57 protein-coding genes, 1 tRNA gene and 1 pseudogene (1 of these 59 running past the window's edge) are annotated in these 57,671 nt (G+C 41.7%); 25 read left to right on the forward strand and 34 right to left on the reverse strand.

What is annotated here, in order from left to right:
* Positions 1-729 precede the first annotated feature (729 nt).
* The 4 genes from M472_RS28845 to M472_RS28860 all read left to right on the forward strand — a co-directional run bounded on the left by M472_RS28845 (position 730) and on the right by M472_RS28860 (position 7,620).
* Positions 730-1,320, forward strand: a complete 591-nt coding sequence (locus M472_RS28845; protein ID WP_021069332.1) for an RNA polymerase sigma factor — start codon at positions 730-732, stop codon at positions 1,318-1,320.
* 5 nt (positions 1,321-1,325) lie between these two features.
* The gene (locus M472_RS28850; protein WP_021069333.1) at positions 1,326-2,414 is read left to right on the forward strand and encodes a S1C family serine protease; all 1,089 of its coding nucleotides are present in this window, start codon (positions 1,326-1,328) and stop codon (positions 2,412-2,414) included.
* A gap of 368 nt (positions 2,415-2,782) precedes the next feature.
* On the forward strand, positions 2,783-6,241 hold the full coding sequence (locus tag M472_RS28855; protein ID WP_021069334.1) for a SusC/RagA family TonB-linked outer membrane protein: 3,459 nt from the start codon (positions 2,783-2,785) through the stop codon (positions 6,239-6,241).
* Positions 6,242-6,249: 8 nt separating this feature from the next.
* Entirely contained in the window at positions 6,250-7,620 is a 1,371-nt protein-coding gene (locus M472_RS28860) for a RagB/SusD family nutrient uptake outer membrane protein (RefSeq protein WP_021069335.1), read from the forward strand.
* 86 nt (positions 7,621-7,706) lie between these two features.
* Here the strand turns inward: M472_RS28860 and M472_RS28865 are convergent, their stop codons facing one another.
* On the reverse strand, positions 7,707-8,342 hold the full coding sequence (locus M472_RS28865; protein ID WP_021069336.1) for a peroxiredoxin: 636 nt from the start codon (positions 8,340-8,342) through the stop codon (positions 7,707-7,709).
* 146 nt (positions 8,343-8,488) lie between these two features.
* Between M472_RS28865 and M472_RS28870 the strand changes: the two genes are divergently transcribed.
* Positions 8,489-9,625 carry an acyl-CoA dehydrogenase gene (locus tag M472_RS28870; protein WP_021069337.1) on the forward strand — a complete coding sequence of 379 codons (1,137 nt, stop codon included), beginning with the start codon at positions 8,489-8,491 and terminating at the stop codon, positions 9,623-9,625.
* Positions 9,626-9,635: 10 nt separating this feature from the next.
* On the opposite strand, the gene M472_RS28875 is transcribed toward M472_RS28870, so the two are convergent.
* Genes M472_RS28875 through proB form a run of 3 tightly spaced genes read right to left on the reverse strand, consistent with a single transcriptional unit; the run spans position 9,636 to position 12,353 of the window.
* Positions 9,636-10,022, reverse strand: coding sequence for a hypothetical protein (locus tag M472_RS28875; RefSeq protein ID WP_021069338.1), 387 nt, complete (start codon positions 10,020-10,022; stop codon positions 9,636-9,638).
* A 6-nt stretch (positions 10,023-10,028) separates the two neighbouring features.
* Positions 10,029-11,276, reverse strand: coding sequence for a glutamate-5-semialdehyde dehydrogenase (locus M472_RS28880; protein ID WP_021069339.1), 1,248 nt, complete (start codon positions 11,274-11,276; stop codon positions 10,029-10,031).
* A 45-nt stretch (positions 11,277-11,321) separates the two neighbouring features.
* The gene (gene proB / locus M472_RS28885) at positions 11,322-12,353 is read right to left on the reverse strand and encodes a glutamate 5-kinase (protein ID WP_021069340.1); all 1,032 of its coding nucleotides are present in this window, start codon (positions 12,351-12,353) and stop codon (positions 11,322-11,324) included.
* 399 nt (positions 12,354-12,752) lie between these two features.
* Here proB and M472_RS44390 point away from each other — a divergent pair, with 399 nt between their 5' ends.
* On the forward strand, positions 12,753-13,184 hold the full coding sequence (locus M472_RS44390) for a hypothetical protein (protein WP_021069341.1): 432 nt from the start codon (positions 12,753-12,755) through the stop codon (positions 13,182-13,184).
* A 25-nt stretch (positions 13,185-13,209) separates the two neighbouring features.
* Here the strand turns inward: M472_RS44390 and uvrB are convergent, their stop codons facing one another.
* Positions 13,210-15,240: an excinuclease ABC subunit UvrB gene (gene uvrB, locus M472_RS28890; protein ID WP_021069342.1), complete on the reverse strand. Its 2,031-nt coding sequence runs from the start codon at positions 15,238-15,240 to the stop codon at positions 13,210-13,212.
* Positions 15,241-15,439: 199 nt separating this feature from the next.
* Between uvrB and upp the strand changes: the two genes are divergently transcribed.
* The 3 genes from upp to M472_RS28905 all read left to right on the forward strand — a co-directional run bounded on the left by upp (position 15,440) and on the right by M472_RS28905 (position 17,323).
* The gene (gene upp / locus M472_RS28895) at positions 15,440-16,087 is read left to right on the forward strand and encodes a uracil phosphoribosyltransferase (protein WP_021069343.1); all 648 of its coding nucleotides are present in this window, start codon (positions 15,440-15,442) and stop codon (positions 16,085-16,087) included.
* A gap of 142 nt (positions 16,088-16,229) precedes the next feature.
* Entirely contained in the window at positions 16,230-16,703 is a 474-nt protein-coding gene (locus M472_RS28900; RefSeq protein WP_021069344.1) for a ribonuclease H-like YkuK family protein, read from the forward strand.
* A gap of 71 nt (positions 16,704-16,774) precedes the next feature.
* Positions 16,775-17,323, forward strand: a complete 549-nt coding sequence (locus M472_RS28905) for an AAA family ATPase (protein WP_021069345.1) — start codon at positions 16,775-16,777, stop codon at positions 17,321-17,323.
* Positions 17,324-17,348: 25 nt separating this feature from the next.
* Here the strand turns inward: M472_RS28905 and M472_RS28910 are convergent, their stop codons facing one another.
* Complete coding sequence (locus tag M472_RS28910) at positions 17,349-17,963, reverse strand: S24 family peptidase (protein ID WP_021069346.1); 615 nt, start codon at positions 17,961-17,963, stop codon at positions 17,349-17,351.
* A 385-nt stretch (positions 17,964-18,348) separates the two neighbouring features.
* On the opposite strand from M472_RS28910, the gene M472_RS28915 reads away from it, so the two are divergent.
* Entirely contained in the window at positions 18,349-18,759 is a 411-nt protein-coding gene (locus M472_RS28915) for a BrxA/BrxB family bacilliredoxin (protein ID WP_021069347.1), read from the forward strand.
* A 76-nt stretch (positions 18,760-18,835) separates the two neighbouring features.
* Here M472_RS28915 and M472_RS44885 read toward each other — a convergent pair whose 3' ends face one another.
* The 13 genes from M472_RS44885 to M472_RS45735 form a co-directional block, all read right to left on the reverse strand.
* Positions 18,836-19,027, reverse strand: a complete 192-nt coding sequence (locus M472_RS44885; RefSeq protein WP_022829281.1) for a hypothetical protein — start codon at positions 19,025-19,027, stop codon at positions 18,836-18,838.
* A 60-nt stretch (positions 19,028-19,087) separates the two neighbouring features.
* Positions 19,088-19,705 carry a peptide chain release factor H gene (prfH, locus tag M472_RS28920; RefSeq protein ID WP_021069349.1) on the reverse strand — a complete coding sequence of 206 codons (618 nt, stop codon included), beginning with the start codon at positions 19,703-19,705 and terminating at the stop codon, positions 19,088-19,090.
* Positions 19,706-19,707: 2 nt separating this feature from the next.
* On the reverse strand, positions 19,708-21,108 hold the full coding sequence (locus tag M472_RS28925; RefSeq protein ID WP_031301454.1) for an RtcB family protein: 1,401 nt from the start codon (positions 21,106-21,108) through the stop codon (positions 19,708-19,710).
* A 7-nt stretch (positions 21,109-21,115) separates the two neighbouring features.
* A complete protein-coding gene (locus M472_RS28930) occupies positions 21,116-21,847 on the reverse strand; it encodes a hypothetical protein (RefSeq protein WP_021069351.1) in 732 nt (243 codons plus the stop codon).
* Positions 21,848-22,796: 949 nt separating this feature from the next.
* A complete protein-coding gene (locus M472_RS28935) occupies positions 22,797-24,476 on the reverse strand; it encodes an AlwI family type II restriction endonuclease (protein WP_022829282.1) in 1,680 nt (559 codons plus the stop codon).
* Positions 24,477-24,484: 8 nt separating this feature from the next.
* Entirely contained in the window at positions 24,485-25,393 is a 909-nt protein-coding gene (locus M472_RS28940) for a DNA adenine methylase (protein ID WP_021069353.1), read from the reverse strand.
* On the reverse strand, positions 25,390-25,701 hold the full coding sequence (locus M472_RS28945) for a helix-turn-helix domain-containing protein (RefSeq protein WP_021069354.1): 312 nt from the start codon (positions 25,699-25,701) through the stop codon (positions 25,390-25,392). The genes M472_RS28940 and M472_RS28945 overlap by 4 nt, the downstream gene beginning before the upstream one ends.
* 76 nt (positions 25,702-25,777) lie before the next feature.
* Positions 25,778-28,384: an AAA family ATPase gene (locus tag M472_RS28950; protein WP_021069355.1), complete on the reverse strand. Its 2,607-nt coding sequence runs from the start codon at positions 28,382-28,384 to the stop codon at positions 25,778-25,780.
* Between the two features lie 347 nt (positions 28,385-28,731).
* Positions 28,732-28,836 (reverse strand): SymE family type I addiction module toxin, encoded by a 105-nt coding sequence (locus M472_RS45955; RefSeq protein WP_144062662.1) that lies wholly within the window; start codon positions 28,834-28,836, stop codon positions 28,732-28,734.
* A 230-nt stretch (positions 28,837-29,066) separates the two neighbouring features.
* On the reverse strand, positions 29,067-30,623 hold the full coding sequence (locus tag M472_RS28955; protein ID WP_021069356.1) for a HEPN domain-containing protein: 1,557 nt from the start codon (positions 30,621-30,623) through the stop codon (positions 29,067-29,069).
* 121 nt (positions 30,624-30,744) lie between these two features.
* Complete coding sequence (locus tag M472_RS28960; RefSeq protein ID WP_021069357.1) at positions 30,745-31,377, reverse strand: hypothetical protein; 633 nt, start codon at positions 31,375-31,377, stop codon at positions 30,745-30,747.
* 12 nt (positions 31,378-31,389) lie between these two features.
* On the reverse strand, positions 31,390-32,352 hold the full coding sequence (locus M472_RS28965; RefSeq protein WP_021069358.1) for a relaxase/mobilization nuclease domain-containing protein: 963 nt from the start codon (positions 32,350-32,352) through the stop codon (positions 31,390-31,392).
* Positions 32,342-32,635: a plasmid mobilization protein gene (locus tag M472_RS45735; protein WP_394330226.1), complete on the reverse strand. Its 294-nt coding sequence runs from the start codon at positions 32,633-32,635 to the stop codon at positions 32,342-32,344. Before M472_RS45735 ends, M472_RS28965 begins: the two co-directional genes overlap by 11 nt.
* Here M472_RS45735 and M472_RS45415 point away from each other — a divergent pair.
* The gene (locus tag M472_RS45415; RefSeq protein ID WP_235049487.1) at positions 32,598-32,825 is read left to right on the forward strand and encodes a hypothetical protein; all 228 of its coding nucleotides are present in this window, start codon (positions 32,598-32,600) and stop codon (positions 32,823-32,825) included. The genes M472_RS45735 and M472_RS45415 overlap by 38 nt on opposite strands.
* Before the next feature lie 185 nt (positions 32,826-33,010).
* Here M472_RS45415 and M472_RS28980 read toward each other — a convergent pair whose 3' ends face one another.
* Entirely contained in the window at positions 33,011-33,289 is a 279-nt protein-coding gene (locus M472_RS28980) for a helix-turn-helix domain-containing protein (protein ID WP_021069361.1), read from the reverse strand.
* 277 nt (positions 33,290-33,566) lie between these two features.
* Between M472_RS28980 and M472_RS28985 the strand changes: the two genes are divergently transcribed.
* Positions 33,567-34,442: a hypothetical protein gene (locus M472_RS28985; RefSeq protein WP_021069362.1), complete on the forward strand. Its 876-nt coding sequence runs from the start codon at positions 33,567-33,569 to the stop codon at positions 34,440-34,442.
* A 94-nt stretch (positions 34,443-34,536) separates the two neighbouring features.
* Here M472_RS28985 and M472_RS28990 read toward each other — a convergent pair whose 3' ends face one another.
* From M472_RS28990 to M472_RS29000, 4 genes and pseudogenes are all read right to left on the reverse strand, one after another.
* Positions 34,537-35,295 (reverse strand): hypothetical protein, encoded by a 759-nt coding sequence (locus M472_RS28990; protein WP_021069363.1) that lies wholly within the window; start codon positions 35,293-35,295, stop codon positions 34,537-34,539.
* Positions 35,296-35,392: 97 nt separating this feature from the next.
* Positions 35,393-36,283: a site-specific integrase gene (locus tag M472_RS28995; protein ID WP_316928802.1), complete on the reverse strand. Its 891-nt coding sequence runs from the start codon at positions 36,281-36,283 to the stop codon at positions 35,393-35,395.
* A 66-nt stretch (positions 36,284-36,349) separates the two neighbouring features.
* Positions 36,350-36,694, reverse strand: a pseudogene (locus tag M472_RS45895) (Arm DNA-binding domain-containing protein); the annotation flags it as partial.
* A gap of 230 nt (positions 36,695-36,924) precedes the next feature.
* A tRNA-Pro gene (locus M472_RS29000) sits at positions 36,925-36,998 on the reverse strand.
* Positions 36,999-37,198: 200 nt separating this feature from the next.
* Between M472_RS29000 and M472_RS29005 the strand changes: the two genes are divergently transcribed.
* Together M472_RS29005 and M472_RS29010 are read left to right on the forward strand one after the other, a co-directional pair.
* Entirely contained in the window at positions 37,199-37,594 is a 396-nt protein-coding gene (locus M472_RS29005) for a group III truncated hemoglobin (RefSeq protein ID WP_021069365.1), read from the forward strand.
* A 13-nt stretch (positions 37,595-37,607) separates the two neighbouring features.
* On the forward strand, positions 37,608-37,910 hold the full coding sequence (locus M472_RS29010; RefSeq protein WP_021069366.1) for a Smr/MutS family protein: 303 nt from the start codon (positions 37,608-37,610) through the stop codon (positions 37,908-37,910).
* An 80-nt stretch (positions 37,911-37,990) separates the two neighbouring features.
* Here the strand turns inward: M472_RS29010 and M472_RS29015 are convergent, their stop codons facing one another.
* From M472_RS29015 to M472_RS0122495, 4 genes are all read right to left on the reverse strand, one after another.
* Positions 37,991-38,989 (reverse strand): 3-keto-disaccharide hydrolase, encoded by a 999-nt coding sequence (locus M472_RS29015; protein WP_021069367.1) that lies wholly within the window; start codon positions 38,987-38,989, stop codon positions 37,991-37,993.
* Positions 38,990-39,184: 195 nt separating this feature from the next.
* Complete coding sequence (locus M472_RS29020) at positions 39,185-40,903, reverse strand: protein-disulfide reductase DsbD family protein (protein WP_021069368.1); 1,719 nt, start codon at positions 40,901-40,903, stop codon at positions 39,185-39,187.
* An 82-nt stretch (positions 40,904-40,985) separates the two neighbouring features.
* Positions 40,986-41,435: a protein-disulfide reductase DsbD domain-containing protein gene (locus M472_RS29025; protein WP_021069369.1), complete on the reverse strand. Its 450-nt coding sequence runs from the start codon at positions 41,433-41,435 to the stop codon at positions 40,986-40,988.
* Positions 41,436-41,544: 109 nt separating this feature from the next.
* Positions 41,545-42,318, reverse strand: coding sequence for a biotin--[acetyl-CoA-carboxylase] ligase (locus M472_RS0122495; protein ID WP_021069370.1), 774 nt, complete (start codon positions 42,316-42,318; stop codon positions 41,545-41,547).
* Positions 42,319-42,365: 47 nt separating this feature from the next.
* Here M472_RS0122495 and rsfS point away from each other — a divergent pair, with 47 nt between their 5' ends.
* The 4 genes from rsfS to M472_RS29045 all read left to right on the forward strand — a co-directional run bounded on the left by rsfS (position 42,366) and on the right by M472_RS29045 (position 46,236).
* Complete coding sequence (gene rsfS / locus M472_RS29030; RefSeq protein WP_021069371.1) at positions 42,366-42,740, forward strand: ribosome silencing factor; 375 nt, start codon at positions 42,366-42,368, stop codon at positions 42,738-42,740.
* Between the two features lie 31 nt (positions 42,741-42,771).
* A complete protein-coding gene (gene ftsH / locus M472_RS29035; protein ID WP_021069372.1) occupies positions 42,772-44,850 on the forward strand; it encodes an ATP-dependent zinc metalloprotease FtsH in 2,079 nt (692 codons plus the stop codon).
* A 102-nt stretch (positions 44,851-44,952) separates the two neighbouring features.
* Positions 44,953-45,600: a LutC/YkgG family protein gene (locus M472_RS29040; protein ID WP_021069373.1), complete on the forward strand. Its 648-nt coding sequence runs from the start codon at positions 44,953-44,955 to the stop codon at positions 45,598-45,600.
* 6 nt (positions 45,601-45,606) lie between these two features.
* Complete coding sequence (locus M472_RS29045) at positions 45,607-46,236, forward strand: rhomboid family intramembrane serine protease (RefSeq protein WP_021069374.1); 630 nt, start codon at positions 45,607-45,609, stop codon at positions 46,234-46,236.
* Position 46,237: 1 nt separating this feature from the next.
* Here M472_RS29045 and M472_RS29050 read toward each other — a convergent pair whose 3' ends face one another.
* Positions 46,238-47,776 carry a YifB family Mg chelatase-like AAA ATPase gene (locus tag M472_RS29050; protein WP_021069375.1) on the reverse strand — a complete coding sequence of 513 codons (1,539 nt, stop codon included), beginning with the start codon at positions 47,774-47,776 and terminating at the stop codon, positions 46,238-46,240.
* Between the two features lie 308 nt (positions 47,777-48,084).
* Here M472_RS29050 and M472_RS29055 point away from each other — a divergent pair, with 308 nt between their 5' ends.
* The 3 genes from M472_RS29055 (at position 48,085) to M472_RS29065 (ending at position 49,429) form a co-directional block, all read left to right on the forward strand.
* Entirely contained in the window at positions 48,085-48,354 is a 270-nt protein-coding gene (locus M472_RS29055) for a YtxH domain-containing protein (RefSeq protein WP_021069376.1), read from the forward strand.
* Positions 48,355-48,453: 99 nt separating this feature from the next.
* Complete coding sequence (locus M472_RS29060) at positions 48,454-48,921, forward strand: phage holin family protein (protein WP_021069377.1); 468 nt, start codon at positions 48,454-48,456, stop codon at positions 48,919-48,921.
* Positions 48,905-49,429 (forward strand): hypothetical protein, encoded by a 525-nt coding sequence (locus tag M472_RS29065; RefSeq protein WP_021069378.1) that lies wholly within the window; start codon positions 48,905-48,907, stop codon positions 49,427-49,429. The genes M472_RS29060 and M472_RS29065 overlap by 17 nt, the downstream gene beginning before the upstream one ends.
* On the opposite strand, the gene fcl is transcribed toward M472_RS29065, so the two are convergent.
* On the reverse strand, positions 49,426-50,355 hold the full coding sequence (gene fcl / locus M472_RS29070) for a GDP-L-fucose synthase (protein ID WP_021069379.1): 930 nt from the start codon (positions 50,353-50,355) through the stop codon (positions 49,426-49,428). The two genes, M472_RS29065 and fcl, sit on opposite strands and share 4 nt — an antisense overlap.
* 250 nt (positions 50,356-50,605) lie before the next feature.
* On the opposite strand from fcl, the gene trmB reads away from it, so the two are divergent.
* Positions 50,606-51,253, forward strand: coding sequence for a tRNA (guanosine(46)-N7)-methyltransferase TrmB (trmB, locus tag M472_RS29075; protein WP_021069380.1), 648 nt, complete (start codon positions 50,606-50,608; stop codon positions 51,251-51,253).
* 50 nt (positions 51,254-51,303) lie between these two features.
* On the opposite strand, the gene trhO is transcribed toward trmB, so the two are convergent.
* The 4 genes from trhO to M472_RS29095 form a co-directional block, all read right to left on the reverse strand.
* Complete coding sequence (gene trhO / locus M472_RS29080) at positions 51,304-52,287, reverse strand: oxygen-dependent tRNA uridine(34) hydroxylase TrhO (RefSeq protein ID WP_021069381.1); 984 nt, start codon at positions 52,285-52,287, stop codon at positions 51,304-51,306.
* A 90-nt stretch (positions 52,288-52,377) separates the two neighbouring features.
* Positions 52,378-52,614, reverse strand: coding sequence for a DUF3820 family protein (locus M472_RS29085; RefSeq protein ID WP_021069382.1), 237 nt, complete (start codon positions 52,612-52,614; stop codon positions 52,378-52,380).
* Positions 52,595-53,347 (reverse strand): glycosyltransferase family 2 protein, encoded by a 753-nt coding sequence (locus M472_RS29090; protein WP_021069383.1) that lies wholly within the window; start codon positions 53,345-53,347, stop codon positions 52,595-52,597. Before M472_RS29090 ends, M472_RS29085 begins: the two co-directional genes overlap by 20 nt.
* A gap of 7 nt (positions 53,348-53,354) precedes the next feature.
* Entirely contained in the window at positions 53,355-54,269 is a 915-nt protein-coding gene (locus M472_RS29095; RefSeq protein ID WP_021069384.1) for a glycosyltransferase family protein, read from the reverse strand.
* 282 nt (positions 54,270-54,551) lie between these two features.
* On the opposite strand from M472_RS29095, the gene M472_RS29100 reads away from it, so the two are divergent.
* The 3 genes in view from M472_RS29100 to M472_RS29110 are tightly spaced (at most 5 nt apart) and all read left to right on the forward strand, a layout consistent with a single transcriptional unit that may run on beyond the window.
* Positions 54,552-56,003, forward strand: coding sequence for a lipopolysaccharide biosynthesis protein (locus M472_RS29100; protein WP_021069385.1), 1,452 nt, complete (start codon positions 54,552-54,554; stop codon positions 56,001-56,003).
* A 5-nt stretch (positions 56,004-56,008) separates the two neighbouring features.
* Entirely contained in the window at positions 56,009-57,373 is a 1,365-nt protein-coding gene (locus tag M472_RS29105; protein ID WP_021069386.1) for an asparagine synthetase B family protein, read from the forward strand.
* Positions 57,363-57,671 carry the 5' portion of a CapA family protein gene (locus M472_RS29110; protein ID WP_021069387.1) on the forward strand. It continues 786 nt past the right edge of the window, so only the first 309 of its 1,095 coding nucleotides appear in the window; its start codon is at positions 57,363-57,365; its stop codon lies beyond the right edge, outside the window. The genes M472_RS29105 and M472_RS29110 overlap by 11 nt, the downstream gene beginning before the upstream one ends.

The raw sequence follows: 57,671 nt of genomic DNA on the forward strand, positions 1-57,671 counted from the left end.
AGTTCAGCTGGTTAGCATATTCCGATTCATCGGAAGAGTCGCCCGCTCGAGTCACGTCCAGACCGCTAAGAAAACAATAAAGGTGTCCATTGTGGATGCCTTTTGTTGTTTATAGCCAAATCCTTAAAAATCCTTCAACAACAATTAAAATACTTAGGCCTGGTAGTTCAGCTGGTTAGCATATTCCGATTCATCGGAAGAGTCGCCCGCTCGAGTCACGTCCAGACCGCTAAGAAAACAATAAAGGTGTCCATTGAGGATGCCTTTTGTTGTTTATAGCCAAATCCTTAAAAATCCTTCAACAACAATTAAAATACTTAGGCCTGGTAGTTCAGCTGGTTAGCATATTCCGATTCATCGGAAGAGTCGCCCGTTCGAGTCCCGTCCAGATCGCTAAGAAAACAATAAAGGTATCCATTGAGGATGCCTTTTTTTGTTTCCCCCCCTCCACCCTATTTCTCTTCAATAAATCTCTTTTTTTACAATAGACAACATACTTAAACAACAAGTTATTCGTTAACAAGTCTATAGCATTTTTTTAAGAGCCTCATTCGTATTTCATCAAAAATACTATTAGGTTTGATTAAGTATTTTTACAAAAGTGCGTATATTCAAGGTCAGAAAGTATCTCAGTCGGAGATTAAACGCTGTAAGAAAGGCAGGAAACTATTTTTCTTTATTAATTTCACAAAGACAAGGGTTACTATTTGAGTTTTAAAGTATTAATAAGTGAGTAAGATAAGACAAATACTTCCCGCAGAAATTTCAGACCAGGAGATTGTCGATGGGGTATCAAAAGGAGATAGCAAAGCTATCAATAAGATCTATAAGATCTATTTTCCTTTGATATCACGAATGATCGTTAACAACAGTGGATCTGAGGATGAAGCGAAAGATATCTTTCAGGAAGCGGTGATGGTATTGTACGATAAGATTACTCAACAAAAATTTGAGTTAAGTAGTAAACTTGGGACTTTTTTATACGCGGTATCCAGGAGACTTTGGCTGAAACAGCTGACACGAAAAGGAAATTCGGCCAACACATCTGATATTTCTGATTTTGAAGATCTCTTAGGTATAGAGGATGATCTGGAGCGACACGAGGAAACGGAGCTGAAGTTTGATCAGATGAACAAGGCGCTATCCCAATTGGGCGAACCTTGCCAGACGCTCCTGAAAGACTTCTATATTACTAACATGTCCATGCAAGACATACGGGACAAATTTGGTTATACCAACACCGACAATGCAAAGACACAAAAGTACAAATGCCTACAACGACTCAAAAAGATATTTTTTAATTCATCTCTTGAAAAGTGAGTAGTATGCAAAGACATGATTTTATCGAGTGGGCCGATCAGTATTTACGAGGCGAACTTGCTGCTGAAGATGCTATAGCATTCGAGAACTTCTGTCAGACAGAGCCCAGCTATGCGGAAGTATTTGAACAGCATCGTTTGTTTGTACAGGACTTGGAAAAGAACGAGACGCGCCATGCATTCCAACAGGCGCTCATCGCAGAAGGAAATGCCTTTGAAGCAACGAAATACCATAAAACAGGTCAAAAGACAACTTCACTATGGAGCAAGCTACAGGTAAATGCTGGAGTCGCGGCAGCAGTGGCCTTGATTTCTGTTTTTTCTACCCTATGGATCACGGGATATTTCGCAAACATCAAAAAAGCAAATACGGACTATAGTGCATTGCGTCGAGAGATGAACTCTGTCAAAAAGAACGTGACCGAACAGAATAAAGCCATACAAAACATTAACAACGACAAAAACAAGAACTCGTCCCCCATACACTTCGGCGCGACTGGCTTCATGCTGACCCGTGACGGATATGTTGTCACTAATTATCACGTGATCAATGGGGCAGACTCTGTACATCTTCAGAGTGTAAAAGGACAAGCCTATAAGGCCCAGATTGTCTACACCGATCCTCAAAAAGATCTTGCAATCTTACACATCGCAGATCCAAGCTTTAAAATTTTGAAGAATATACCCTACACATTCAAAAAACAAAGTTCAGAACTGGGTGAGGATATCTTCACACTGGGATTCCCTAGAGACGAGGCGGTTTATGGACAAGGGTATTTAAGTTCGAATACAGGGTATGCTGGTGACACGATCGCCTACCAAATCTCCATTCCTGTCAATCCTGGAAATAGTGGAGGCCCTGTACTGGACAACCAGGGAAATATCATTGGAATCATATCCGGTAAGCAAAAAGGAATAGATGGTGCAGCATTTGCGATCAAGACGAAAGAACTTGTAGAAACACTCAACAAGATCCCTGCAGACTCCTTAAAAGGCAACATCTTCTTAAATAATAAAAATATGCTATCAACGCTCCCACGAACGGAGCAGATCAAGAAACTGCAAGACTACATCTATATCGTAAAGGTCTTTTAGTCAAATTTGTTTCAATAAATCAAAATCAGGATTATCTCACACAAGGTTATACCTAGGATAGTCCAAATAGTAAAGCAGATGTTCTGAAAAAGGATATCTGCTTTATTTTTTTCCCTTCACCTAAGCACCTTACCGGCAATGCCATAGGTCAAAATACTGTCTTTTCTAAACTGCTCTTTTCTAAAAAAAAGAAATCGTTAAACAACAAATGTGTTTTTAGAGCGTTTATTGTTATAACATGCACTACCATGTAACAAGAATGATATAATAACAGTATGACTACCATATTCGATAACAGCCCTCTTCGCCAGACAGTATTTGCCGGAAATTTTCTATTTCTTTCAGAATCTCTATATAATTTTTAATTTATGATACTTCATATTTATCGCGTATTATTTTTAACATGTACACTCACTATTTTTCACAACGCAACACGAGCAGCAATTCAATCCCACCAGTTCTATACGGAAACGACTAAACTGTCCAAACCTCCATCGCTGTCAAATACAGATTCTTTATCGGTCTCTGGGCAAGTCAAAGACGCCGCAGGGACAGCTTTAGAAGGGGTCGTCATTTCAGAAAAAGGAACAAGCAATACTGTTGTCTCCGATGCAACAGGAACCTTTAAAATAGCTGCCAGCCCTAATGGCATATTGGTTCTATTAAAGTCAGGTTTCCTACGAACAGAAATACATGTCAACAATCAACGCCATATTATGGCAACTCTACCTGTGGAAGAAGAGGCTAAGGCCGATTCTGCTGTAGACAGTACTTCGGTCCCTGTGGAGCACAGCGTAGCCATAAAGACGCCGAATGCGGCTCTTGCAGACTCTGCTAATACAGACAGCACCATTCTTTCCAAAAATACAATAACAGGTCTCGTAAGTGGTCCAGAGGGTCCAATACCAGGAGCATCGGTTTCTGTAGAGGGTACCAAAACAACAGTTCTTACAGACGAAGACGGTCGGTTCAAAATCACTGCGCAGGCCAAAAACAGATTGCGCTTCAGTTATGTAGGTTATAAATCTCTGACCCAAACCGTGGGAGACAGAAAAGACGTACGGGTAGTCTTGGCTACAGAAACCAACACAATTGAATCTGTACAGGTGGTTTCTGTAGGTTATGGCACCATGAAACGAGCTACACTACCTACTGCGGTATCCAGTATTGGAGCCAAGGATATCGAAGACGAAGTTCTCCCCAGCATCACACAAGCCATACAAGGTAAAGCCGGAGGTGTACAGGTCACACAAAAATCGGGTTCGCCCGGCGGCGGTATCAGCATACGCGTACGAGGCACCACGTCTATCAACGCAAGTTCTGATCCGTTGTACGTCGTGGACGGGATTCCTGTCAACAGTACGACCAACTTTACCGGAGGCTCTACCTTTGATTTTGGTGGAGGAACCCAAGGGATCAATGTCCTTGCCTCTATTAACCCTTCAGACGTACAGTCTATCGAAGTTTTAAAAGACGCGGCTTCCTCCTCGATCTACGGCTCGAGAGCAGCCAACGGTGTCGTGTTGATCACGACAAAAAAAGGTACGCCTGGTCACAGTCAGTTTAACTTCAACATGTACGAAGGATTTTCGCAGGTACCCCGCGAACGATATTATGACATGATGAATACCGAGCAATATCAGGACTATATGCGCGACTACTATAGAATCAGGTTAGAACTCGGTATCGACACCAATAAAGCCGACAATCAGATATTTGCAAACCCAGATATAAATACCAATTGGCAGGATGCCGTGTTCAGAACTGCTCCAATGAGAAGTTATGAACTTTCTGCCAATGGTGGAAATGACAAAACAACATATTACACCTCTGTAGGCTACATGAAACAAGGTGGTGTATTGCTCGGATCCGATTTCAATCGATTGAGTGGTCGTATCAATTTAGATCATGCGCACAGTGACAAACTAAGATTTTCGACAGCTATAAATCTAACGCGTGCAGTCAACCAACGTGTACAGGAAGAAAACTCCAAAGAGGGAGCTACTAAAAGTGGAATATTCTCCCCTCCCAATCTGAGTGTATTTGATGAAAAAGGCAATTATGTATATGATCAAGTACGTGCAACGCGGGAGAATCCTGTCGCCATGTTAGAACTGCCTACCAATGAAGCACAGACGTTCAGAATACTGGCCAATGCCAGCGCTGAATACAATATCATCCCTGAATTATTATTAAAAACAAGCTTTGGAACCGATGTAAGCTTTATCGATGAGACCTTCTTTATGCCTCCAAACGGACTGCGCTCGTATGTGAGTCAAGGCGGAATCGGTGCACGCCGGAATACGAGAGATCAGCTATGGATCAACGAGACCACACTAACCTATGACAAGTTGTTTGGTGCACACAGTTTAAATGTTCTAGGCGGTTTTTCTTTCCAGGAATCACGTATCGATTTTGTACATGCCCAACGGTCCAACTTTCCGAGTAATGATATTTCCTACATCACCGCAGGGGGTGTCATCAACGGCGCTAACTCTTATCCAGAGGAATGGGCTATCGCTTCCGGCTTTGCACGGGCTACCTATATCTATAACGACAAGTATATATTCAATGCCAATATACGCTCAGACGGTTCTTCCCGCTTCGGGAAAGACAACCGTTGGGCTGTCTTCCCTTCTTTTGCCGGGGCGTGGCGGATCAAGCAAGAAGATTTCATGCAAGATGTTAGCGTTATTAACGACCTAAAGCTACGGGCCAGTTGGGGTATCACAGGTAACCAAAACATTGGCAACTACGCTAGCCGCTCGATGTATACCGGAGGCAACAATTATATGGGAACACCCGGATTCCTTCCGAATGTACTCGGTGACAACGGTTTAAAATGGGAGACTACCCAGCAATGGAATATCGGTATAGACGCAGGATTCTTTAACGACAGAATCTCTTTATTGGCCGACTACTACCAAAAGAAAACAACAGATCTTCTTATTGGACTTCCTATATTGACCAGTTCGGGCTATGAAACGCGGTTTACCAATTCCGGAGACATTGAAAACAAAGGTTTTGAATTTGAGCTGACCAGCAAGAATCTAGTAGGTGCCTTCAAGTGGTCTACCTCACTCAACATGACTTTCAATAGAAACAAAGTTGTCGCACTACCTCATGGTCTCGACGAAATGCGCGGTGGTGTGGGCGATCTCAATAGAGCAAGGCCAGGTGAGCCATTGGGCGTTTTTTACGGATGGAAAGCGATGGGGGTAAATACCCAAACCGGTATGATCGATTATCTGGGAGTCGATGGCTCTATGGTACTTCCCACAGACTATGCCGACCATGTCATGATAGGTGATCCTAACCCCGACTTTTTTGGAGGCATCAGCAACAGCTTCTCCTATAAAAACTTTGATCTCAGCATCTTGGGACAATTCACCTATGGCAATGACATTTTCAACTATAACCTAGCATCGGGCTTAGAGGGCTTCAACCCGAGTTCGAATCAATTTATAGACCTCGTGGATCGCTGGAAAAATCCGGGAGACGTAACCGATGTACCACGTCCGGCTCCTGGAGATCTAAACAATGGAGCAGTATCGTCTCGATTTGTCGAGGATGGTTCTTTTTTCCGTATACGCAACATCACGCTGGGTTACTCTTTCCCTTCTGCACTGTCCGAAAAGTTGAAAGTAAAAAAACTGCGTTGGTATGCTACGGTACAGAATGCATATGTATTTACCAAATACAGAGGTTATGATCCAGAGGTCAGCTCCAGTCATGGTGGTGCAAATACCGGCCTGATCTATGGCTACGATTATGGCAGCTATCCACAGCCACGCATTTTTACAACAGGCTTTAACTTGACATTTTAAAAACTACTATGAGACAGAATATAATATACCTGCTATTTCTCACGTCGGTGACACTCAGCCTGACGTCCTGCGATAAGTTTCTGGACCGTGCACCTCTAGGACAGATCGGTCAAGACACATACTTTAATTCAGAAACCAACGCTAATTCCGCGCTAATGGGTATGTACCGCAGCATGATGAACTCCTATTCTTACGGACAGTCGACACTTATTGTTCCTGAATTTTCGGCGCAACACGTAAGACACTCGGCACAATACCCTGAGTATGAAAATTTTGCAACACATCAGGTACAGACCATTAACCCCTGGACCTCCAACATGTGGAAAGCACTCTACACCACCATCAATGCGGCCAATCAGATCATCGAAGAAGTCCCCAACATGACCGAAGAGATGATCACAGAACAGAAGAAAAACAGCTTCATCGGCGAGGCTAAGTTTATTCGGGCGTTTAATTATTTCTTCTTGGTAAGGGCTTTTGGACGCATACCGTTAAAAACGACCTACACCAAGGAAAGTAGTGAATTGGATATTCAGCAATCGGAAAAAGAGGAAGTATATACACAGATTATAAAAGATCTGAACGATGCAGCTAATCTGCTGCCCGCAGAAAACACCTATACTGGAGATGCGGCTCGCGGACGTGCATCGCACTGGGCTGCAAAGGCACTTCTGGCCAAGGTATACCTGTATCAGGCAGCCTTTACCAACGATTACAAGGATGCACTTCGTTTGTCAGAAGAAGTTATCCTGTCTAAGAAGTATGGCCTGGCAGCAGACTACGCCAGCATATGGACGATGCAGAACAGCAATGAGGCTATTTTTGAAATACAATTTGATGCACAAGCGACCAACCCCTTAGCTGCCGTAGCCAACGATAATGCCAGTGTTCTATTTTTCGCAAAGGACAGCACACTGTTAGATCTGTATGCCGACGAGGATAAACGTAAATCCTTCGTTATCAAAAAAGGAAGCAAAGGCAACTATTTCATGGGCAAGTTTCCTAACTTTTCTCCAGCGAGTCAAAACGTGACGGCGATTCGCCTTGCAGAGATCTATCTCATCCATGCTGAAGCAAAGGCACGTATCGACAATACCACCAGCCAGTCGGCGTACGAAAGTCTGAAAGCAGTCCAAGAGCGAGCAGGGCATATTGTACCGATCGGTGACTATGCCACTGTAGCGGACTTTATCACAGCCGTGCAAGAAGAAAAAGAAAGAGAACTGTTATTTGAAGGGGAAACCTGGTTCGACTTTTGTCGAACAAAATTGGCACTGCATAAATATAAGAATCTCCAGGACGAGCGGTATTTTCTATACCCTATACCAGCCGCTCAGATCGGTTTGGGAAAAGGGTTAACGCAAAATCCAGGATATTAAAGACAGCGAATCAACCTAAGCAAGAGGGGGATCGAAAAAGCCTTCTGGCAATTTCGTCCCCCTCTTTTATATATAACAGAACTGGCCTACTTATTAGGCTGTGGTGTAACTCTTAAATAGGGTTTGATCTCTGTAAACCCTTTCGGAAACTTCGCTGGAATGTCTTCCGTTTTAATCGCCGGAACTACAATAACATCTTCCCCATCTTTCCAATCCGCAGGCGTTGCCACAGAATATTCAGCAGTAAGCTGTAAGGAGTCTATAACGCGAAGGATCTCGTAAAAATTACGACCAGTAGACGCGGGATAAGTAAGAGTCAATTTGATCTTGCGGTCTGGACCGATAACAAATACAGAGCGTACCGTAAAGGTTGTGGAAGCGTTGGGATGGATCATATCATATAGCCCCGCCACATGACGATCCTCGTCTGCAATAATCGGAAAGTCGACCGTCGTATTTTGGGTCTCATTGATATCTTTAACCCACTCCAGATGGTCCTGTACACCATCGACACTCAAAGCCAATACTTTAACATTTCGTTTTTCGAACTCGGACTTCAACTGTGCCGTACGGCCAAGTTCTGTAGTACATACTGGCGTAAAATCGGAAGGGTGGGAATATAATACCGCCCAGCTACCTTGGATGTAGTCGTAGAAATCGATATCACCTATTGTCGTTTGCGCTTTAAAATTTGGCGCATCATCACCTAGTCTTAAACTCATATGGATAAAATTTAATAACCTATATATTCTACTAATATAGTAGACTTTTAGATAATCACCAAATAATTAAGAATAAATTTTATATTTTTATTATGCATGCATAATAAAAATAATTATATTTGATAGAACCAAATAGACGATACACCATGAATTTCGAGTTATCAGAAGAGCATAGAATGATACGTGATGCGGCCAGGGAATTTGCCGAAGAGCTAAAAAAAGATGTCATCGAGCGGGATGAGAAAGCGCTGTTCCCTACAGACTTCGTAAAAAAAATGGGGGAATTGGGATTTATGGGAATCATGACTTCCGACCAATATGGTGGCGCAGGTATGGACAGCCTTGCTTATGTACTGGCCCTCGAAGAGATAGCCAAGGTAGATGCTTCCACTGCCGTCATCATGTCGGCTCACAATTCACTAGTACTGTGGGGGCTGGAGGCATACGGTAGCGAAGAACAAAAGCAAAAGTATCTCATTCCCCTCGCAAAAGGGGAAAAACTGGGTGCCTTTGCCCTATCCGAGCCAGAGGCGGGTTCAGATGCATCCTCCCAGCACACTATTGCTGCTGACATGGGAGATCATTACCTGCTCAACGGCACAAAAAACTGGATTACCAATGGTGGAAATGCAGATATTTATCTGGTGATCGCACAGACGCATCCCGAACTGGGGCATAAAGGTATTAATGTGCTGATCGTAGAGAAAGGAACAGCTGGCTTTACAATTGGTCCCAAAGAAAACAAATTGGGCATACGGAGCTCGGACACTCATTCTTTGTTATTCACAGATGTCATCGTACCCAAAGAGAATCGTATTGGCGAGGATGGCTTCGGATTCAAGTTTGCCATGATGACACTGGATGGCGGTCGTATCGGTATAGCGGCACAAGCCTTGGGGATTGCTGCCGGAGCGTATGACCTTGCACTAGCATACGCCAAGGAAAGAAAAACTTTTGGCAAGCCGATATCGACACACCAAGCCATACAATTTAAACTGGCCGATATGGAGGTTGAGATTGAAGCTGCACGATTATTGACCCATAAAGCCGCTTGGACCAAAGACCAAGGATTGCCCTATGGCAAAGAGGCCGCCATGGCCAAACTGCATGCTTCAGAAGTAGCCATGAAACATACCGTAGAGGCGGTACAGATACATGGTGGATATGGGTATGTAAAAGAATATCACGTCGAACGACTGATGCGCGATGCCAAAATCACACAGATTTACGAAGGCACCTCAGAAATACAACGCTTGGTAATAGCCCGAGAAGTACTCCGTTAACGCCATAGCGCTAACGGATATTTTTTTCAATCTGATGGAGAAAGCCGTAGTCTTCAAAAGAGAAACTACCGGTCTGTTGCATATGACACTCAAATAGAGCCTTTGCCTTCCGTAGCAATCCATTGTCCTTGTTCATCAATCCATCGTACATCAGGAGCTGCGCCAAAGGACGGATCTGTTCCTGTTCCAGGCTCTTGCTATAGGTTATAAGTTCAGCATCGCTGATACGTACAAAATAGTCTCTTTTTTCGTTAAAGAAATCTTCATAGCCTGCAGCTATATCAACCGGTGCGGAGACCTCTTCTAATCCTTCCCACTTCTCCACCAAAAGCCGGAGAAACTTTCCCATCTCATTTATCCAATTCAGTATGGTGTCTTTTTCGTATCGAATTCCCATGAGCAATTATCTAATTTGTCCGTCGCCAGTGACAAACCATTTTTCTGTCACTAATTTTTCTAAGGCAAAAGGACCACGCGCATGCAGTTTCTGTGTAGAGATACCGATCTCTGCTCCTAAACCAAATTCCCCTCCGTCGGTAAAGCGGGTCGAGGCATTGGAATAAACTGCTGCTGCATCCACAGACCGCATAAATTTCGTAATTTTAATTGAATCTTGCGACACAATACATTCCGAATGTTTGGACGAATAATGGGCAATATGCGTCAGTGCCTCCTCCAAACCGTCCACTTCTTTGATTGAACACTTTAAATCTAAAAATTCACGCCCAAAATCAGCATCGTCTGCACGGTGTATAAAAGGGTAACCTGCGTCTTTAAAAATGTCATATAACTTGTCCGAAGCAAAAACATCAACCGCAGCTTCTGAAAAATATGGTATAAGCTGTTCTATAAACTGCTTATCGATCTTGTCATCTACGAGTACCGTATCCAGGGCATTACATACCGAAGGCCGTGAGATCTTGGCATTCGCAACAATACGAGCTGCTTTGGCCAGGTCGGCACTGGCTTCGACATACGTATGACAGACCCCAGCCCCTGTTTCTATCACAGGTACTTTCGCATGTTGACGTACAAAATCAATCAGCCCCTGCGATCCACGTGGGATAATGATATCCACATAGCGAACAGCTTCCAGCAGCTCATTGACCAAAGCCCGTTCCGTAGGCAATAATTGTACAATATTCGGATCTGTACCACACTCCACCAGCGCCTGCCGTAGGAGACCTACCAAATAACGATTGGTATACCATGCATCACTTCCCCCTCGCAGCAGACATACATTTCCCGATTGTATGCACAATGCAGCAACATCGATCGTAACATTGGGCCTCGACTCATAAATCACCCCCACCACGCCTAGAGCAACCGTCCTTTTTTCGACCAAGAGCCCGTTGTCCAGCTTCTTTGTGCTCAGCAACCGATCAGTAGGATCCGCCAGTCTGCTTATATCCAGCACACTTTGGGCCAGCCCTTCAATCCGTTCCACCGTTAACTTCAGTCGGTCATACTTGGGATCGTCATTCTCCATCCGCTCTAAGTCGAGTTGATTCTGCTGCAAGACCTCATTGCTATGGATCTGCAAGAGCGATGCGATCCGCTCTAATACCCGTTGCTTATCCTGGATTCGCAATTCATTTATAGCTTGTTTAGCAACACGGCTATCAGATAATTGCTGCTGTATAGTGTTCATTTCCTTACTCTTTACTATTTTATACTTAGCGTCTTCTTATTCAACTTACAATAGCACAATATCATCTGCATGTGCCAATGCTATATTTTTCTTGGTATCTGATTTCTTCAAAGCAACGGAATCGATTTTTGCTTTGGCCACAGCCTGCACCACCCCCTCGCGATCTGCAATCTGAAAGACCTCTCCCGCTTCAAATTCTCCCACCACCTCAGCGATACCGACAGCCAATAGGCTTTTCCGCTGCTGAATCGCTTGCAGCGCACCTTGATCTACTTTGACCAGACCTGCGATGAGACTGCCACTGGCCAACCATTTGTTTCGAGAAGAAACCTTCTTCTTCTGCGCCAGACACACCGTTCCGGTCTCACCCGAGATAGCCTTTAAAATACCATCTGGGGTCTGCATACTAAAAATAACAGCTTGTATCCCCATCTGCGTTGCCAATCGGGCAAAGTTTAACTTGGAAGTCATACCTCCTAGGCCAACTGTTGATTTTTCCTTACGGGCCAGAGCGAGGGCATCTTTATCGATGATTTCAATTAAAGGAATGACATTTCCCTTGTCATCCAGCACACCAGGCACCGAAGTACTGAACAAAAGCTGTTCTGCTCCAAAGCCCACAGCGATCAATGTTGCCAACTCATCATTGTCTGAAAATTTCAGTTCTTTATTGCTGACTACATCATTTTCATTGGCTACAGGGATAATATTATTCTTCCACAAGGTCTCATAGGTACTTTTTAACTGTAAAAACTGTTCCCTATTTGAAAAATGGTGGCGTTCACAAAGGCTTTGTGCCAGTGCGATGCGAAAAGGCTTGAAATAAGTTGAATAGATCCGCATCAATAATGGATTTCCTATTGCTGCCGCAGCTTTACGTTGTTCCAATGTCCCCGTATATCTCGGAATAAAACGTCGACCCGCTGCTACAGCACCCGAGGATACCAATACAATATTATAAGTCGATTGGAGAACAGCACATTGACGTGCAATTTCCAATACAATCCGCTCGTCTACTTCTCCATCTGTTGTGATAGATGCAGATCCAAATTTAATAACCAGTACTGGTTTCTTCATCCCAATGATCAATTAAGGTATTTTACTTTTATTATTTTTTCGTGAGGCCCCCAATAATGTGATTGCGTCATCACTTGAGCGGGTGGTTAGCTCCTCCTGATTCAGTTTATTAATTTACTAAAGAATAAACCATTTCATTTGAAAAAGAATAAACTTAGATAATTTTATTTTAAAATACAACAAACAAAATAGAAGCCCTCAACGTTTATCTTTTTATAAAATTCCTTTCAGAGGAGGCTTGAGAATGGATATTCTTTTTTTTACCCGCAAAAAAAGGAACAATTGATCCAATTAATTCAAATTAGGAACATTAATTGCTCTACAAGATAGATTCACGAATCAGAAAGGTTATAGCGCTTAAATAAAGCATCAAATTATTGACACTTAAAAATATCTACTATGAAAACACCTATGTCATTATTATTGCTATTTGTGATCTTTACGAGCAGTTGTCAATCATCAAAAGTTTCATCATCCAATGCTGGAGCTGACTCTTTAGCCGCTGTGGGAGCGGATAAGGACAAACATGGTTGCCTACTGAGTGCAGGTTACACTTGGTCCCAATTACGCAGTGAATGTATACGGCCCTTTGAACAGGGTATCGCACTACACACCTTGAATACCTCCAGCGCCTATCAAACTTCTGCCTATATCTTGGTAGACAGCTCAAAAAATGAAGCCGAAGTATTCATACCTGAAGAACAGAACAGTATAATGCTGAATCAACGTAACGCAACGACTTATACCAATGGCCGGTTTACTTTAGTTCAGGATTCCAACTGTTGGACGCTGAGTCTGAACAAAACCGCCTTATATCAAGAAAAGAAATAACACCAAGAGCGATTTGGATAAAGGTCTATCCAAATCGTTCTTCATAAGACTTTTCTAACGTAAACATTTCATCACGCAGCTTGGCCGCTTCCAGGAAATCCATCTCTTTCGCTGCTTTTTCCATTCTTTTACGAACAGTATCCACTGCTTTCTTGAGATCTTTTTCACTCATGTAAGCTATTAACGGGTCGGCAGCGACCTGTACACCCCCATCCGATTCCACGTAAGGCTTTTGTTCCCCGCCTTTAAAATCGGCAACAGAAGTCTGTTCTAAAATCTCTTCTCTTGTTTTTCCGACGGTACGCGGTGTAATCCCATGTTCAACATTGTAAGCAATTTGCTTATCCCGTCTTCTATTGGTTTCGTCGATTGTCACCCGCATACTGTCGGTCATCTTATCGGCGTACATGATCACACGGCCTTTATCATTACGCGCCGCACGCCCGATAGTCTGTATAAGGGAGCGTTCCGATCGCAGGAAACCTTCTTTATCCGCATCCAGAATAGCTACTAGGGTTACTTCGGGAAGATCTAATCCCTCCCGTAACAAGTTCACACCCACCAATACATCGAACTCCCCTAAGCGCAGTCCACGTAATATTTCCACCCTTTCTAAGGTTTTGACCTCGGAGTGGATATAGCGCACTTTGATATTAAGGCGACTCATATATTTTGTTAATTCCTCTGCCATACGTTTGGTCAACGTAGTAGCTAGGATACGTCCTCCTTCTTTGATTGTTTTGTCCACCTGTTCCAAAAAATCATCTACCTGATTCATAGCCGGTCTGACTTCTATAATTGGATCCAACAATCCTGTAGGACGAATTACCTGCTCGACAACCACGCCCTCGGTTTGCTGTAATTCATAATCCCCGGGAGTCGCCGACACATATATGGTCTGATTCGTAAGCGATTCAAACTCCGGAAAATTCAACGGTCTATTATCTAGTGCTGCCGGGAGCCTAAAACCATGCTCTACGAGTGATATCTTCCGCGAGCGATCACCTCCATACATGGCTCTCAATTGTGGCAATGTCACATGGCTTTCGTCAATGACCAACAAGTAGTCTTCGGGAAAATAATCCAACAGACAGAACGGACGCATTCCGGGCTCCCGACCATCAAAGAAGCGGGAATAGTTCTCTATCCCCGAGCAGTAGCCCAGTTCTCGCATCATTTCCAAATCGTAATTGACCCGCTCCTCTAAACGCTTGGCTTCTAACATTCGTCCCTCTTCTTCAAGTTGGGCTTTACGCTGCACCATTTCTTCCTGTATCGCCCAAATGGATTGCGTAAATTTTTCCTTTGGTGTGACGAATAACGTCGCCGGAAAAAGCGATAAAGCTTCGTGCTTCAACAATGTTTTACCAGTGACCGGGTCTATTTCGCTAAGTTCATCAATCTCGTCGCCAAAGAAGGAAACGCGGTAGGCATTATCCAGGTAGGCGGGGTAAATATCTACAGTATCCCCTTTAACACGAAAAGTACCACGCTTGAATTCCGTCGTAGTCCGCGCATATAATATTTCCACCAATTTGTGCAGAAATGCATTTCTAGAGACTGTCATCCCCACACCAAACCGGAAGATAGATCTCGAGAAATCTTCGGGATTTCCCATACCATAGATACAGGATACCGACGAGACCACAATCACATCTCTACGTCCCGACATTAATGCCGAAGTACTGGCCAGACGTAATTTCTCGATTTCTTCGTTTATGGCCAGATCTTTCTCTATATAGGTATTTGTAGAGGCTATGAATGCTTCCGGTTGATAATAATCGTAATAAGACACGAAATAGTTGACCGAGTTATCCGGAAAGAACTGCTTGAACTCACCGTACAACTGTGCTGCCAGCGTCTTATTATGACTCAGTATCAAGGTCGGCTTTTGGGTTTCTTGAATAACGTTCGCAACGGTAAATGTTTTACCAGAACCCGTAACGCCCAGCAGTGTTTGATAGGGATCGCCCTCGTTTACACCCTGGACTAATTCCTTTATGGCTTGTGGCTGGTCTCCGGTAGGATAATATTCTGACGTAAGTTGAAATTTCATAGTGCTCCTTCTTATGTAAAAATACCAAATTCAGGAACGTTTTCACAGACAAAGCTGATTATTATGACGCAAAAGAAACTAAACAGCCTTTTTTTCAAGGTAATGTGTCATTTCAAAGCCTCCATAGCTTCTAGAACTGCACAGCATACCGCACAATCCTAAAAGTTTTTTTGTAATTTGGTGACCAAATACCATAACGATGATTCACATACTGACAAAAGAAAATAGCATTGCCAACCATTTCATTTCGGAGCTTAGGGATAAGGAAATCCAAAAAGACAGCATGCGCTTCCGAAGAAATATCGAAAGACTTGGCGAAGTAATGGCTTATGAGATCAGTAAAACATTTACGTATTCGCCAAAGGAAATCGAGACACCCCTTGGCATCGCAGAAATGCATATGCTGACAGAGCAACCGGTCCTGATTACCTTGATTCGCGCAGGACTCCCTTACCATCAAGGCTTTCTGAACATTTTTGACCGCGCAGAGTCTGGATTTATTGCGGCCTATAGGCACACCAAGAAAAGCGGTGAATTCGAAATCCACCGTAAATATGAGAACACTCCCAATCTGGATGAACGTATCGTGATCATATCGGACCCTATGCTCGCAACAGGCAAAAGCCTGGTACTTTGTTGCAGAGAACTCTTGAGCGAGTATAACATCAAAGAAATGCATATTGCAGCGATCATAGCGAGTCAAGAAGGCCTAGATCATGTCAGGGCATTTGTACCGGAGGCACAAATATGGGTTGGAGATGTTGACAATGAACTGACTAGCAAATCGTATATTGTACCTGGTCTTGGAGATGCTGGAGATCTAGCCTATGGCGCAAAAGAGCACTAAAAAAGTTAGAAATTCACAGGTATACTATTTCACCTCTGACTATACAACTTGACAACAATATAACTTCATAACTTAAATACAACACACACTTAACAGATAATGAACACGATAACACTATATTCAAACAACAAAAACATATCTTATGGAATGGCAAAAATACAATGGCGAGCGGCTTCGCCTCCCGATTATGGATGCTGTTGAAGCGGCAATTCTTAGAGAGAACCAACAAGGAAACAAACTCAAGGTTTTCATTGGCACGGATTCTCAAGTAAAACGTGGAACGGCGGAATTCGCTACCGTAGTCGTCTTTCTACGAGAACATAAAGGAGGTTTTATGTTCATCCACAAAGACCGAAAGGCCCACAACATGAGCATCAAAGAACGCATGCTCCTAGAAGTACAAAAATCCATAGAAACGGCCTACCACCTCTGTCCCATCTTAGATCGGTATGCAATCGATCTCGAGGTACACGCCGACATCAATACCAATCCAAACTTCGAATCCAATATTGCACTCAAAGAGGCCATGGGCTATATCTTAGGAATGGGATTTGTATTCAAAGCGAAGCCAGAGTCTTTTGCAAGCACCAATTGTGCGAATAAAATTGTACAATAGGAACCTCGAAGACAACGAAGCGCGTACATAGCTGCGCATAACTCCAAAAAAATGCTTAATATTGTTCCTCCATGAACAATATCGAGGATTCTTTACTAAAAATTGCTGTCGTTGGACCTGAGTCAACAGGCAAATCTACCATGGCTCAATACCTTTCGAAAGCCTTAGATAGTTCTTATGTACCCGAGTATGCGCGATACTATTGTAAAGATCTGCAAAACCAGTACACCCTACAGGATGAAACCAATATGTTCTATGGACAAATCGCCTTAGAAGAAGCAATCTGCTCACAACTAAAAAATAACCTTATCATCTGCGATACGACCATCATGACGGTAAAGATATGGTGTGACTACCTATTTAACCACACGCCCACACCGGTATTGACGGAGATAGCGCAGCGGAAATACGACCTGTACTTGCTGATGGATATTGATCTTCCCTGGGAGAATGACCCCTTAAGAGATTTTCCCGAAGAACGCGCTCATTTCATGAAAGTTTGGAAAAAAGAATTGGACAATATACAGGCAAACTACCAGGTTATCTCAGGACAGGGACCGCAAAGGTTAGAAAACGGGCTGAAAGCCACACAGGCTTTTATCGACGCTATAACGTCGTAACGATATAACTCTGTACCTTCATTACCTACATCGAGATCATGGAAAGAACACCTTTGACTTTATAAACGGCTTTGACCTGTGCCTTTTCCAAGACAAGATCATCAAAATCCGCCACATTTTTTGCTACTAACCGCCAACTCTTATCATCTAGACCACGGATAAAACGTACGATATTTATTTTCTCAGAAATGATCATGTAAATATCACCAAAAACTATAGCGTCTTTGTCCACCTGCTTAACAAACACCATACTTCCGTGCTCTATCTCCGGACTCATAGAATCCCCTTGATGGACAAATGCGAAATCACTACCGGAAAGAATTGGAATTTCCAATTCATCAACAACAGACATCTGTGAAAGGTCGATATTGAATTCATCTAGGCTGGTATTATACAACGGGATTTTGGGAGAGCTTTCGCGTGCTTTCAGCATGGGACCTTCTCCGGTAAGCAACCAAGCTTCATTGACCTCTGGAAATCGGGTGACTATAATTCCTGCAAGATTCTTACTGATATCATAGTTTCCTTTTTTTATCTGATACAATCGTTCCGCTCTACTTAGACCAATCTCTCTTGAAAAAGAATTGACATTAAACCCCAAATATTGTATCACTTGATCCAAACGTCCCCAGTTAGACATATATAATTCTTATAAACAGTATTTAAAAAAACATCAAACTTTTGTCCGTAATTTTAGGCACCAACAAAAGTTCCCCTCAACGTGCTACTACACGATAATATAATAAAGCTTTACCACTCATAAGGCTTTGCTTTATCTCCACAGATAATCAAATATTAGGCCAAATTAACAAAACCTATTTTCAATAACAAAAACAGGCCATCAATCTACGGTAAAAAAAAGCAGAATCCAAATATAATGCTTCTCACAATCTGACATTATCTTGAGGATAAAGTCTTGTAGAGTGTATTATAATAGCTTATATTTGTATGTATACAGTGCGTGTTCTTTTGTTAGCGAACACAGGTGTACTAGTTTTTGATTTGTAATTTAATTTTATATACCCATGTATCCAGAATATTTAGTGGCCCCGATGCGCCAAGAATTGGTAGACGCAGGTTTTCAGGAATTGAAAACAGTAGAAGAGGTTGATGCTGCAATACCTGCAGAAGGTACTGTATTCGTTGTCGTCAACTCTGTATGCGGCTGTGCTGCGGCTAACGCCCGTCCGGCAGCCAAAGCAGCTGTAAAAAACGAAAAACATCCGACTAAATTAGTAACGGTATTTGCTGGTATGGAAAAAGAAGCGGTGGACAAAGCACGTGAATACATGCTTCCGTTCCCTCCATCCTCTCCTGCCATGGCACTTTTCAAAGATGGTAAGTTGGTTCATATGATCGAAAGACACATGATTGAAGGCAGACCTGCCCAAATGATTGCCGACAATCTTGTAGCAGCATTCGAAGAGTACTGTTAAACGCGTATTTTATTTTGATTTTTTAATACTAAAAGGTTCCGCTGTTTCAGCGGAACCTTTTTTATTTGCATCTTCACTACCGGTTATTACCTTTTCCACGCTTGTGTTTTTGTTGCCCAGGGGCATATTCTTTAGCAGACTTATCACCATGCACCTTCTTGGCTTGTCCAGGAGGAACATGCCCATGAGGGTGCTTATTGACATAACAAGAACTGACACAAAAAGCGATCAGTACTGCTAATACTACACTTATTTTTATCTTCATCATATGTTTACATTTTCTACGACACAGCATGGCAAATATCAGACCAACACATGTGCTCGTATTTTAAAACAAGTCCTGCTTGATGGTCTTTACGGCGTTTCCTCGTTCCAGCTCATTATGTGCCTGCCATTGGTCCTGTTGTTGCTCCAACAACTGCTCTGTCTGCCAGACCAACACCTTTGCTTCCAACCTAGCCAGGCAGGCTTTCTTGTTTTCCAACTGCGATCTTGAATCCATTGCGACCACCTGTATTCCGGAAGGCAGGTGTTTTGCACGGACGGCAGTCTCCACTTTATTGACATTCTGCCCACCGGGGCCAGCTGAACGACAGGTATCGATTTTCACATCTTTTACATTCCAGTGCAGCAGGTCCTTGACATCGAAAGCAGCTATCCCTATAAACCAATTCTTACGTTTGTAATACTTGCGATAAGGGCTCTGTGCTACCCACTGTACGGTACCTATCCACTCCTGCAAAAATGCATCTAAACTATGACCTGTCACCATCATCGCAGCAGACAGTAGCAATCCTCTGCGCTGTCCTACTTTATTTTCGAGCACCTCCATTTGAATTCCTTTTCTTTTGGCCTGTTTAAGCATCATACCCTGGACTTTGGCCACAACCCGACAGCATTCCAGCGGCCCCCTCCCTGAGGTAATTTGTACAATCTTCTTCTCCATCCTTAATCCTTGTGCATTCTTACAATACGCGGATAGAACTTTCCTTGTACATCGACCAGCTCTTTTTGCGCGGCCATTACCAGATCGATGTCTTTATAGGCTAAAGGGTTTTCTTCGACAGTACCCCCGATTAAATCTACTCCGGACTTCGACAGGAGTTTTTTCATCGTCGAGGAGGTCATACTGTCTTTTGCTTTTTTTCTACTCATCGCACGACCTGCACCATGCGATGCCGAATATAGGGCATCCTTATTTCCTTTGCCTGACACCAGGTATGCAGGTGCTGTCATACTGCCTGGTATAATACCCAACTCACCAATACCTGCAGGAGTCGCTCCCTTACGATGTAGAATTACTTCTTTACCATCTTCTAAGGTTTCTTTCCACGCAAAATTGTGATGATTATCCACCATACAGATTGACTTTAACCCCAATGCTTTTAACAAGTTGGTGTGTATACGATCGTGACAGGCCTTGGCATAATCACCTGCCAAGGTCATGCTGATCCAGTACTCCTGTCCAGCTTCGGTATCCATATCGAGCCAAGCCAGCTGCTGCGCATGCCGTGGCAATTTACAGCGGTCCATTGCTATTTTCGTATAATGCATGGCAATAGCAGCCCCCAGTCCACGACTCCCCGAATGTGTCAACAATGCCACATACTTCTTGGCTGGCAGTCCTAAAGTGTTATCACTAAATAACTCGATCTCTCCAAACTCCACAAAATGATTCCCTTTACCGGAGGTTCCCAGCTGCCGCACAGCCTTCCCTTTCAAAGGTTTCAGAAAAGCTATCTCATCGAATATTGAACTTTCCAAGACCTCATGCTCCTGTCGAATATCCAATCCCCCTTCCATTCCAAAATGAGTGTTATTTTTTAATGCCTGCTTGATCTGATAGGCATAGCGTTTTATAAACCCCTCGCTTTCATCAATAATAGAAAGCGCCATCCGACAGCCAATATCCATACCGACTGCATAGGGAATCACCGCGTTCTCTGTCGCCAACACACCACCTATAGGCAACCCGTAGCCCATATGTGCATCAGGCATCAGTGCGCCCTGTACACTGACAGGCAGCAGTCTCGCCAATTCCATCTGCCTTTTAGCAGACTGTTCGATTTCTTTGCCGCCATATATCTTCACAGGCACGGGTTCATCTACCAAATTGTGTACCGTATAAGTCGCTCCTTGGACACGCCCTATTATTCTTTCGGCTATTTTATTCGTTTGTTCATTCGCCAGATAAGCCTCTGGGTTATTTTTAATAGCTACTAACAAGTCCAACAATTGTTGCTTGCTGTAGTGCTTAAAACTTTTGGACACGGTATTAATGACCAAGCTTCGTAGCTGATCATTAAGGTATCCTATTTTACTTAAATCTTTTGTTCTTAAATTTCCCATATGGGTTTTATACATCTAACGCTAGATAGGCCTCTTTGGGACTATATCTAGGTATATTTTTAATTCTATTAATATATCTAATGCGCTCGCCTGACCACCGCTTCCAACTGTACCCAGCGCCATGCGTCAATGTATTGATACGCGGTCCCAGGTTGTGATTAGTAAGATGATCTTCTATGTAGGCCAACTCTCTTTCGATAGCTATATCGAGCACCTGTACGTGGGTAATCATATGGGGCGCAATTTTCAATCTATAACGCCAAGGCTCTGAAAACACATAGTTGATAACCTGGCATTTTGTTTCTACATGATAGGTTTCAATACAGGTAAAGCATGCCTTTTCCTCCTCTGTAAGCTCCAAGCGATTGATATCCCAACTGTAAGCAGATATCTCCTGCAGCATTTGCAATCTGGAGGTATACTGGCACCGTCTTTTACGTCGCTTTCTTTGTTTAAAAGTTTTATCGTAATGATATTCAACCGTATTGATCTTGTTAAGCAAAGCCTCATAAAACAATGCCTTTGCATCATATTTCAAATCTTCGCGGAGTACAAAAAAGCGCTTCCATCCCCGCTGATAAGGATACCTTAAAGGTTCCAGAGGTAGCAATCGCCGCTGTTTCCAAAGATCTAACCGTCTCTTTTCCAATCGCATCAGCTTTTTATCACGATCCGTCTTAACGAGTCGCTTTTTCTGACGTGCCGTTTTCGTCGGGCACAACCATTCTTGTGTGTCCATCACACTTTCAATTTATTTTTATTGAATTTTATTGTTGATTTCGATTCGTCCTTAGTAAGGATATACCCTTTCAAAAAGCGCTCAGAAAAAGCCCATAAAAGTTTGGAGGCAGGCAAACACGGTGCAAACAACTCGCACGTCTATTAAATTATAAGAAAAAAATAATTTGACTGCCTTTTTAGGCAATAAGCGAAAGGGGCGATATGTAGAATTGTTCTGTCATGATTCCTTGATGTTTTAAAAGATTAATAAATCAAGAATTGCCCGCAAACATAGGAAATTATTTCAATTCCTACAAAAAAATAAAAAAGGAATCTCCTCCGGATCGAACCATGGTTCTTATCAGCCACCCCCTGAACGAAAAAAGCCCTAACTTTCGTTAGAGCTTTTTTTGTCGGGGTGGCAGGATTGCTTCAGCCCCACAACCTCCAACACATCCATGAATCTCCTCCGGATCGAACCACGGCTCTTATCAGCCAACCCCCTAAACGAAAAAAGCCCTAACTTTCGTTAGAGCTTTTTTTGTCGGGGTGGCAGGAAGATTCCTAACCTCCGCAAATATCTTTAAATCAATCGGTTGAAAATCCTTTTGAAGAACCGCTCACCTTTTTGCTCACATATAGTTTGCTCGGTGATTGGTGTAAAGATAAAGGTTTCAGCCAACAAAAGGAAACAATCGGCTACAAATTACACATCAGCCTTTCACCGTAAACAGCCAAAGCGAGAACGGCGCAGGGCAAAGAGCGGTGGGGTTTCGCAAGCCACTAATGAGCGTGGGGAAAACACTTGGCTTCATTCTGGCGTTATCATGGCGTTATTGACGTTATTTTGTCTTTAGTATAAAGACGCAACGACTACATAATTTATCCAACATATTTCCGACACATTCCGTTATCGGACATTTCGGAGACCTAACGCCCAATTATCTGTCATTTCGTTCAACTAAGTTTTATTCATTTAACCAGTTCAATGCTTCTTTAGTTATGCCATTATACCAATCTTGTTCGTTATCGGTTGAATTTGCCAACTCGTTGGAACGTTCAAAAAATTGCTGAACGTGTTTAGGTTCGGGAACATAACTTGCTTTGTGAGAATCTTCAAGCATCTTGATAAAGATATTAAGCGGTAAGGGAACAATAGTTGACTTTCCCCCATAATAACTAATATTCATTTTATGTAAAGCATAAAAATGAGCCACACACGCTTCATTGATATTAGGTGCAATGAAAAGGCAGTAAGCGGGTTTGTTCGTTTCTTTCTTAACTTTAGCAAGATGTCGAGTAACAGGTTCTCCCTCGGTTTCATATTGCCTTTGTCCGCTTTGCATAGTTACTTCAACGGTTAACCCAAAATCATCGTAATCACAAACAATGTCAGCCATATTCCCTTGTGCTGTTGACATGGGATTACCAAAATCATCAAATTTCAAATTTGCTTTTATACTTCCTCCATCTAACATCGTCATCGCTCTCCAAGTATTCCATTCAAGCATCAATGGAGTATCATAAAGGGAGTTGTCAAGTATTTGCTCAAATGTTGAGTTTATCTCATCAAATAAGTGGTAATCTTTAATTGCTGTTACTTGGTCTGTTAGGATTTGTTCTTTTCTACGTTCTATTTCATCAGCAAAAATATCTTTAAGTTCTTGTAATGTAGCTGTTTTAGGTATCGTAATATGCGGAAATTCAGAGCTAATTTTTTGTTCAAGCAATTCTCTATTGTCTGAAAGCAAAGTAGGAGTTTCGGCATTTCCCAGATAATCCACATATCGTTTTTCATTGTCTATAAAACACGGCTCCCTATCGGTATTTTGTAAAAAGTAATCTACTTCTTGGATTTTCTCTGGAACAATTGATATTGATTTGCCTATATGTGAAATATTTACTAGCCCTGTGGCTCGTAAATATCGAAAACAAGCATCTGCATAATCCCGCATATTGCTTGCTTTTGTTTTCAGAAATTTCGTGACAGAGGCATCATTTGTTTCTCTTGTTTTTGTGTTCCCTGCAATAATATCTTCTGCATAAATGTCTCGTAATTCTTTATCCAAATATTCAGCACGAAATTTTTTATAGTTACCCTCATGCTGTGCTTTAGATACTCTGAAATCATCAATTTTTTTAACAATCTCATCAAATTCTCTATAATCAACCAATTGTAAACCGAAAATCATCAGCTCATCAAATTTTAATGAACCAAAATGACGGATTAAACGAAATAATTCAAGATAGGGTTTAACCCAAAATTCTGCCGAATTTGCGGATGGTCTATGGTAAGGCGAAGGAACTTGGAATTTAAGAAGTTGTCGTAAAAAAATTTCTTCTTTACGTTTTGAGTTCACCAACTCAAATCCCGCAGGAGTTAAACTGATAGTTGGGGAGAGAATAACAAACCCAAGTGCTTTTGGTGCTCGGTTTATTCTATCTCTTGCACTAAATGCAGGGTCATTAGCCCCCTCACCGTTGAAAAAGTTTTCCTCTTTCAACAATTCCATAAATGCCCTTTGTGTGTCGTTATCCCATTTCTGTCCTGAAAAATGAGCATTCAACAACTCAATTTCAGGTATCATTTTAGACGGAGTTCGTGGAGATGTAGTAACGAAAATTACTTTACTGTCAATTCTTGCCATAAAAAATCTTAGAGTACCAGCTCTTTTTCAAATTCTAATTCGGGAAAATGCCTTTTGGCTTCATTGCCGTAGTTTGAAATCAATATGTGCGAAGCAGATGCCTTAAACCTGTTTCTTATATTTACTGCATACGATTTACCATATTCATGCACTATCATATCTCCATATAACTTTTCAGTTAAAGGGGTTCTTCCGATAACCATTAATGCTTTACATTTCAATCTTTTATAGTTGTTTGCTAATTCTATATGGTTTCTTTCATTGAAACCATCTTTATGCTCTGCATTTCCATAGTCTGAAAATACGCAATCATAAGGTGGGTCTAAAAACATAAAATCGTTTTCTTCTGCCATTTCAAAAATCTGCTTATAATCAGAATTATAAATCTCTGCATTAGCAAGCAAATCACTATGATTCTTTGTCACTAATGAAGTATTCAGGTTAGCATATCTTCCATAGGGAACATTAAATTCGCCTTTAGCATTATATCTTATCATCCCCGAATAAGCCGTTTTATTGATAAAAAAATATAATAGGGCATCAGAGTATCTCTTTTCTGCTAAATCATTGAACATATCCCTTATTTGATAATAAAGTGTCTCGTTGTCATCTTCTACTCTTTCAGAGGGTCTTTGGGATTTTAACTCTTCAAATCTCTTACGATTGGTTTTATAAGTTTTTTCAATTTCTGAAAGTTCTCTTCGCAAATTGTCAAAATCAGATTTTACGCCATTATAAAAAGCCATCAATTTGGAATTGATATCATTAATGATAGCTTTTTTAGGTTCTAAATAAAAAAACAAAGCACCACCTCCAAAGAATGGTTCAATATACCTACCACTAAAATCAGGGATATGCTTTTCTATTTGTGGGATTTCTTTTGATTTTCCACCCCTATATTTGACTAATGGTTTCATTGCTTTGCTTTTTTACGTTTGTAATTAACAATACTTTCTGCTACAACATCCAGTATTTTTGTAGCCTCGTCCTCATCAACAATAAGGTCATAAACTTTATCTGCTGACCATAACCTCAAAAGTTCTTTTGAGTCTATTTGTAATGTCTCGGCAAGTACCATAATTTGTTCACGTCTTGCACGTCTGTCGCCTTTTTCGATTTTACAGTAGGTTGCAGTATCAATTTCTAAAACAGAAGCCAACTGTCTTTGCGTAATTTGCTTCTCTTCCCGTAATGACTTTAGTTTTTCACCAATTATAGTTGACATAATTTAGTCTTGACATTATTTGGCAAATATATAATAATATTTTTAGCAAAAACAATTTTTAGACGACAATCGTAAACTATTGTAAATTTTTTAATTGTTCTTTTAGAGTTTTAAAATTCTCAATTTGTTCTTCCAATATTTCAGGACTTGGTACAATCCCAAACTCATCAGAGGGAAGATGCCCTTCTATTAAATCAGATATTTCGCCGTGTTTCTCAACAACTGTTTCAATAAGCAACTTTTCAAACTTTATGTCTTTTAGTCTCCCCATTCTAATCTGTGGGTCAAACCGTTGAACCGTCCCACCTAAAATGGTAAAAATAGCCAATGCTTCATAAGAAGTTCGTAAAGCCGATAACCCTGCTTTGGCGCAGTCAACTCTATCATTTCCATTCGTTGCTTTACTTTTTCTTAGCCATTCTTCTGCTTTCGTGGGATTGTTATATTGTCCTTCATTCGCAGGACTTGTATTTGCTACAACTTTACCACATAATGGACTTTCTCGTTCTAAAGAGTGATGGACAAAACTGTCGTTAATTCCACTCAAAAATTTTTTACTAAAATTTTTGATATGATAAAAGAAAACCAAATCATGTGTAAAGATGATTACCTGTTTTATGGTTGCTTGAAAAGCTAATCGTTCAGCAATTTGCTTCTTCCTGTCATTATCCAAAGAAGTAACTGGGTCATCGAAAATAATTCCTCTGTTTACTGGTGATAATTGCATTTCTGCGATAAAATCAGCAATGGCAATTACTTTTTGTTCACCCTCACTCAAAACAGCATTAGGATTTCTTCCTTTTAATTTCAGTTGCCTGTATGATTTTCCTGCAGTTCCCGTATGATTGATTTCAATTCCAAAATTTCCGTTTAGTTTTTTGCACTCATCATTAAAAGCATCAATGTATTTTTGATTGAAATATTTGTTTGAGAGTGTCTTTTCTGTGTCGGTTACTTTACGTTTTGCAAAATCCGCTTTGTTGGCTTTTTTAAGCCAAACCTGATTATTAACAAAAGTTTCGAACTTTGAAAAATGTACATTAAATTTTTCTTTATGTTCTAAAAAGCATTTTGAGTTCGATAGTTTTTCCAATTCCTTGCTTTGCTCATTCTCCTTGAGCAATTTTATTTTTTCATCAATAGCATTTTCAATATCTGTATATTGTTCTGTACTGATTTTTACTTCTGCTCTTTCATTCACTGTTTTGTTCTGTATATCGGAAATGATATTTTGAGCAAGTGCTTTCTGTTCAGAAAGTTTTTGATTTAATATTTCCAATTCATTAGGATATTTTTCGGATAACCACACGGTAAGTGTATTGTCTTGAGGGAATAGGTCAAAGGTTAAACTCTCATATTTTTCTTGTACTTTATCAAGTTTCTCTTGTGCTTGTTTCGCATTTTGCTCCGCAACACTTTTTATGAAAGCCCAATAGTCTAAAATTAGTTTCTGTGCTTCATCTGAAAGTGGTTGTTGACATAGTAAACAGTTATCTCTATTATCGGGATAAACCACGTTTTCAGCTTTTTGTACTTTTGCAAATATTTCAGCCGATACGATAAAATTCTTCCATTCTGTTGTTCCAACTCCTTCAATCTTATCAGTGTTAAAATTTTCTATTCCTTCGGCTTTTGCTGTTGCTTCCTTTGTTATGCAGTCAGTAATTGCAGTTTTTACTTTTGTAAGTATGTCGGTTGTAAAAAACGGATTTAGGCTTTCAATAGACTGTTTGCTTTGAGCCAATAAGCCTTTAATACCTTCGAGATTTCTTATTTCTTTCTCTTTTCCTCTCGATGCCAAAAGAAGTTCGTCATATTGTTTTTGCATTGCTTCTTTTTGGATTTTATCTTCATCAGAAAAAGGTGTGTATCTCTTTAAGTCATCAATGCTTGTTTCCGCATTCAAACGTAGAACAATGGTTTTAATTTCTGAATCTCCGTCAAACATAGCGGATAAATCATCTGCGGTACTGCCCAATTGTTTAGCTTGTATGTCATTATTCAGTTTTTGTTCTACAGTAACGATTGCGGTTGTATAATCGGCAAAAAAACTCAAGCCAGCAGGACGAAATTCAAATTCATTTCTCCGTTCGAGATGGTTTAAAACACTTTTCCCATCAAATACAGCAAACTGTTCAAATTCAGCATTGTCTTTATTCACGAATCCTAATAAAGTTTCTATGTTGTTTGATTTGAATGTAAATCTTGCATTAACAGCTTTATGGCCATTATCAAGATGAACGTTTTGTAAAATTTCTTCGGGTGCTTTAGAGTAAAATACATTTTTCAAAAGTCTTACATAGCCCGACTTTCCCGAACCATTTGCACCGTAAATGATTGTAAGATTCGGACTAAACTCAATCGTTTGGTTTTCGGTTAAGGCGTTTACACCTTCAATATTTTCAAGTTTTGTAAGAAGTAAATCAGACTTGTAATTTCCTGCGTTTTCAGCATTATAGTCAATAGAAATTTCAGCCTTTTCTGTCTCTACTTTAAGTTTTAATTGTTCAAGTAAGTAAGAATATGAAGTATCAATATCGTTATCGGAAATAGTGTTGCCCAGTAAAAGTTTTTGTGCAAGAAATTTCGCCCAATGGGGTAGTCCGTCAGCAAATTTTTTTACTTCTGTTTCGAGTGTTTCAATTTGTTTTTCTGCTCCCGCTATTTCGTTTACTTCATTCATTATTCGTCTCTTTAATGTCTTTTACTACAATGTCAAACCAAGAGAAAGTTTTGTATCAATTACTATAAGGAGCTCTCCATTTCTCATAATTCGCCCAATAGCCTTCCTATCGTTTTCAATTTGCTATATGTTAACTTGATATGTAGCTAATATACAAAAGGTTTTTGTAGACTAATATCATTGTTGCTTTTTTAGTTTTAACCGTTCAAATTATTTGTTGTAAACATTTGGTGTATGTTATATGCGTGAAGCGTACGAACCTTTACATCTTCCATGATGTTGGTAATTGGTGTGGGAATAAGACAACAAAGCCGTCAATTCGTGCTGAACTGACGGCTTTACATCATTTATTCATCTAATCGAATAATGAGCAGTTTGTCCATTGTCGTCACTGTTACTCGTTTTTGGGGAGAAAATCCCAATCCGTCGAGCCACAGTCCGCTTAATTTGATACACGAACTTTAATTTCACTGAAACGGTTAAACTTGATTTTTGGTTGGATTTTTAAGCTTCTGACCTCTTGTCGTTTGCTTACTCTCTTCTTGGATGTATTATGCTAAAGATTTTAAATAGTAATCAACAGATGTGTGATATTACCTCATATGGCAAATGAGTTTTTTATGTTAAACAGCCAAAGCAAGAGTGGGCGTCGTTGGTCTTACGGCTAACGACCCTATTAAATCTATTCATTAGAGAAAGTTCCTTGGACGAGTTTGATACATTCTTCAAGAAATCGTTCACATCGTGCTTCGTACCGGTATGCTTCATCCCAATCAATATAAGACAGCCCTTTATAGCGAACATTCTTAACTACGTGGACAAATTCCTTAAAAAGTCTTTTGTCCTCTTCAGTAGCCCTTGGAAATATATCATTTGGAAAGTACCAAAAGCTACAGCATAAATTATACAGATGATGAAGGTTATGCTGATAGGGAGTATAGCCATAAAAGAACTCGAGCAACCCAAGACAGGCTTGCTCCATAGCCTGATTATATAAAAGAACCTTAATCACGACTTCCTCTGAATTATCTATAGCATTACCACCATGCAAGAATCCATTGGCGTTATCCTTTCGCTGGTACCACTTTGTTCTTGCCGTCTCAACCTCTTGCTTTGTGCGCATCCCTTTACTTTCATGAAAATGCCAATCGCTAACTTCTAATCCTGCGTGAAGCAACGCTTCATTTTCACACAGCACTTGGTGAAAGAATGGGCTGTTTTTATCGAGCTCCTTTTGTATCTGGACTTTTGTAAAGGACAATAGAAATAAAGAAATGCCTATACGTTCGTTTATGAAAGGTTGTAAACTGCTTAACTGCTCCCTTATATCCGTTTCGCTAACTATCAACAAATCGAAATAATAGTCACAGATACCAGTGGTTTCACGCTCATTGATCCCTTCGATAAAAAATGAGCGCGCACGATGTCCAAACAAATAAACCGCAATAGGCTCTGATATGCTTCGTTTTAATTGCTCGACAGCATCCTCTAAATATGCGTTATCATCCAGCTTACTTACTGTTATTTCTCGGGGTAAACAATGTTCTTGGTTAATTAGATGATGATCTTTTTCAAAAGAAGAGATAATATGCTCAAAAATCTGCACTCCATTTTTATGTAATGCCTCCATCTTCTCTTCTAATCGCTTTACCATCTCAGGGGCGACCTCAAAATGATCTTCGTAACGGGTTGAGCGGTATATATCTTCCAAAACTTGCAGTAAAACGATATCATCGTGATCGTCTTCATCGAAAACGTTAGCATAAATAGAAATGATTTCCTTCATATACAGATGGTGGCATCGGATCGAATGCGTAACCCGTTCTTTGGCAATTAGTAAAAGTTCGAGATAGCGGTAAGTAAGCTCAATAGCTTGATGCAACATGAAAGAAGCCAAAGAATATTTACCCTTTTCGCTAAAATGGTAATAACCCTCTTTAAACTCATCGATTTTTTGCTGTTCCCGATTCTTCAAATCGATAGCAAGCCCCTTGCATTTCGTGAAATCAAAATTTTCGGGAATCGGTACAAATTCAGAATTCTCCTTTGTGTAAATGAGTTTTTGGGGCTGACAGGACGTAAACAGAAATAGATTCCCCTCTCTAATCTTATCCTTTGCCTGAAAAGCCACATAGCATATCACTTTATATTGCGGATATTCCTTGATAGTATTAACAATCTTTGGAACCAGATCGCCTAAAGTCTTGACATACTTATAAACAACAGATTGATGCGACATCTAGAACAATGGTAGACAAGACTGTACAACCACACAAAAATTTAGACACTACAAAAGGTATTACCCCCTAGATTGCGGAGTGTAAAACAAATTGTAATGATGAGATTTCGTATGTTGATCACTACTTTTTCTGCTTTTTCAGATCTTCCAATTCTCGTTTTGCCCGTTCTGCCTGCTCCGTGGATTGCCTTGCATTTTCTTCTGCTTTCCTAATGGCAAGCAATCTTTCTTCCTCCTGTTTTACCCAAATTTTAAGTTGTTTGGGATTGCTGTTGTAGATGGAATCAATATCCAACGAGACGTGCGGATATAGAAGTCTGACCATTCGGGTTTTAATATCGCTGTTATGCAATGCCGAGTTTGCCAGCCAAAGCTGGATGCTGGCGAAAAGAGAAAACACCGATACAAGCAAAAGGACAATGCCCGTAATGATATACGGTCGTTGCTTCCCTGTAATACGATGCTCCACATTGACCTTAATACGCTGTGGCATTTCGCTTATTGCTTTCTTTTGTTCCTCCAAAGCGGTGACAAGGCTATCGGTTGCCTTAGCGTGCTTTAGGATGGATGCTTTCATACCGACAAGCGTTTCCTCTGTTATTTTACTCTCCAACCTTTTACGTATTTCAGCCAATTCTGTCGAATAGTCCTTGATTTCGGGTTTGTTTTCTTCCATTTCTCGCAAGCGTTTACCCACTTGCACCAGTGCTTCCTGTGTGTCTTTTAGTATGACCAATAATTCCTGTTCGTTCATGTTCTTTTTTGTTTATCGTGATATTCCCCTTGATTGTGCTTCCTGTTTTTTTCTTTTCCGTCTGCGCCTTTCCGCATCGCTCATGCTTTCAGGTTCGGGCGGTGTGTACGTGTCCAGAAGTGCATCGAGCAATCCCCATCCCTGCGGTTCGTATGCTTGCGACCGCTGTTCCTGTGGGTGTTGCAGTACCTCCCTAATCTGTTCGGCGAGCGGACGGCTGTCCGTAATCGGTTGGGTGGCTTCCATTGCTCGGTTTTCATTTAGCTGTTTCTCCATGTTTGCAAAGCTGAATTTACGGTCAATCGCCGAGCCTTTAAACTTGACATTGTCCTTTTCAAACGAAATGCCCTGCACTTCATTTGTTCCGCTACGGTATTTGTAATGGATGCCGATGCCTTGCCTTGCAAGCATCGTTTCGACCTGTTTCCATGACGTGGCTTTTGCCATGATGTCTTTAAGGGCGTCGTGTATGGCATAGCGTAGTCTGTCGTTTCCTTTCAACGCTTGCCTGTTCACCTTTGCCTTGCCCTTGCCAAGATGGTAACCGTAATGCTCGGTCATCTCCCTGCATATCTTTCGGCTCTTGTGCCAATGGTTGAAATTGCTTATCGTATTTCCATCGTTGTCCACTCGGTTATAGACGATATGCAAATGGGGATGTTCCTTGTCCGAATGCAGTACGGTCACATATTGGGTATTCTTGATGCCCATCTTTTCCATGTACTCCCTTGCGTGCTGTTCCATTTTCTCCACCGTGAGCTTTGCCCTGTCCTCGTTGCTCCAACTGAGGACGGTATGCCCTACGGCATTGCCAAGCTGTGGGCGCATCTTGCGTTGGGCGTTCAAATCGGCAATGATGGTCTTGGTGTCGTAATCCCTTACGCCTGCCGAATCCAAAACTTTCGATTGTTCACGTTCCAATAGGTAGCGGACACATCCGCCGAAACTCTTGCCTACAATTAGCTTAGCTATCATCTTTACCAATCCTTTCCATTAAACGCTCCACTTCGCCAAGTAACCTGCGCATATCCGTTAGGATTGACACAAGTCCATCCGTATGCGCCAACTTGGTCAATTGGTTGAGATTGTTTGCCATCCCCGACAGGGTGCGCAGGTGTCTGGCATCCTCTTTTGAAAGTCTCGGTATTATGACCGCCGTCCTGGCGGTCTTTCTGAACCATTCGCTTACGACCATTCCTGCACTCTTTGCCCTGCCCTCAATGGCGAGCCGTTCGGTAGGGGTCAAACGGACGACCAAAGAAATGCTTCGGGTGATGGCTTTTTTGGGGCGACCTCGTGTACGTTTTTTTCCGTCCGTTCCGTCTTCTTTTGCCAATTTTTTCATTGGCAAACCTCCCCAAGTTTACGGAATGCGACCATCGGGAGCATCCGCAATTCCCCACTCCGCAAAGCGTGGGGGAACGGTTTTTTGCATTGCAAAAAAATAAACTTGCTCCCTACTAAACCACCAAAGTTTGGCGTGCGGTAGCTTCGCCATGCTTGGGTGGTTTTCATCGTATTTACAGCCCCTCCAAAGGGCTGTAAATGCGCTTCCTCCGCTGGGGAACCCAGCTCCATTTTTTCTTCGATTGGGCGGTCGGGTGCCTGCACCCGTAACGCTATTTTGCAGATGCTATTTTCCATCTTCCCCTCCCTCCATCAGCTTTTGGATGTCCCCATACTTGTAGTACATGAGTCCGCCGATTTTCTTGAACGGCAACGTCCCGTTCACACGTAGGTTCTGCAATGTGCCTGCGGATATGCCGAGCAGTTTGCGGACCTCAAAACTTTTAAGCCATGCCCTCGGTTCGTGTTCCTGTCGTCTTGGGTGGGGATGGTGCTTTCTGATTTCCTCGAACAGTTCCTTTTTGAATTTTTCGAGGTCGTCCCTCGTGATAAGCTCTACGTTCATCTTTCCTCCTTTGTGTTATCGTTAAAAAATCTGTTACCCTATGGGCGAAAACAAACGGTATGTTTCCGCCCACTTTTGGTACAAAGGAATGGGAGAAAGCTGTTCAGAGGATGACCATTATAGGCATTTGGTCAACTTTGCTACATTTACACATAAATTTTGTTCTCAACTATATATAAATTAATAGCAGTAAGTTTGTTACTTGAAAGTATAGGATATTTGTATTATTTTTGATCGTTTTGTTGATTGCTATTTTACATTTAAAACTATTTTAAAAATGAAATATTCTTTTCCAGTTCTTTTCTTATTCTCTATTTTATTATCCTTAATCTACGCATGTAGCTCGCCTCTTGAAGAGAGTCTGCCGGAAGTTGAAACTAAAGAACTAAAGTTGTCTATTCCAAATGAAAATAATGGAATTTTGGAAACTGATGAACTAGAAATCGAATTGGAAATAATCGATGGGAATGGCGAATACGTTGCTAACGTCTCGCAGACCGATGGTGAACCTGATGCCAAGGTTGTGATAACCGGTAATAAAATAAAGGTCGATCTCCTTACAAGAGATATGGTCGAACTGACCATTACTGATAAAAAGCTCCAAGAAGCTTCTATCCGGATCCGTTCTACACATAAATCATTAGAGGTGCCAAGTTTTGGACTTCTTCTTTCCGAAGGACAGACATATCTAATGAAAGACATTCAATTTGGCGCAGGTGGTCCGTATACCATTAAAAGCATTAAAGGGGATGCCTCAACAGCTGCTATCGAAAATGACGGTATAAAGATAACTTCAAAGAAGTTAGGAAACACTTATTACAGGCTGAAAGATAAAAGAGGTACGGTAGCTCTTTTGGAAGTATCCACCACCCTTAATGTAGACCTCACAACAAATTATCTAGAACTCGAAGGAAACAACACCATGAGCGTGACTGTCAATCTACCTAAAGATACAGACTGGCTCATATTAAGTTCGACGAACAAAGTTACGGAAAGTGTTAAAGTAGATCGTCCAATTGATCCTAAAACTGGCTCGCATGTAGATTTTCAAGTTCTTTTTATCGAGACCTCTGACGATGGTAAAGGTACGGATACCATTACTTTAAAAAATAAAGATGGTGAATTAGCCGTGGTAAGGATATGGGTTCGATAATATTCAGCGATTTCCAATATAATAAGAAGGCAGACATAGATGGTTTGCCTTTTTTGATTATACTGAGATGAATACTTGAATATACATTAAACCACTAATCTTGTTCGGGTACAATCTTAAAAAACTTGTCCTTTTCCCTTATCGGGCGGTATTTTGTACCTCGTTTTTCTTTATCGGCAGTAAACCTGCTCCTTATGGTTTCAATGTTGAGTGCATCCTCGCCATGTTGGAAATATTTACATATCATCTTTGCCCATACCATTTCCGTAGATGCGCTCAGAATACGTACACCGTTTTTGTTAGGGGTTCTGATTTCACGGAATTGGTGTATGAGGTCTAAAAAAGCACTCAAATATCCATATGTGATTTTTACTTTGTACTTGCTTTCGTATATCTTCAATTCCTCAAGCTCTCTGTTCTTTTTTGCGAGTTCCTTTTTCAGCGAAGCAATCTCCATATCATAACGTGTAATGGTAATATCCACTGGATCACGGTATCCATAGGTGTTTATTGATACGAGATAGTCTCGGAAAGTCCGTAGGTATTTAAGGTTGACACGGTTGCGTCCGTGCTTACGTGAAAAGGGGGATTCCTTTCTGATGGCTTCGATATGGTCGGCAATTATCTCCCTTACGTGTGCATAAAACTCGGCTTCGGTACATTTGCCCGTGCTTACGGCATAGTCCATGTGATAATTATAGTACTGCTCCTGTTCTTCGTTGCCTATGACGTACAGCCGTGTAAGAAAATGGTTGTCATCGTAGTAGTTCCAAAACCCGATAGGACTACCGATGTCGTATCGGTGTTTTCTTCTGCTGAACGGTCGGCGTGTCTTAAAATACGTATCTCGCATGGCAAATCACTCTTGAAATAAAAAAAAGAGACAGTTACAACAGACTGTCTCTAACAAATATACTGAATTTGACCTGTTTAGGGGAATTGCGGTCTTATCAGCTTCCCGATGCCATACGCTCCCTTAGGTTCTGCATGTCCTCGCTCAATTTGTGTTCGACCACTTTGGCATAAATCTGCGTGGTGCGGATGCTCGTGTGTCCGAGCATCTTGCTCACGGATTCGATGGGTACGCCGTTGCTCAATGTGACCGTAGTGGCAAACGTATGCCGTGCAATATGGAATGTAAGCGTTTTGCCGATTCCGCAGATGTCCGCTATTTCCTTTAAGTAACCGTTCATCCGTTGGTTGGAGATAACGGGGAACAGCGTGTCGCTGTTGGATGCTTTCGGATGGTCGTGGTATTTCTTTATAAGTGCGGATGCCTGTGGTAAAAGCGGTACTTTGACCACCGTTTCTGTTTTCTGCCTGTTGGTGACCAACCAATCCCCACCGTCTATGCCTTTCACGATGTTGCCCCTTGTAAGGTTTGCCATATCAATATAGGCAAGTCCTGTAAAGCAACTGAAAAGGAACATATCGAGTACCGATTGCAGGCGTTCGATGGAAAATGTCTTATAGGCAAGTACGTTAAGTTCCTCCTTTGTGAGATAGCCCCTTTCGGATTTGTCAAAGTGGAGTTTGTACTTGGCAAATGGGGCTTTGTCGAGCCAATCCATCGTGACCGCCATATTGACCATCTTGCGCAACCGCTCTATGTGCTTCATCACACCGTTGTTGCCCAATGGCTTATGGTGGTCTTTGGGTTTGTACTTTTGCAGATAGCTCTCAAAGTCCATGATAAACCTGTAGTTGAGTTCCGATAGTGCAATGTCGTTTCTTTTGTATTTCTCTTTGAGAAATTTCTCGATGTACCGCTGGGTGGTACAGTAGTTTTTCAATGTTCCATGTGCAAGCTTGTGCGCCGTTTCCCTGTTGTGGTACTCCACAAGTTTGCGCAGGGTCATGGTGTCCTCTGCCGTACCAAGAAAAAGGGATTTGACCGCATCCACGCTGACGGTCTTGCGCTGTTGTACCAATTCATGGTAGCCATCCGCAATGAGTGTCCTAACCCTTTCGATGTGGCTGTTCAGTTTCTGGATTTCCTCACGCTTGCCTTTCGCACTGCCTTTTGCCTCATCCCAATCCTTTGGGGCTACTTTCTTTTTAAGCGAGATTTCAGACCTGCGACCGTTTACGGAAATCCTTGCATAGACCGTTGCCATGCCGTTTTTCTGTTGTTTGGGAATCCGCAATACGAAGTGGATTCCGAATGTGTTCCTGCTTTTCATACCAATATAATTTTTGTTTAACTGATACACTTTTGCACGGTTCCTTACACACTGCTCACCTATGTGCATTCAAAAGGGTATCAAACAAGAGCAAACAGCATCAAAATTATCGTATTCAATAAATTGATATACAGATAATTATATGCTAATAGGTGAGTAAAATTAAGGTATCAAAATCACTCACCGAATAGCTCACATTTTGATTGGTTTTCTTTGGGGTTTATTGGTATGGAAAAAAACAAAAAACCCGCAAATTCGTTCAATTTGCGGGTTTTTGACTTTACTTAGTGTAAGTGTTGTCGGGGTGGCAGGATTCGAACCTACGACCTCCACATCCCAAATGTGGCGCGATACCGGGCTACGCTACACCCCGAAAAGGTATCACCTTTAAAGTGATGCAAATATAGGGACCTGTTTTGAATATTCAAAGACAAAAAGTCAAAATAATAGCCAACAGACTGATTTTTTGATAAATAATTTTAAAAAAGCAATTAAATAGGTAAATACAGACGGTATTTTGACGACAATATCATAAAAAATAGAGAACTTTACAGTTGATAAAACAGATGTGCGATGGAAAAAAAAGATATCACCACGTTGGAAGACGTCAAACTGCTTGTAGATACATTTTACGGTAATATCCGTCGGGATGACATGCTGGGTATTATCTTCGATCAGAACATACAGGACAAATGGCCTGAGCATCTTGCCAAAATGTACGCATTCTGGCAAACATTACTGCTCAATGAATATACCTATGATGGTCGTCCCTTCCCCCCGCATGCGCATCTGCCAATTGGCAAACAACACTTTGATCAATGGCTCCTATTATTTAACAGTACCGTAGACGAGTTATTCAGTGGAGAGAAAGCTGATGAAGCAAAATGGAGAGCCCAGAAAATGGCTGTGATGTTTCAAAGTAAGCTGGATTATATCCAGAAAAACCCAGACAAATCGATTATTTTCTAATCCATCACATCAGATGTCCCGTACACTCCCACGCCCACCGAAAGTTGTTGACCTGCATGCAGATTCTATCAGCGACTTTGAAGATTATGAACAGGACGAACTATTGGGACTTTCCCTCGAAAAACTAAGAGATAATCTCGATGCCGCAATTTATTGGGGCTATACGCAGATTGAGTTTATTCACGGCAAAGGCAAGGGAGCCCTACGACAGGCGGTATACGACGAGCTCGCCTATTATAAAGGCAGCGGTACGATTGTATCCTATCATCCTTCTTACCGAAACACTGATATTGTAGTTGTACATATCGGATTATAACCCGCTATAATGCCATTAAAAAATGGTCTGTCAGCAATAAAAAATACCGCCAACAGACCATTGTAAAAAAATAATCTTTCTTATTTTGCAGGTGTGATACTTATTTTTCTGAATTCGACACCAGTGTGATCTCCTTGCAGATAAATAGGTCCAGGTTCTCCTTCTTTGCTATCCAACGCTCCCCCCGTTATCCCCGGTATCTCTTGGTTATTGATGATAGTCTTACCATTAGACACAATCGTCACCATCCTTCCGCGAAGCGTAATCTCATAGGTATTCCATTCGTTAGGCCCATTCGTAACCATTTCACTAGGTGCCAGAAACCCATATACGCCTCCGTAATACAGTGCGCCGGGATGGCGGTCCTTTGGAGAATCTTCAATCTGCACCTCATAACGTCCACGAAGGTAAATTCCAGAATTACCTTTTTCTGCATAACGGAATTCAGCTGTTAACTTAAAGTCTTCAAACTTTTGTTCAGTTATTAAATTTGCACCTGCCTTCTGGTTAATAAGGATACCATCTTTAACCACCCATTGGTTATCTTCACTGGACGTTTTCCAGCCTGTCAAGTCTTTCCCGTTGAATAATTCAATAGGCTCTCCCCACTGCACTTCACCTTCACGAACCAAATAAGGCGCTTTCACTCCAGAAAAATTAAAAACATTCCCCTTATTACTGGTTATAGTTCCTTTTATCTCTTCGCCGACCAGCTCTCCTTGGATTGTGAATACACCTTCACCACCCTCCCATTGTGGGGGAATCTCAAACGAAAACTTCCCATTGTCCAATTTGATATGCGAAACGGGACGACTGCTTCCTGCATCTGCCACAAAAGCACCAACGAGTACATTAAACCCCGAAAGCTTGACTTCAAGCCATGAAGGCACTTGCTTTCCTTCTTTATCTACCGTAATATCCCATCGTCCGATCAATCCCTCCGCTTCTTTAGGGATAGTTTGCGTAGCCGCATTATGGATCTCTTCTTTATCGGCTTTCTTTCCCGCTCCATCACAAGCACTGAATCCGGCGATAATAAAACCAGAAAGTAACGAGTAGGCAACGTATTTCTTAATCATAGTGAATTATTTATAAGGTTTAAGGATTATAATAAACAAACTTAGGGAAATTTGCGTTTAATTACAATACTCATTTATACGCATCCCGACAGCAACCAAGGTCTATAGACTCCATAGCCCTGCCGCTCAAAAACAAGAAAGCCCCTCTAACACTTCCATGAAAAAGGGGCTATATATTAAACAATTAGTAAAGTACTATTTTGCTTTGAAAGCGTCGATACCCGATTGTAGGAAAGCTCCATACTTCTCGATATCGTAGATGGCACCGCTTGTCGGAACCAACAGCTCTCCCTCGTTGTCCAAAAGGGCATACAGAGGTTGTGAGTTACTTTCAAATTTGGTAATCTGAAAATCAGCATTGCGCTTGCTCACCGTATTGATAGTCTTGCCTGTTTTGTCAGACACATAGTGCTCGCTTTCTGGAAGCGTCAACACCTTGTCATCCACATACAGCTCGACCAAAATGAATTCGTTATTGAGCATTGCCCTGATCTTCGGACTGCTCCATACCTCAGCCTCCATCTTACGACAGTTGACACAGTTCCAGCCCGTGAAGTCCACCAACAACGGCTTCTTCTGTTCCTTTGCTGCTGCCAGCGCTTCGTCGTAATCGTAGTACGGATCCAATCCTTTGATCGTCGACTTGCTGTGGAAATAGGTATAATGCTTACGGCTATTGGCATCCGCTCCGCCTGTATGTGCCGGGCCAGCGGCGCTCAATGTCAGATTGTTCAGGTCAAAATCCTGTGTTCCGATCGGAGGAAGGAAGGCCGAGATCGCTTTCAAAGGCGCTCCCCATAATCCAGGAACCATGTACACCACGAAAGAGAACACCAAGATGGCGATCATCGTGCGCGGAATGGACAGGAACTGTAATGGACTGTCGTGTGAGAACTGGATCTTGCCGATCAGGTAGAGACCCAAAAGTCCGAATATCACGATCCACAGGGCCAGGTACACCTCACGGTCCAGGAAGTTCCAGTTGTAGGCCAGATCCACGTTGGAAAGGAATTTAAGCGCTAATGCCAATTCCAGGAATCCCAGAACGACCTTCACACTGTTCAACCAACCGCCCGATTTAGGCATGGACTTCAACATCGAAGGGAACATGGCGAACAATACGAAAGGAACAGCCAAAGCAATGGAGAATCCCAACATACCGATCGCAGGACCAAGGCGCTCACCGCGTGTCGCAGCTTCGACCAATAAAGTACCGATAATCGGTCCTGTACAGGAGAAAGACACCACTGCCAGACTCGCCGACATAAAGAACAGACCGATCAATCCCCCTTTGTCCGACTGCGCATCGATCTTGTTGACAAATGAACTCGGAAGTGTGATCTCGAAAGCTCCTAAGAAAGATGCCGCAAAAACAACCAATAACAGGAAGAAGAAGAAGTTGAAGATACCGTTTGTAGACAGTTCATTCAATGCTTCGGGGCCAAATGCAATCGTAATCAACATACCTAAGGCAACGTAGATCACGATGATAAAGACGCCATAAAGAAAGGCCTGTGATATCGCCTGCGAACGGCTTCCGGATTTCTTGGTAAAGAAACTCACCGTAAGCGGTACCATTGGGAAAATACAAGGCATAAAGAATGCCGCAAAGCCCCCCAAGAGACCGGCAATAAAGATGCCCCACATGGACTTGTCCTCGCCGTCGGCACCTGTTGGAGCAACTGCCCCCGCTGTATCATTGGGTATCGATGTACTGTCGACCTGGCTTTGGCCACTGTCCTGTCCGTCTGAAAAAACAAGATCATCAGGAACAGTGGTAAGCTGTGAACTGTCCACACTGTTTTCGTCAGAAAACGTGACATCTTCATAGGATACCAAAGAATCCTGTGTAGAAGCCGCTAGTGTCGTGACAAAGAAAATGGACAGCAAAAAAGAAAACAGATAAGTCTTCATAAAATTGATAAATGTTGTTGAAATATAAAAGTATAAAAAAAGGCAGTAAAATACTGCCTTCTCTATCTGGGTTGTGTAAAATCTACTTTACAGTAACAGTAAAGTTATATTCGTCAGGAGGAAGACATTGTGACTTGTCACATGCTTGCCATTCTACGGAACCTTTAACTGTAGCAGTACCTTTGTTCAATTTAACTTTTTGTTGGAATACGACCTCATTTGTGAAGTAAGGTACATTCATTTTGAATACCTCTTCGTATTTTGTTTTAGCGGTAGGCTCTAAAACTTTTCCATTTAAAGTGTAATCCGAAGATTTTGTAAAGTTGAATGACGTCGGGATTGGACCTCCATCAGCCACATTTTGCGAATAGATGTTCCATCCGTTCTGGATTGTAGCTTTAATGAAGATGACAGCCTCGTTTTTACTTGTTTTTTTGTGCGCAACACTCCATTTTACAGGTTGGTGGATCTGTGCAAAAGCACCAGTGATTGTCATTAAGACTGCAACGATTAGTAAGCTAAACTTTTTCATAATAATATTTCTTCTATAACTTGTATTTGATTCTATGACTCTCTTAAGTGTCATAAAGTTTAACGCTAAGGTACATTTATTCTTATCGTAAGAGCAAGTAAATTTTTTGTTATAACTGATAAATGATGTCTTTCAAGTCGTATTTCTGTATTCCATGATTGTGGGATACCGATAGCATGCCATCGGGGTCAACTCCTTGTATATTACCGTTCGTAGGTGTTCCGTCAATAATGAAAGGACTGTCTATACCTTTCAAAAAGAGACGACTGTTGTATAATTCGAGAAGGGAGTTAAAGTGTTCTTCCTCAAAGATATGTTGGTAATATCGGAGACGGCTTTGTACCCTTTTCACCAGATCCATGATGGTCAGGTTGATGTCCGAGTTTTCTAAAACTAGAGAGGTAGTTTTATGAGCGATTTCCGGATCGAATTTATCCTGATATATATTTATCCCGATACCTGCAATTACCGTTTTAATAAGATGGCCTGATATTTTGTTTTCTAAGAGTATGCCTGCTATCTTTCTTTTTCCCACCATAATGTCATTTGGCCATTTGATCCATACATCGTCCTGAACGATGTTCTGAATGACGTCATAAACCGCCAAGCTCGTATGTATGGTTAGAGAAAACTGCTTGGAAATGGAAAGCGAGGGAGGGGTGTATATAAAGCTAGCTGTCATATTCATATGGGCTGGCGCTAACCATGTGGTTCCCCTTTGACCCCGACCCTGCGATTGATGCTTTGCCATAATGGCAGTAAAGTCTATCTGTGGCTTGAAATTTGTCAACAATTGTTTTGAATAATCATTTGTGGAAGCAATTGCCTCCAAAACAATTATGGGTAGTGGCTGATAATGTCCGAAAAATGTATTATTTTGCAAAAGGAAAAAGATTTTAAAGTTTTTGAGTAAAACTATAACATTTCTTAATGAGTAAAAAGAAAAATTCAGAATTATCCAACAAATTGGCAGAAGTTGTCGTATTGGGGATGCAAGAGAAGAAAGGTAATGAGATTGTGAAGTTGGATATGCGTGAAGTCAATGCAACTATTTCTGATTATTTTGTAATCTGTCATGCCGACAGTAATGTCCAGGTTAATGCGATTGCACAGAGTGTCGAAGAAGAAGTCTACAAAGCTTTTGGTCAAGATCCGTGGCATAAAGAAGGACAAGGTAATGGAGAGTGGATTCTGCTCGATTTTGTGGATGTCGTTGTTCATATATTCAAAACGGATACTAGAAGCCGCTATCGTATAGAAGATCTTTGGGGAGATGCTAAAGCAGAATCCTACCAAAGCGCGTAAATAAGAAATTCAAAAGACACGTAAAATTGTAATGAAGAAAATTCCAAGTAAAAAGATAACCCCGACTCCTCCTAAATTTAATATGATGTGGCTGTATATTGCCATGATATTAGGTTTTATAGCATTGAATTTTTTGTATAATGGCAGTAGTACACAAGAGACTTCTTATGAGAATTTTGAGAAGAACATGCTTCGTACCGGGGATGTCGATAAACTAATCGCTTATAATAAAGGAAATATTGTTGAGGTAGAGGTCTACATAAAAAGTGACAAGCTTCAAAACGACCCTAAATATAAAGACCTGGCTCCTTCAGGAAATAGTTTGAGCTTCTCGGCAAATAAAGGTCCACAGTATGTTTTTTCAGAAGGATCAGCAGAGATTTTGAATCAAAAATTGATTGAATCTCAAAAAGACATGCCTGAAGATATGCCTAAGATATCTGCCAAATGGGAAGAACGCTCGAATGCATGGGGCGGCTTTTTTATCTCCTTTATCCTACCATTGATTATCATCGTAGCACTATGGATGTTCCTGATGCGCCGTATGGGTGGTGGTGCTGGAGGCGGTGGCGGACAGATTTTCAACATCGGTAAATCCAAAGCGCAACTTTTTGATAAAGAGTCACAGATCAATATCACTTTTAATGATGTTGCCGGCCTAGAAGAAGCGAAAACGGAAGTGATGGAAATAGTGGATTTTTTAAAAAATCCAAAGAAATACACGGATTTAGGAGGTAAGATTCCTAAGGGTGCGCTATTGGTAGGGCCTCCAGGTACAGGTAAAACCTTGTTAGCCAAAGCTGTTGCGGGAGAGGCACAGGTGCCTTTCTTCTCGCTGTCAGGTTCTGATTTCGTGGAGATGTTTGTCGGTGTAGGAGCATCACGGGTACGTGACTTATTTAAACAAGCAAAAGAAAAAGCACCATGTATCATCTTTATTGATGAAATTGATGCTATTGGTAGAGCACGTGGCAAGAACTCAGTGATGGGGGGGAATGATGAGCGTGAGAATACATTGAACCAGTTATTGGTAGAGATGGACGGGTTCGGAACGAACGTAGGCGTTATTATTCTTGCGGCGACCAACCGTTTGGACGTATTGGATTCGGCATTATTAAGACCGGGACGTTTTGATAGACAGATCTCCATTGATAAGCCAGATTTGATCGGTCGTGAGCAGATATTTAATGTACATCTTAAGCCGTTGAAACTAGCGGAAGAAGTTGATGCTAAAAAGCTATCGGCACAGACACCAGGTTTTGCAGGAGCGGAAATTGCTAACGTCTGTAATGAAGCTGCATTAATAGCTGCCCGTAAAAATAAACGGGCTATCGAGATGCAGGATTTTCAAGATGCCATCGATCGTGTAATCGGAGGGTTGGAGAAAAAGAATAAGATTATTTCCCCAGAGGAGAAGAAGATTGTTGCCTACCACGAAGCAGGTCATGCTATTGCAGGATGGTTCCTCGAGCATGCAGATCCGTTGGTCAAGGTCTCTATAGTACCGCGTGGCGTAGCAGCATTAGGTTATGCCCAGTATTTGCCTAAGGAGCAGTTCTTGTATACAACAGAGCAATTGTTGGACAGTATGTGCATGACTATGGGCGGACGTGTAGCGGAAGATATCACATTTGGTCGGATCAGTACTGGAGCACAAAACGACTTGGAGCGGATTACAAAACTAGCCTATGCAATGACTGCCGTATACGGTATGAATCACAAGGTCGGAAATGTTTCTTTCCGTGACAGTTCTGGTGAATCCCAATTCCAAAAGCCATATTCCGATCAGACCGCAGAGTTAATCGATGAAGAAGTAAGGGTATTGGTTGCAGCTGTCTATGAGAGAACAAGACAACTGTTGCTTGACAAACAGGATGGCTTGATCCGTATTGCTGAGAAGTTGTTGGAAAAAGAAATCTTATTCCAGGCAGATTTAGAGGAGATTTTAGGCAAGCGCCCCTTCTCTAATCGCACTACTTACGATGAGTTTGTCAATGGAGGTGCAGATGGAGGAGGAGTTCCTCAGACAGAATTACCTATTCCACCGATGCCAGAAGAGACTCAAAATTCGGAGCCATCGGAAAAATTGAACGAAGATAACGTATCATAAAAAATAGAGGGGTTAGCCCCTCTATTTTATCTTGAACATGTCCCATGTCGAAGATTCGACATCGATTTGCACTAACTAGGGAATACCCATTAGAGGATACATATGAATATCAGAAATACGACTGCCAAGGAAAAAATGCTGAAGAAGATACGGCAGGCCCTGCTTCAAAAAAAGGATAACCCACATCCAGATTTTGAAGATTCTGCTCTATATAAAGATGAAGAGGAATCTTTAGACCTAACCTTTGCACGGGAGTTGACAGATATTGGAGGACAATTTGTGTACTGTGATGGCGAGATTTCTGTTATAGAAAACTTAATTGGACTTGTCGAGGAATTGGGCGTAACCAAGATCTATGCCTGGGAGCCAGCGGTACAGGTACTATTGAAACACTATGGCTTCCCTTACCTCGCTACAGATAAAGACTTTGAAAGTGCTGAGGTCGGTATCACGGCATGCGAGGCATTGGTGGCGCGTAATGGAAGTGTCATGCTGTCCAATGCAAATGCAGGGGGGCGTCGACTGAGTATCTATCCGCCGATACATATCGTCTTAGCCAAAGCTTCGCAACTCGTAATGGATATAAGACATGGTTTGGCACAAATAAAGGATCGTTATCCAACTTACCTCCCTTCTATGATAACCACGATAACAGGACCGAGCCGCACAGCAGATATTGAGAAAAAAATAGTATTGGGTGCGCACGGACCAAAACAACTCTACGTTTTTTTGATTGAAGACAGATTCTAAAGACAAATGATTCAACAATATATATTACAGACACCGGTAGCTTCTATCCTATTTGCTGTTACGATAGCCACCAGTATATATGCTTTTTCAAACCCACAGCTTTACGCTTCCATGATGTTGCACCCTTATAGTGTACATCGCGATAAGCGTAAATGGTATACGGTATTTACCAGCGGTATTATACATGCCGATTGGGGGCATCTGCTCTTCAATATGATTACCTTTTACTATTTCGGTTTTGCGTTGGAGAGCTTTTTTGTACAGGTAAGTGGTGATATAGGACACCTGTATTTTGCGCTTTTGTATATCTTAAGTTTGGTGTTGAGTGATATTCCTACGATCGTACAACAGAAAAATAATCCTGGTTATTACAGTCTAGGAGCCTCTGGTGCGATATCCGCTGCTTTATTTGGCTATATTCTTTTTCAACCCAAAGCCATGCTCGGCATATTTATGATTATTCCCATGCCAGCATACGTGTTTGCAGTGCTCTATATAGGATACTGTATTTGGGCATCTAAGAATTCCAACGATCGTATTAATCACGATGCTCACCTATTCGGAGCGCTTTCGGGGATACTGATTACAATTCTGTTTTACCCATGGATCTTTAGACATTTTATTGATCAGTTCTAGCTTACCCTATCCAGGTCTCTCTATCCAGGTTCCTGAATTGTATGGCCTCCGCAAGATGCCGATTTAGGATGTGTGACTCTTCGTCCATATCAGCTATGGTCCGTGCGACTTTGAGTATACGATCGTAAGCTCGAGCAGACAAGTTGAGACGTTCCATTGCGTTCTTAAGAAGTTGTTTGCCCGACTCATCCAGTAAGCATAGTTTTTGGACATACTGTGTGGACATTTGTGCGTTGCAATGGATCAGCTTTTCGCTGATAAATCGTTGCTCTTGAATTGTTCGCGCTTGCATGACACGCTGTCTTATTGTTTCGCTTTTTTCTGACTCACCATGATCTGTCAATTCATCGAACGCTACTGGGGTGACTTCGATGTGCAAATCGATTCGATCCAATAATGGGCCAGAGATCTTACTCAAATAGCGCTGCACGGCGAGCGATCCGCAGAGGCACTCCTTGTCGGGGTGATTATAATATCCACAAGGGCAGGGATTCATAGCAGCAACCAGCATGAAACTGGCTGGGTAATCGACTGTGAATCGGGCTCGGGAGATGGTGATACTTCTTGATTCCAACGGTTGGCGCATGACCTCAAGAACTGAACGCTTAAATTCGGGCAGTTCATCCAAAAAGAGAACCCCATTATGTGCTAGTGATATTTCTCCAGGTTGTGGACTGCTGCCTCCGCCGACCAGAGCGATATCTGAAATAGTATGATGCGGAGCGAGAAATGGTCGCGTGGTCATCAGCGATTCCTTTTGCGAAAGATGGCCAGAGACCGAGTGTATTTTGGTTGTCTCTAGAGATTCTTCAAATGTGAGAGCAGGAAGTATGGAAGGAAGACGTTTGGCAAGCATTGTTTTTCCAGCTCCAGGAGGGCCGATCAATATGATATTGTGGCCACCAGCGGCAGCAATTTCCAATGCCCTTTTAATGTTTTGCTGCCCCTTGACGTCGGCAAAATCCAGTTCGGTTGTGACGAAATCGGTAGATGCATCGACCGCAGAATCTCTTTCGGTGTGTATTAGTGGGGTCTTTTCATTAAAGAAGTCAACAACCTGTTGTAGGTGTTCGATACCGAATGCGTCGATGCCGTTGACAACGGCAGCTTCGGCTGCATTGATATGAGGTAATATAATACCTTTGAAACCATCTTGTTTTGCTTGTATAGCGATAGGAAGAACACCTTTTACAGGTTGTACACTGCCATCTAAGGATAGTTCGCCCAAGATGATGTAATCGGCCAATTTTTGATCCGAGATCTGTGACGAAGCTGCAAGGATACCAATGGCTATAGTAAGATCATAAGCCGATCCCTCTTTACGGATGTCTGCGGGTGCCAAATTGACAACGATTTTCTGTCTTGGCATGCGGCATCCAATTGACAATATGGCGCTTTCTATACGTTGCAAGCTTTCTTTTATAGCGTTATCAGGAAGGCCTACGATATAATATTTAGTGCCAGTCGAAACATTAACCTCGACCGATATAGTGGTAGCTTCTATTCCGTAAACTGCACTACTAAAGGTTTTTACGAGCATAGGTCATAAAGTTGGTTTAGGCTAAAGATAAATAAAATAAACTAATCAAAGTTGTTAGTTTGGACTTGTTTTTGCTGTTTTCTGATAAATGTGCTATATTATAAGAGGAAAGATCTATTTGGTTTATTTATTTTAAACGATTTGGTCTTTTTATTGTTTATCTAATATACACACATACTCTGCTCTGATGATCAGAATAAGTAAATGACAGATAAAAAACAAATTAAACATATATGAAATACTCTTGGTTAGCGAAGAACAAAGCCCATGAGTATTCCATATGACAGAAAAAAACAAATTAAACATATATGAAAGATAGCGGTAAAGTTGTAGCAGCATTGCTTGCGGGATTGGCAGCAGGAGCAGTATTGGGTGTCTTATTTGCACCAGAGAAGGGAACAGAAACGAGAGAGAAGATCAATGAATCATTAGCAGATTTGGGAGATGCACTTAAAGAACGTGCAGAGGAGCAGCTGGATCAACTGAATGACTTTAAAGAAAAGGTTCTCGCTATGGTGAAAACAAAAGTTTCTAAGGCGGAAAACTTTTTGGATGAGGAGATTGAAGAACATGCTTAGTTTAGGCATGGGGTCAATTCAAAATCTAAAGAGACATAGTAGTTTATGAAGTACAGGTGCCAAAAATGCTGTACTTCATATTCATTTAAATAAAATAAAATGAGTGATCAAAAATTTTCGTTTTCAGGCAGTTTTCAAAAGGCAAAGGAATATGTCGATACACAGGTAGAATTGTTGAAGCTAAAAGCGATAGCCCGGGCAGGACGCATTATTGGTACATTGGTTTTGGATGCAACCAAGTTGTTGCTGACTTTGATAATTATCTTCTTCTTTTCCTTAGCTCTTGGTTTTTTTCTTGGAGAACTCTTGGGAAGTTATGCCCTAGGCTTTCTGGTCACAGGCGGAATTTTTTTGGTTATACTACTTATTATTCGTGCCTTTGAACCAAAGTTAGAGGCTAAGTTTATGGATCTGACGATACGTCGAGTTCTTGGTAAATGGCAAGACGACGATTTGTTCGAAGAAAACCAACAGGCAAGGAACTCTTACGAAGAAACGAGCGCTTTTGGAGGACAGAATGCACAAGCGGAGAACAAAACTACACAGGAAGATGAAATCAAAAATTAATAATATAGAAGATCTTAGGGTAGAGATAGCACGTCTAAGTCAACTCAAAAAAGAGCAAGAGTGCTATCTGGCTGATCAATATCTATTGCTTAAACATAAGGTAGAGGCACCTGCGCGACTTATCAATACACTGACGTCAAGTATACCTGGTGTTGATTTTGTAAAAGGTCTTTTCTCTGCATTTGGAGGAGGAGGGGCGACGAAAGTAGGTGCCGCAGATCAAAGTAACTGGATGGCACGTGCACTTCAATTGGGGCTACCTTTGATTTTGAACAGAACATTCCTCAAAAATTCGGGATGGTTAAAAAAAGCAATTGTATTACTGGCATCAGATAGTGCAGTAGCGCAGGTGACACAAGGTAAAGTAAGTTCGTTGGCATCCAAGTTAGCTAAGTTTGTAAGACCAAAGAAATCCAAAAAGAAACACAAAGATATAGCCCCTCTAGAAGAACTCGAGAGTCAGGATGTTGTTAACTTCGGAATACCGCCAGATAGCGAAACCTACTAACAGTGTTTCGCTATGAAATCCGCATAAGCAAGGCGTATTCCTTCTTCTAGACCAATTCGATGTTGCCAGCCCAACTGGTGCAATTTGCTTACATCCATGAGTTTGCGAGGTGTTCCATCTGGCTTACTGCTGTCAAAAGTTAATTCCCCCTCATAGCCAACAATCTTCTTGATCATAAGTGCGAGGTCTTTGATACTGATATCTTCGCCGACACCGATATTGATAAATTGCTCTTCATCATAGTTGTTCATCAAGAAGACACAGGCATCAGCAAGATCCGTTGAAAATAAGAACTCCCTTAAAGGAGTTCCCGTACCCCATATTACTACTTCCGGGACGTTACTGGTTTTGGCTTCATGAAAACGGCGAATCAAGGCAGGCAGTACATGTGAGTTCTCTGGATGGTAGTTGTCATTATAGCCATACAGATTGGTCGGCATTACCGAGATAAAATTGTCCCCATACTGGCTTCTGTATGCTTCACACATCTTTATACCCGCTATCTTAGCGATAGCATATGGTTCGTTGGTATGTTCCAATGTACCTGTCAATAGATAATCTTCCTTCAGAGGTTGAGGAGCAAGCTTAGGATAGATACAAGAAGAGCCTAGGAACAACAGTTTCTTGACTTCGTTAACATGTGCCTGGTGAATGATATTACTCTGTATAGCGATGTTCTCATAAATGAAATCGGCCCTATAGGTGTTGTTCGCAATGATGCCTCCTACTTTGGCAGCAGCCAAGAAGACATACTCAGGCTTTTCCGATGCAAAGAAAGTCGCTACATCCCCCTGGTTGCGAAGATCCAATTCCTTAGAGGTTCGAGTAACCACATTGGTATAACCTTCGCGCTTTAATTTCTCATATATCGCAGACCCCACCATACCCCTATGGCCGGCTACGTAGATCTTAGCATTTTTTTCCACGTCAATGTATTGAATGTTACTGCAAACCTACATAAATTCGGCATCGCACGCAATATAATCCGGGTGTAATATAAAATATCGACCTGCATACATAACGACAGACCCTAAAGCCCTATACAGGCCATTTCGCATCAGAAACCTACATGCTATAATACGAAGTATCCCATAAATCGATTTTTATACCAGTCCACTTCCAATTATATTTTTTATAGAGGAAATATAAGTTTATTTTTGCGACTTAATATTTGTTATGGGTAAGGATAAACTGAGAAAATTCGCAGAGATAGCGACTTTTAAAAATGTGGTACAATTGGATGCTGGCAAAGCATATAAAGGTAAATGGTCCAGTGCGTTCTTCGGAAACAACAAGCCATTGATCCTCGAATTGGCCTGTGGAAAAGGAGAATATACTGTCAATTTAGCTCAACTGTTCCCAGAAACGAACTTTATTGGCATTGATTATAAAGGGAACCGTATTTGGAGAGGTGCCAAGACAGCACTGGAAGAAGGGATCGATAATGTTGGTTTTTTACGTATTCAGATCGAAACCATTTTGGAATACTTCGAAGAGAATGAGGTATCCGAAATTTGGATCACGTTTCCCGACCCCCAACCCCAAGACAGCAGAGAGAAAAAGCGGTTGACAAACCCAACCTTTCTCAACCGGTACAAGATTATTTTGAAAGAAGGAGGTATTATGCACCTAAAAACTGATAATGACGGTTTTTACAACTATACCTTAGAGCAGATACAGCAGCAAAGCCTTCCTGTGCTTAAGGAAACAACAGACCTGTATAAGTCAGACCTCGTTGATCAGGTGCTTTCAATAAAGACCTATTACGAGAAAAAATACCTTGCCGTAGATAAAAACATAAACTACGTCGAATGGAAGTTCTAAAATAGCTCCCATAAAAAAAGCCTTAAGTGTACACTTAAGGCTTTTTTATATTAGTTGCTTTCCACTTTGGGGGCAAAATTCTTGTGCTTGCGCTTCGAGATCTTCTCTATGTTTACAGGTTGTGGAATTTTTACATAATAGCCAGTACCATCATATTCTCTCTTGTTGGGGCTCTCCATACAAGCTTCTGAGCAACAGCCATCCAGCTCTTCGCCACAGGCATCACACTGGGTGAAATGCTCATTACAGGTAGGATTGGCACAGTTGATCATTTTTGGCGTGGTCTTGCCACAGTTCTTGCATGTCGAGATGACGACAGGATTGGTCGAATTGACTTCAACGGTGACACGGTTGTCGAAAACATAGCATTTACCCTCAAAATCCTTTCCGCCTGCTTCCTTGCCATATTTGATAATACCACCATGCAACTGGTATACATCTTCAAATCCTTCCTTCAATAACAGTGCAGAGGCTTTCTCACATTTGATTCCACCGGTGCAGTACGTAAGGATCTTTTTACCTTTATATTGTTCGAGTTCTTTTACTTTCTCCGGGAATTCTCTGAAATTCTCGATGTCCAGCGTGATCGCATTCTTGAAGCGGCCTACATTATGCTCGTAGTTAGAACGTACATCCAGAATAACAACATCCTCGCGGTCCTTCATCGCCATAAAATCCTTTGGCTCCAAGTGTATGCCTGTCTGCTGATTCGGATCGATCTCCTTGGGATCACGAAGCCCCGAGTGTACGATCTCCGGTTTATAGCGGCAGTGCATTTTAATAAAGGAAGGCTCCTCGACATCGTCAATCTTAAATTCGGTGTGATTGAATCGTCCATCCGCATATATGGCGTCCATATAAGCCTTACAGGCTTCTGGTGTACCCGATACAGTGCCATTGAGGCCCTCATCGGCAACAATGATCCGTCCGACTAGATCGAGAGATTTACAGAATTCGAGGTGTTCTGAAGCAAATTGCTCCGCATTTTCGATGGGGCTGTAACAGTAGTACAGCAACGTTTGATAGTTTGTCATATGTGCATTGATACCGCTGCAAACGGCGTTTAATGTTTCAATTAATGAGGCAAAGTTAACTAAAAAGCAGAAATCAAAAAATGACGAATGTCACTTTTTGACCAAAGGATGTAATAAATATTCAAGACCATTGACTTTGATCTCGTAGAGGGTGGCTAGCAGAATGCCCATCTTGCCCGCTGGAAACCCTTTCTGCTTGTACCAAGCCAGGTAAGGTTCGGGAAGTTTGTATAGCGTCCACCCTTGGTATTTACCATAGGGCATCTTATTGTTTGCCAATTCGATAAGAAGCTCTGGATTGAGCATACTATTCTCTTGTTTTGCCATGTTTAAGTCTGTGTTTGATCAGTCGCAACGCGATAATACCATGATTGATCCAGTTAGAAAATACACCATAGTGTTTTCGAAATATGGCATAGCGTTCCTTTAGGCTTTTGCGATGCCGTTTTTGAGACATACCTCCGACAAGATACCGAGCCACATAATGTTGTACATTTTGCGTGGATTTCGCTTTTTTTGCAGCACGTATTACCCAATCGATGTCAGCACTTAATTTATATTGAAGGTCATAAGGATCTGCAATGTCCCTTTTGACATAGATAGCCTGATGGCAGATATTCATCCCATAGCGAAAGGACTTCCAGTCAAAATGCTCCGGTGCTTTGTGCCTGCGATCGGCGACAATATGCCGCTGTTCGTCCACCAATTTCGTCTCGCCGTAAATGATATCAGCTCCCTTGCCCTTTTCAACAATACACTGGATGGTGTCACGGTCATAAAGCTCATCCCCCGAGTTCAGGAAAAGAACATAATCGCCAGTTGCCAAGGCCAGGCCCTTATTCATCGCATCATAGATGCCTTCATCCTTCTCGGAAATGATCGTCGAGATACGGTCCGCATAACTACGGATGACCTCCATAGTACCATCTGTAGAAGCACCATCTACAATAATATATTCAATATTAGGGTACGATTGCTCCAATACGGAAGAAATCGTATAGGTAATATCCCTTACATTATTATAGACAATGGTAATTATTGATATTTTGACGTTGTTCACGGTTTTTCTAACGTTTGTTCCAATGTTTGCGCAGGTAGCGGACTATGCGCTTGGCAAAGGATCCCTTACGGGTCTTATAAAAATGTTTGATGGCCTCGTAAGCTTCTCTATGCTCTATGATCTCTATTGGAAAGTCGGATACCTTCTGGTTGGCCAGCGTGATCTGATAGGCTAGATCCGCATCCGAATGCGTGCCCGATCCATCTGTTCCGATATTCTGAATCATGGACGTTCTTGGATATAAAGCCAATCCGTTCTGATTAAATATCGACAGGTACCAACGGATAGCCCAGGAATTGATCTTACCGGCTTTAAATTGTTTGACCTGTTTCCAAAAATTCTCACTGTGGTCGATGCTGAAGCGCTTGATGTCGTCTTTTGAGAAGTTAGCTGTCAGTTTATCGATATCGGTTTCGAAGTGCTGCCATGCACGGCTCCACGTAGCCCAGCCCCAGCTGTTGGCTACTCTGAAAAAGAAACTCTCAGGAAGCTGCTCGGCATGGTTGACCGGGTACATATAGCCACTGATTTCCATCACCTTTTCATCTTCTTCATAGCAGGTAAGTGCATCATTGAAGTATTGTAATCCGAACTTCGAAATCTCCAGGTCATCTTCCAGCACAATCGCTTTACCATGTTTGGCGATAACTTCCGTGACGCCTTTTATGATATTGTTTGCAAGGCCAAGGTTCTTGGCTCTTTCGATAATATGTATGCTCTTAAATTCCCAGGGTTCGCGAATGAGCGCCCGTACGGTATTGACAGATTCGATTTCTTCTCCACTTTTCGCACCATCCGAATAGATATAGATATCGGTATCAGCTGCACCTATGCTTTTTTCCAAAGCCTGTAGTGTCTTTTTAGTATGTTTGGGCCTGTTATAAACAAATAAGATGACCGGTGCTAAACTACTATCCCTCAAACGAAAAAAATTAAACGGTTGTTGCTAAACTATTTTCCAGCCATAAATTTCGACATAACCTTTCACATTCACAAGTGCGATGGAATAGTACTGCTCCGCTGTCGGGGTGCTATATTACGCCAGATCGGCTTTGTGAAGGTAGGTTTGGAATATTGTAAACCTATGGATTATATAATAGATGGGGTGAAAATTACGCTTGCCCAGAGAATTTGCCTTTGATATTACAGCGCAATTGTATTGTGTATACAGGTGAATTTATGTAGGTTTGGAATCAGATTACTTATGAGTGAGAATATAAAAAGCTTAACACTAAAGGGCCTGTTTTGGAATGCCTTAGACCGCGTGGGATTCCAACTGGTAATCACGGTAGTCGGTATTATTACGGCACGGGTACTATCTGTGAGCGATTTTGCGGTGATGGCAGTTTTGGGTATTTTCTCTGTTATCGCCACATCGATCGTAGACAGTGGATTAGCAACTTCTTTGGTGAGATCAAAAGTTGTGACGGATAAGGACTACTCCAGTATGTTTGTTTTTAACTTAGTAGTTTCTGCAGTCATTTATTTGGTACTTTTTATCGCTGCTCCCTATCTCGAAAAATTTTACGGGATTGAGCAGCTCGCTTTATATGCACGTGTGCTCTTCTTGCAGCTGTTAATCAACGCTTTTGGTATCGTGCAGTATGTCAAAGTGCTCAAGCGTGCGCAGTTTAATATTACGGCGCGTGTCAATGTGTTTTCCGTGATTCTCTCAGGAGGAATAGCGGTGACTTTAGCGTTGACGGGCTTTGGAACTTGGGCACTGATTGTACAGCCTGTATTATATACGACATTTAGGTCGGCTATGTTTTGGGTATGGGGCGACTGGAAAATTAATTTTTCCTATAGCGCTTCCTCGATAAAGAAACATATGGAGTTCTCATTGTCCTTCATGACTGCTAATCTGCTAGGAAAGGTTCTCTCCCAATTGTATGGGAATGTAATTGTGAAATATTATGATCAGATACAAGCAGGACATTATTTTCAGGCAAATCGATGGGGAGAGACCCCTAATCTGTTGATTTCTTCCATCGTACAGGGGACGACATTGTCGACCTTAGCCCCTATTCAGGATGACTATGCGAGGTTTTTAAATGCTTGCCGCAAAGCTTTTTCCACATTAGCTTTTGTGTTGTTCCCGGTGAGCATGCTTGCCATCACCGTAGCTTATCCTGGCTTTATGTATGTCCTGACCGATAAGTATGAAAATGCCGTGGTGTATTTCCAGTTGTTATGTGCTGCCGGTATCTTTATCTCTTTTACGGATATGAACGTCAACTTCATCAATATCAAAGGGAGATCCAGGTATGCATTGATTCTGGAGGTTATAAAACTAGTTTCGGCAGCTGTTGTATTATTCCTGACGGTAGATCACGGTTTGATGACCATTATCTATGGCCAACTGTTGGTGAGATTATTATGTTATATATTGTCGACCCGTTGGAGCAAAAAGACCTATGGATACAGCTTGTTCCTACAACTTCGGGATCTTGCTCCTTACTTCTTTAATAGCTTGGTGGCGGCATGTATATCCTATCTCCCCTTGTATTTTTCTGTTGTTAATAACTATCTTGTCCTGCTTATTATACAATCGGTTCTGTTCGTATCTATATATATAGGGCTTAACCACGTGTTTAAGAATTCAATATGGGTAGAAGGCATACAGATGATAAAAGTTAAATTTAAAAAGGCATAGTCTACATGGAAATAGCCAGAGGAAATTGGGTTGGATTTGATACCGTTTTCTATAATGAAAGCACTGGAAAACACAGTTTGTCCATCAATGAGGTGATTGATTTCTCCAATTTAGAGATTGATCCCGAAGGATTAGCGGCCTATCTGGATTTTGGATATTGTGTATTTGGACGTACGCCCGTAAAACATGTCCATTACCTTTTACCCCATCAGGTATTAAAAAAAATCGATGGCAAGTTAGCGGTAGAAGAGGGGACAGATACCACATTGGCTTATCTGGATAAAGAGACCCATGAAGAAGATGTACTGGAGCTGTTGCGTCAGCGCGTGCAGCATTGGGAGTCTTCCTTTACCGAAGATATATTGATTCCCACAAGTGGGGGCTTTGATTCTCGCTTACTCAACCTGTTGATTGCCGACAAAAGTAGAATTCATGCCTATACCTATGGTACCTCAAATAATCAAGGCCGATCAAGAGAAGTCGTGTATGCAAAAGAACTTGCGACCCGCCTAGGGATACATTGGCAACGTGTCGATCTGGGATCATTTAATGGTTATCAAAATGATTGGTTCGATCTATTTGGCTGTTCGGTCGGAGCAGTAGGAACCTATCATATGGAGTTCTTTGATAAGATTCAAAGCCTAGAAAAAGGGAGACCACTCCATATGTTGAGCGGTATTATAGGTGATGCCTGGGCGGGAGCCGTAGCAGTCAGGCCCATTACATCCCCGGCAGATTATAGGATATTGGGGCATACCCATCAAATGACGGCCGATTCCCAAAGAGCGACCGGGGTGGATTATCGTAATTTGATCGAATCTGTGCATGATAAACAGAAAGATCTCTTGCGCGAACCAAAATATAGGATCATTACGGCGATGCGAACCAAAATGATGCTGTTGAAGTCGCTGATCAGCATACCACAGCACTTCGGATATCCGGGTTATTCTCCTTTCATAGAAGAAGACATTGCATTAGCTATGCTTAACCTTCCTGAAGACCGTAAAGCCAGTCGGATATGGCAGCGTGATTACTTCAGAAAGAATAATGTTCTTTTTGAAGAAGAGAAACATGCCTATACCTATCAGAATTCCTTAAACTATTATGCACTTACCCAGCATAAGCTGGAGCTACTGGATATTAACGTGCTAAAGGAGGTCATTCACATCAATTATCTCCAATGGATTAACGCTAAGTTGCAGCGAATAGGCAGTTTCCAGCGGATTTATCAAACGTTGATGCATACGCCTAAGGTAAAAGGAGTCATGAAGATGATGGGCTTTAAAAACGAACTGATACAAGCCTATTTTGCCTATACAACGTTAAAGCCTATTGAAAAACTTTTAAAGCAGCGGAACTATGGTACATAAGCTCATCTTCGTTGGTGATGTGGTCATGAATACAAAGCCACAGTTTTCGCCTGATGTTCAAGCGGCATTACAGGATGCTTCGGTTGTCTCTTGTAATGTGGAAGCCCCGCTAAGGGGGGATGGCCAGGCCAGTATCAAGACCGGACCCCTTGTCGATCAGCATCCCGATGCCGCAGATTGGCTGCTTGGATTAGGATTCAACTTATTTTCCCTAGCGAACAATCATATCGCAGACTTCGGCCCTGAAGCATTATTGGCAACAAAAAATGCCTTTCCAAAGGATACAGTCATAGGTGCG

It is taken from the genome of Sphingobacterium paucimobilis HER1398, from assembly GCF_000416985.1.
Lineage (GTDB): Bacteria > Bacteroidota > Bacteroidia > Sphingobacteriales > Sphingobacteriaceae > Sphingobacterium > Sphingobacterium paucimobilis.

What these genes read in the sequence shown, in the direction of transcription:
- M472_RS28850 (WP_021069333.1), top strand. Translation starts at nt 1,326, where the DNA reads ATGCAAAGACATGATTTTATCGAGTGGGCCGATCAGTATTTACGAGGC.
- M472_RS28855 (WP_021069334.1), top strand. Translation starts at nt 2,783, where the DNA reads ATGATACTTCATATTTATCGCGTATTATTTTTAACATGTACACTCACT.
- M472_RS28860 (WP_021069335.1), top strand. Translation starts at nt 6,250, where the DNA reads ATGAGACAGAATATAATATACCTGCTATTTCTCACGTCGGTGACACTC.
- M472_RS28865 (WP_021069336.1), bottom strand. Translation starts at nt 8,342, where the DNA reads ATGAGTTTAAGACTAGGTGATGATGCGCCAAATTTTAAAGCGCAAACG.
- M472_RS28870 (WP_021069337.1), top strand. Translation starts at nt 8,489, where the DNA reads ATGAATTTCGAGTTATCAGAAGAGCATAGAATGATACGTGATGCGGCC.
- M472_RS28875 (WP_021069338.1), bottom strand. Translation starts at nt 10,022, where the DNA reads ATGGGAATTCGATACGAAAAAGACACCATACTGAATTGGATAAATGAG.
- M472_RS28880 (WP_021069339.1), bottom strand. Translation starts at nt 11,276, where the DNA reads ATGAACACTATACAGCAGCAATTATCTGATAGCCGTGTTGCTAAACAA.
- proB (WP_021069340.1), bottom strand. Translation starts at nt 12,353, where the DNA reads ATGAAGAAACCAGTACTGGTTATTAAATTTGGATCTGCATCTATCACA.
- M472_RS44390 (WP_021069341.1), top strand. Translation starts at nt 12,753, where the DNA reads ATGAAAACACCTATGTCATTATTATTGCTATTTGTGATCTTTACGAGC.
- uvrB (WP_021069342.1), bottom strand. Translation starts at nt 15,240, where the DNA reads ATGAAATTTCAACTTACGTCAGAATATTATCCTACCGGAGACCAGCCA.
- upp (WP_021069343.1), top strand. Translation starts at nt 15,440, where the DNA reads ATGATTCACATACTGACAAAAGAAAATAGCATTGCCAACCATTTCATT.
- M472_RS28900 (WP_021069344.1), top strand. Translation starts at nt 16,230, where the DNA reads ATGGAATGGCAAAAATACAATGGCGAGCGGCTTCGCCTCCCGATTATG.
- M472_RS28905 (WP_021069345.1), top strand. Translation starts at nt 16,775, where the DNA reads ATGAACAATATCGAGGATTCTTTACTAAAAATTGCTGTCGTTGGACCT.
- M472_RS28910 (WP_021069346.1), bottom strand. Translation starts at nt 17,963, where the DNA reads ATGTCTAACTGGGGACGTTTGGATCAAGTGATACAATATTTGGGGTTT.
- M472_RS28915 (WP_021069347.1), top strand. Translation starts at nt 18,349, where the DNA reads ATGTATCCAGAATATTTAGTGGCCCCGATGCGCCAAGAATTGGTAGAC.
- M472_RS44885 (WP_022829281.1), bottom strand. Translation starts at nt 19,027, where the DNA reads ATGATGAAGATAAAAATAAGTGTAGTATTAGCAGTACTGATCGCTTTT.
- prfH (WP_021069349.1), bottom strand. Translation starts at nt 19,705, where the DNA reads ATGGAGAAGAAGATTGTACAAATTACCTCAGGGAGGGGGCCGCTGGAA.
- M472_RS28925 (WP_031301454.1), bottom strand. Translation starts at nt 21,108, where the DNA reads ATGGGAAATTTAAGAACAAAAGATTTAAGTAAAATAGGATACCTTAAT.
- M472_RS28930 (WP_021069351.1), bottom strand. Translation starts at nt 21,847, where the DNA reads ATGGACACACAAGAATGGTTGTGCCCGACGAAAACGGCACGTCAGAAA.
- M472_RS28935 (WP_022829282.1), bottom strand. Translation starts at nt 24,476, where the DNA reads ATGGCAAGAATTGACAGTAAAGTAATTTTCGTTACTACATCTCCACGA.
- M472_RS28940 (WP_021069353.1), bottom strand. Translation starts at nt 25,393, where the DNA reads ATGAAACCATTAGTCAAATATAGGGGTGGAAAATCAAAAGAAATCCCA.
- M472_RS28945 (WP_021069354.1), bottom strand. Translation starts at nt 25,701, where the DNA reads ATGTCAACTATAATTGGTGAAAAACTAAAGTCATTACGGGAAGAGAAG.
- M472_RS28950 (WP_021069355.1), bottom strand. Translation starts at nt 28,384, where the DNA reads ATGAATGAAGTAAACGAAATAGCGGGAGCAGAAAAACAAATTGAAACA.
- M472_RS28955 (WP_021069356.1), bottom strand. Translation starts at nt 30,623, where the DNA reads ATGTCGCATCAATCTGTTGTTTATAAGTATGTCAAGACTTTAGGCGAT.
- M472_RS28960 (WP_021069357.1), bottom strand. Translation starts at nt 31,377, where the DNA reads ATGAACGAACAGGAATTATTGGTCATACTAAAAGACACACAGGAAGCA.
- M472_RS28965 (WP_021069358.1), bottom strand. Translation starts at nt 32,352, where the DNA reads ATGATAGCTAAGCTAATTGTAGGCAAGAGTTTCGGCGGATGTGTCCGC.
- M472_RS45415 (WP_235049487.1), top strand. Translation starts at nt 32,598, where the DNA reads ATGGCGAGCCGTTCGGTAGGGGTCAAACGGACGACCAAAGAAATGCTT.
- M472_RS28980 (WP_021069361.1), bottom strand. Translation starts at nt 33,289, where the DNA reads ATGAACGTAGAGCTTATCACGAGGGACGACCTCGAAAAATTCAAAAAG.
- M472_RS28985 (WP_021069362.1), top strand. Translation starts at nt 33,567, where the DNA reads ATGAAATATTCTTTTCCAGTTCTTTTCTTATTCTCTATTTTATTATCC.
- M472_RS28990 (WP_021069363.1), bottom strand. Translation starts at nt 35,295, where the DNA reads ATGCGAGATACGTATTTTAAGACACGCCGACCGTTCAGCAGAAGAAAA.
- M472_RS29005 (WP_021069365.1), top strand. Translation starts at nt 37,199, where the DNA reads ATGGAAAAAAAAGATATCACCACGTTGGAAGACGTCAAACTGCTTGTA.
- M472_RS29010 (WP_021069366.1), top strand. Translation starts at nt 37,608, where the DNA reads ATGTCCCGTACACTCCCACGCCCACCGAAAGTTGTTGACCTGCATGCA.
- M472_RS29015 (WP_021069367.1), bottom strand. Translation starts at nt 38,989, where the DNA reads ATGATTAAGAAATACGTTGCCTACTCGTTACTTTCTGGTTTTATTATC.
- M472_RS29020 (WP_021069368.1), bottom strand. Translation starts at nt 40,903, where the DNA reads ATGAAGACTTATCTGTTTTCTTTTTTGCTGTCCATTTTCTTTGTCACG.
- M472_RS29025 (WP_021069369.1), bottom strand. Translation starts at nt 41,435, where the DNA reads ATGAAAAAGTTTAGCTTACTAATCGTTGCAGTCTTAATGACAATCACT.
- rsfS (WP_021069371.1), top strand. Translation starts at nt 42,366, where the DNA reads ATGAGTAAAAAGAAAAATTCAGAATTATCCAACAAATTGGCAGAAGTT.
- ftsH (WP_021069372.1), top strand. Translation starts at nt 42,772, where the DNA reads ATGAAGAAAATTCCAAGTAAAAAGATAACCCCGACTCCTCCTAAATTT.
- M472_RS29040 (WP_021069373.1), top strand. Translation starts at nt 44,953, where the DNA reads ATGAATATCAGAAATACGACTGCCAAGGAAAAAATGCTGAAGAAGATA.
- M472_RS29045 (WP_021069374.1), top strand. Translation starts at nt 45,607, where the DNA reads ATGATTCAACAATATATATTACAGACACCGGTAGCTTCTATCCTATTT.
- M472_RS29050 (WP_021069375.1), bottom strand. Translation starts at nt 47,776, where the DNA reads ATGCTCGTAAAAACCTTTAGTAGTGCAGTTTACGGAATAGAAGCTACC.
- M472_RS29055 (WP_021069376.1), top strand. Translation starts at nt 48,085, where the DNA reads ATGAAAGATAGCGGTAAAGTTGTAGCAGCATTGCTTGCGGGATTGGCA.
- M472_RS29060 (WP_021069377.1), top strand. Translation starts at nt 48,454, where the DNA reads ATGAGTGATCAAAAATTTTCGTTTTCAGGCAGTTTTCAAAAGGCAAAG.
- M472_RS29065 (WP_021069378.1), top strand. Translation starts at nt 48,905, where the DNA reads ATGAAATCAAAAATTAATAATATAGAAGATCTTAGGGTAGAGATAGCA.
- trmB (WP_021069380.1), top strand. Translation starts at nt 50,606, where the DNA reads ATGGGTAAGGATAAACTGAGAAAATTCGCAGAGATAGCGACTTTTAAA.
- trhO (WP_021069381.1), bottom strand. Translation starts at nt 52,287, where the DNA reads ATGACAAACTATCAAACGTTGCTGTACTACTGTTACAGCCCCATCGAA.
- M472_RS29085 (WP_021069382.1), bottom strand. Translation starts at nt 52,614, where the DNA reads ATGGCAAAACAAGAGAATAGTATGCTCAATCCAGAGCTTCTTATCGAA.
- M472_RS29100 (WP_021069385.1), top strand. Translation starts at nt 54,552, where the DNA reads ATGAGTGAGAATATAAAAAGCTTAACACTAAAGGGCCTGTTTTGGAAT.
- M472_RS29105 (WP_021069386.1), top strand. Translation starts at nt 56,009, where the DNA reads ATGGAAATAGCCAGAGGAAATTGGGTTGGATTTGATACCGTTTTCTAT.